This window comes from Fibrobacter sp. UWT2, assembly GCF_900142545.1.
Lineage (GTDB): Bacteria > Fibrobacterota > Fibrobacteria > Fibrobacterales > Fibrobacteraceae > Fibrobacter.
This window is the reverse complement of sequence record NZ_FRBF01000005.1, coordinates 173,014-230,684: the sequence shown is the minus strand read 5'-3', so window position 1 is coordinate 230,684 and position 57,671 is coordinate 173,014. Positions and strand designations below refer to the sequence as shown.

General features: G+C 52.0%; 48 protein-coding genes and 1 tRNA gene (2 of these 49 only partly in view). 33 read left to right on the top strand and 16 right to left on the bottom strand.

Features of this window, described 5'->3' with window-relative positions; translation table 11 throughout:
- Positions 1-1,468 carry the 3' portion of an NAD(+) synthase gene (locus BUA40_RS05500; protein WP_072799259.1) on the top strand. The gene continues 476 nt to the left of window position 1, outside the view, so only the last 1,468 of its 1,944 coding nucleotides appear in the window; the start codon falls outside the window, past its left edge; it ends in the stop codon at positions 1,466-1,468.
- On the opposite strand, the gene BUA40_RS05495 is transcribed toward BUA40_RS05500, so the two are convergent.
- From BUA40_RS05495 to hflX, 4 genes are all read right to left on the bottom strand, one after another.
- On the bottom strand, positions 1,452-1,673 hold the full coding sequence (locus BUA40_RS05495) for a hypothetical protein (RefSeq protein ID WP_072799257.1): 222 nt from the start codon (positions 1,671-1,673) through the stop codon (positions 1,452-1,454). The two genes, BUA40_RS05500 and BUA40_RS05495, sit on opposite strands and share 17 nt — an antisense overlap.
- Positions 1,674-1,730: 57 nt before the next feature.
- Positions 1,731-4,277 carry a DNA gyrase/topoisomerase IV subunit A gene (locus tag BUA40_RS05490; protein WP_072799254.1) on the bottom strand — a complete coding sequence of 849 codons (2,547 nt, stop codon included), beginning with the start codon at positions 4,275-4,277 and terminating at the stop codon, positions 1,731-1,733.
- A 109-nt stretch (positions 4,278-4,386) separates the two neighbouring features.
- The gene (locus tag BUA40_RS05485) at positions 4,387-5,928 is read right to left on the bottom strand and encodes a hypothetical protein (RefSeq protein WP_072799252.1); all 1,542 of its coding nucleotides are present in this window, start codon (positions 5,926-5,928) and stop codon (positions 4,387-4,389) included.
- 63 nt (positions 5,929-5,991) lie between these two features.
- Positions 5,992-7,164 (bottom strand): GTPase HflX, encoded by a 1,173-nt coding sequence (hflX, locus tag BUA40_RS05480; protein ID WP_072799250.1) that lies wholly within the window; start codon positions 7,162-7,164, stop codon positions 5,992-5,994.
- A gap of 57 nt (positions 7,165-7,221) precedes the next feature.
- Between hflX and BUA40_RS05475 the strand changes: the two genes are divergently transcribed.
- Genes BUA40_RS05475 through BUA40_RS05460 form a run of 4 tightly spaced genes read left to right on the top strand, consistent with a single transcriptional unit; the run spans position 7,222 to position 12,351 of the window.
- Positions 7,222-9,798 carry an ATP-binding response regulator gene (locus tag BUA40_RS05475; protein ID WP_083585293.1) on the top strand — a complete coding sequence of 859 codons (2,577 nt, stop codon included), beginning with the start codon at positions 7,222-7,224 and terminating at the stop codon, positions 9,796-9,798.
- Positions 9,799-9,826: 28 nt separating this feature from the next.
- Positions 9,827-10,906 (top strand): ABC transporter permease, encoded by a 1,080-nt coding sequence (locus BUA40_RS05470; RefSeq protein ID WP_072799245.1) that lies wholly within the window; start codon positions 9,827-9,829, stop codon positions 10,904-10,906.
- Positions 10,899-11,918, top strand: coding sequence for an ABC transporter ATP-binding protein (locus BUA40_RS05465; RefSeq protein WP_255369217.1), 1,020 nt, complete (start codon positions 10,899-10,901; stop codon positions 11,916-11,918). Before BUA40_RS05470 ends, BUA40_RS05465 begins: the two co-directional genes overlap by 8 nt.
- 55 nt (positions 11,919-11,973) lie before the next feature.
- Positions 11,974-12,351, top strand: coding sequence for a hypothetical protein (locus BUA40_RS05460; RefSeq protein WP_072799240.1), 378 nt, complete (start codon positions 11,974-11,976; stop codon positions 12,349-12,351).
- 94 nt (positions 12,352-12,445) lie between these two features.
- On the opposite strand, the gene BUA40_RS05455 is transcribed toward BUA40_RS05460, so the two are convergent.
- The 3 genes from BUA40_RS05455 to BUA40_RS05445 form a co-directional block, all read right to left on the bottom strand.
- A complete protein-coding gene (locus tag BUA40_RS05455) occupies positions 12,446-13,045 on the bottom strand; it encodes a hypothetical protein (protein WP_072799237.1) in 600 nt (199 codons plus the stop codon).
- A gap of 89 nt (positions 13,046-13,134) precedes the next feature.
- Entirely contained in the window at positions 13,135-13,836 is a 702-nt protein-coding gene (locus BUA40_RS05450) for an SIR2 family NAD-dependent protein deacylase (protein WP_072799234.1), read from the bottom strand.
- Positions 13,836-15,221, bottom strand: coding sequence for a M20/M25/M40 family metallo-hydrolase (locus BUA40_RS05445; RefSeq protein WP_072799232.1), 1,386 nt, complete (start codon positions 15,219-15,221; stop codon positions 13,836-13,838). The genes BUA40_RS05450 and BUA40_RS05445 overlap by 1 nt, the downstream gene beginning before the upstream one ends.
- 96 nt (positions 15,222-15,317) lie before the next feature.
- On the opposite strand from BUA40_RS05445, the gene BUA40_RS05440 reads away from it, so the two are divergent.
- On the top strand, positions 15,318-16,505 hold the full coding sequence (locus BUA40_RS05440; RefSeq protein ID WP_072799230.1) for a beta/alpha barrel domain-containing protein: 1,188 nt from the start codon (positions 15,318-15,320) through the stop codon (positions 16,503-16,505).
- Between the two features lie 2 nt (positions 16,506-16,507).
- Positions 16,508-17,269, top strand: a complete 762-nt coding sequence (locus tag BUA40_RS05435; RefSeq protein WP_072799228.1) for a thioredoxin-like domain-containing protein — start codon at positions 16,508-16,510, stop codon at positions 17,267-17,269.
- 16 nt (positions 17,270-17,285) lie between these two features.
- Here the strand turns inward: BUA40_RS05435 and BUA40_RS05430 are convergent, their stop codons facing one another.
- Entirely contained in the window at positions 17,286-17,639 is a 354-nt protein-coding gene (locus tag BUA40_RS05430) for a hypothetical protein (protein ID WP_072799226.1), read from the bottom strand.
- Positions 17,640-17,671: 32 nt separating this feature from the next.
- On the opposite strand from BUA40_RS05430, the gene BUA40_RS05425 reads away from it, so the two are divergent.
- Complete coding sequence (locus BUA40_RS05425; protein WP_072799224.1) at positions 17,672-18,214, top strand: hypothetical protein; 543 nt, start codon at positions 17,672-17,674, stop codon at positions 18,212-18,214.
- Positions 18,215-18,319: 105 nt separating this feature from the next.
- On the opposite strand, the gene metG is transcribed toward BUA40_RS05425, so the two are convergent.
- A complete protein-coding gene (metG, locus tag BUA40_RS05420) occupies positions 18,320-20,389 on the bottom strand; it encodes a methionine--tRNA ligase (protein WP_072799331.1) in 2,070 nt (689 codons plus the stop codon).
- A gap of 96 nt (positions 20,390-20,485) precedes the next feature.
- Here metG and BUA40_RS05415 point away from each other — a divergent pair, with 96 nt between their 5' ends.
- Positions 20,486-21,760: an FISUMP domain-containing protein gene (locus BUA40_RS05415; RefSeq protein ID WP_083585292.1), complete on the top strand. Its 1,275-nt coding sequence runs from the start codon at positions 20,486-20,488 to the stop codon at positions 21,758-21,760.
- 42 nt (positions 21,761-21,802) lie between these two features.
- On the opposite strand, the gene BUA40_RS14525 is transcribed toward BUA40_RS05415, so the two are convergent.
- A tRNA-Arg gene (locus BUA40_RS14525) sits at positions 21,803-21,875 on the bottom strand.
- An 82-nt stretch (positions 21,876-21,957) separates the two neighbouring features.
- On the opposite strand from BUA40_RS14525, the gene BUA40_RS05410 reads away from it, so the two are divergent.
- From BUA40_RS05410 to BUA40_RS05400, 3 genes are read left to right on the top strand one after another with little or no spacing between them, the layout of a single operon-like run.
- A complete protein-coding gene (locus BUA40_RS05410) occupies positions 21,958-23,520 on the top strand; it encodes an alginate O-acetyltransferase AlgX-related protein (RefSeq protein WP_072799219.1) in 1,563 nt (520 codons plus the stop codon).
- 10 nt (positions 23,521-23,530) lie between these two features.
- The gene (locus BUA40_RS05405) at positions 23,531-23,767 is read left to right on the top strand and encodes a helix-turn-helix transcriptional regulator (protein ID WP_072799217.1); all 237 of its coding nucleotides are present in this window, start codon (positions 23,531-23,533) and stop codon (positions 23,765-23,767) included.
- Entirely contained in the window at positions 23,767-25,095 is a 1,329-nt protein-coding gene (locus tag BUA40_RS05400) for a TldD/PmbA family protein (RefSeq protein WP_072799215.1), read from the top strand. The genes BUA40_RS05405 and BUA40_RS05400 overlap by 1 nt, the downstream gene beginning before the upstream one ends.
- A 43-nt stretch (positions 25,096-25,138) precedes the next feature.
- On the opposite strand, the gene lgt is transcribed toward BUA40_RS05400, so the two are convergent.
- The 3 genes from lgt to orn all read right to left on the bottom strand — a co-directional run bounded on the left by lgt (position 25,139) and on the right by orn (position 27,914).
- A complete protein-coding gene (gene lgt / locus BUA40_RS05395; RefSeq protein WP_072799212.1) occupies positions 25,139-26,011 on the bottom strand; it encodes a prolipoprotein diacylglyceryl transferase in 873 nt (290 codons plus the stop codon).
- Between the two features lies 1 nt (position 26,012).
- On the bottom strand, positions 26,013-27,278 hold the full coding sequence (locus BUA40_RS05390) for a penicillin-binding transpeptidase domain-containing protein (RefSeq protein ID WP_255369216.1): 1,266 nt from the start codon (positions 27,276-27,278) through the stop codon (positions 26,013-26,015).
- 99 nt (positions 27,279-27,377) lie between these two features.
- Positions 27,378-27,914 (bottom strand): oligoribonuclease, encoded by a 537-nt coding sequence (gene orn, locus BUA40_RS05385; protein ID WP_072799329.1) that lies wholly within the window; start codon positions 27,912-27,914, stop codon positions 27,378-27,380.
- Positions 27,915-28,050: 136 nt separating this feature from the next.
- On the opposite strand from orn, the gene BUA40_RS05380 reads away from it, so the two are divergent.
- The 15 genes from BUA40_RS05380 (at position 28,051) to BUA40_RS05310 (ending at position 45,741) form a co-directional block, all read left to right on the top strand.
- Complete coding sequence (locus BUA40_RS05380; protein WP_178299554.1) at positions 28,051-29,139, top strand: nucleotidyltransferase domain-containing protein; 1,089 nt, start codon at positions 28,051-28,053, stop codon at positions 29,137-29,139.
- A gap of 126 nt (positions 29,140-29,265) precedes the next feature.
- Entirely contained in the window at positions 29,266-30,498 is a 1,233-nt protein-coding gene (gene fabF / locus BUA40_RS05375; RefSeq protein WP_072799206.1) for a beta-ketoacyl-ACP synthase II, read from the top strand.
- A 190-nt stretch (positions 30,499-30,688) separates the two neighbouring features.
- Complete coding sequence (locus tag BUA40_RS05370) at positions 30,689-31,204, top strand: hypothetical protein (protein ID WP_143149695.1); 516 nt, start codon at positions 30,689-30,691, stop codon at positions 31,202-31,204.
- Between the two features lie 78 nt (positions 31,205-31,282).
- Entirely contained in the window at positions 31,283-32,215 is a 933-nt protein-coding gene (locus BUA40_RS05365) for a YfiM family protein (RefSeq protein ID WP_255369215.1), read from the top strand.
- 72 nt (positions 32,216-32,287) lie between these two features.
- Entirely contained in the window at positions 32,288-32,887 is a 600-nt protein-coding gene (locus BUA40_RS05360) for a riboflavin synthase (protein WP_072799199.1), read from the top strand.
- The gene (locus tag BUA40_RS05355) at positions 32,874-34,112 is read left to right on the top strand and encodes a bifunctional 3,4-dihydroxy-2-butanone-4-phosphate synthase/GTP cyclohydrolase II (protein WP_072799197.1); all 1,239 of its coding nucleotides are present in this window, start codon (positions 32,874-32,876) and stop codon (positions 34,110-34,112) included. The genes BUA40_RS05360 and BUA40_RS05355 overlap by 14 nt, the downstream gene beginning before the upstream one ends.
- Positions 34,113-34,115: 3 nt before the next feature.
- The gene (gene ribH / locus BUA40_RS05350; protein ID WP_072799326.1) at positions 34,116-34,577 is read left to right on the top strand and encodes a 6,7-dimethyl-8-ribityllumazine synthase; all 462 of its coding nucleotides are present in this window, start codon (positions 34,116-34,118) and stop codon (positions 34,575-34,577) included.
- Positions 34,578-34,594: 17 nt separating this feature from the next.
- Entirely contained in the window at positions 34,595-35,029 is a 435-nt protein-coding gene (gene nusB, locus BUA40_RS05345) for a transcription antitermination factor NusB (RefSeq protein WP_255369214.1), read from the top strand.
- 19 nt (positions 35,030-35,048) lie between these two features.
- Entirely contained in the window at positions 35,049-38,117 is a 3,069-nt protein-coding gene (locus BUA40_RS05340; protein WP_255369213.1) for a glycosyltransferase family 117 protein, read from the top strand.
- Positions 38,118-38,144: 27 nt separating this feature from the next.
- Positions 38,145-39,080 (top strand): glycosyltransferase family 2 protein, encoded by a 936-nt coding sequence (locus BUA40_RS05335; protein ID WP_072799190.1) that lies wholly within the window; start codon positions 38,145-38,147, stop codon positions 39,078-39,080.
- A 14-nt stretch (positions 39,081-39,094) separates the two neighbouring features.
- Positions 39,095-39,808 carry a polyprenol monophosphomannose synthase gene (locus BUA40_RS05330; RefSeq protein WP_072799187.1) on the top strand — a complete coding sequence of 238 codons (714 nt, stop codon included), beginning with the start codon at positions 39,095-39,097 and terminating at the stop codon, positions 39,806-39,808.
- A gap of 47 nt (positions 39,809-39,855) precedes the next feature.
- A complete protein-coding gene (locus BUA40_RS05325; protein WP_072799185.1) occupies positions 39,856-41,553 on the top strand; it encodes a glycosyltransferase family 2 protein in 1,698 nt (565 codons plus the stop codon).
- An 82-nt stretch (positions 41,554-41,635) separates the two neighbouring features.
- Entirely contained in the window at positions 41,636-41,881 is a 246-nt protein-coding gene (locus BUA40_RS05320) for a Trm112 family protein (protein WP_072799183.1), read from the top strand.
- A gap of 9 nt (positions 41,882-41,890) precedes the next feature.
- Positions 41,891-44,623, top strand: coding sequence for a tetratricopeptide repeat protein (locus BUA40_RS05315; RefSeq protein ID WP_072799181.1), 2,733 nt, complete (start codon positions 41,891-41,893; stop codon positions 44,621-44,623).
- Positions 44,623-45,741 (top strand): type IV pilus twitching motility protein PilT, encoded by a 1,119-nt coding sequence (locus BUA40_RS05310; RefSeq protein ID WP_072799179.1) that lies wholly within the window; start codon positions 44,623-44,625, stop codon positions 45,739-45,741. Before BUA40_RS05315 ends, BUA40_RS05310 begins: the two co-directional genes overlap by 1 nt.
- Before the next feature lie 83 nt (positions 45,742-45,824).
- On the opposite strand, the gene BUA40_RS05305 is transcribed toward BUA40_RS05310, so the two are convergent.
- Positions 45,825-48,062 (bottom strand): carbohydrate-binding domain-containing protein, encoded by a 2,238-nt coding sequence (locus BUA40_RS05305; RefSeq protein ID WP_178299552.1) that lies wholly within the window; start codon positions 48,060-48,062, stop codon positions 45,825-45,827.
- A 241-nt stretch (positions 48,063-48,303) separates the two neighbouring features.
- Between BUA40_RS05305 and BUA40_RS05300 the strand changes: the two genes are divergently transcribed.
- The 6 genes from BUA40_RS05300 to BUA40_RS05275 all read left to right on the top strand — a co-directional run bounded on the left by BUA40_RS05300 (position 48,304) and on the right by BUA40_RS05275 (position 55,655).
- Positions 48,304-49,839 (top strand): hypothetical protein, encoded by a 1,536-nt coding sequence (locus BUA40_RS05300; RefSeq protein WP_072799175.1) that lies wholly within the window; start codon positions 48,304-48,306, stop codon positions 49,837-49,839.
- Positions 49,840-49,881: 42 nt separating this feature from the next.
- Complete coding sequence (locus BUA40_RS05295) at positions 49,882-51,192, top strand: U32 family peptidase C-terminal domain-containing protein (RefSeq protein WP_072799324.1); 1,311 nt, start codon at positions 49,882-49,884, stop codon at positions 51,190-51,192.
- 29 nt (positions 51,193-51,221) lie between these two features.
- Positions 51,222-51,656, top strand: a complete 435-nt coding sequence (locus BUA40_RS05290) for a hypothetical protein (RefSeq protein WP_072799173.1) — start codon at positions 51,222-51,224, stop codon at positions 51,654-51,656.
- 370 nt (positions 51,657-52,026) lie between these two features.
- The gene (locus BUA40_RS05285) at positions 52,027-53,496 is read left to right on the top strand and encodes a DnaA ATPase domain-containing protein (RefSeq protein WP_072799171.1); all 1,470 of its coding nucleotides are present in this window, start codon (positions 52,027-52,029) and stop codon (positions 53,494-53,496) included.
- A gap of 2 nt (positions 53,497-53,498) precedes the next feature.
- Entirely contained in the window at positions 53,499-54,383 is an 885-nt protein-coding gene (locus BUA40_RS05280) for an NAD(P)H-binding protein (RefSeq protein WP_072799169.1), read from the top strand.
- Between the two features lie 90 nt (positions 54,384-54,473).
- On the top strand, positions 54,474-55,655 hold the full coding sequence (locus BUA40_RS05275) for a hypothetical protein (protein ID WP_143149694.1): 1,182 nt from the start codon (positions 54,474-54,476) through the stop codon (positions 55,653-55,655).
- Between the two features lie 77 nt (positions 55,656-55,732).
- Here the strand turns inward: BUA40_RS05275 and BUA40_RS05270 are convergent, their stop codons facing one another.
- Together BUA40_RS05270 and BUA40_RS05265 are read right to left on the bottom strand one after the other, a co-directional pair.
- Positions 55,733-56,314 (bottom strand): FKBP-type peptidyl-prolyl cis-trans isomerase, encoded by a 582-nt coding sequence (locus tag BUA40_RS05270; RefSeq protein ID WP_072799164.1) that lies wholly within the window; start codon positions 56,312-56,314, stop codon positions 55,733-55,735.
- Positions 56,315-56,379: 65 nt separating this feature from the next.
- A protein-coding gene (locus BUA40_RS05265) for an OmpA family protein (protein WP_083585290.1) crosses the window boundary here: on the bottom strand, positions 56,380-57,671 show its 3' portion. Its footprint extends 826 nt past the window's final position; the window shows 1,292 of its 2,118 coding nt (coding positions 827-2,118); its start codon lies off the right edge, out of view — the gene reads right to left on this strand; the stop codon is at positions 56,380-56,382.

Below are 57,671 nucleotides of genomic sequence, written 5' to 3'. Positions count from 1 at the left end.
CGGAAAGTCTGGCTCTGAAGTCCGCGTGGGCGTGGAACTTTGCGAAGACTTGTGGACGGCGGTGCCGCCGAGCGGCGAACTTGCCCTGGCTGGCGCGAACGTGATTGTGAACCTGTCGGCAAGCGATGCCTTGGTCGGCAAGCGCGATTATCGCCGTAACCTGGTGATGAACCAGTCGGCACGTTGCATGGCTGCCTACGTTTATTCGTCGGCGGGCGTGCATGAATCGACGACGGATATGGTCTTTAGCGGTCACTTGATGATTGCCGAGAACGGCAGCATGATTGCCGAAAGCAAGCCGTTTAGCCGCGAATCTGAAATTATTTACGCCGATGTCGATGTGGAACGCTTGAATATGCAGCGCTTGAGCGAAGGCTCGTTCCAGGATTTCGACAGCCGGAGCTTCTATGCGCGCGCGGCGAGTTTCGCTTGTCTGCGTTCGATTGATTCGTTGAAGTATCGCTTTGTGGCGCCGATGCCCTTTGTGCCGGGCAACATCGAAACTCGCGACAAGTCCTGCACCGAGATTTTCAATATCCAATGTGCAGGACTTGCGAAGCGACTCGAAGCGTCGCATTCGAAGCGCGCGGTGATTGGCCTTAGCGGTGGACTCGATTCGACTTTGGCGCTGCTCGTAGTCGCCGAAACATTTAAGCTTTTGAAACGTCCTGCTTCTGAAATCCTGGTGCTTACGATGCCTGGATTCGGAACGACCAAGCGTACCAAGAATAATGCCGTCACGATGGCGGAACTCTTGGGCGTGGAATTGCGCACCGTCGACATTCAGAAGGCTTGCCTGCAACATTTTGCGGACATCGGACATGACCCGAAAACGCTCGATGTGACTTATGAAAACGTGCAGGCCCGCGAACGTACGCAGATTCTGATGGATATCGCCAACAGCGTGGGCGGAATCGTGATCGGTACGGGCGACCTCTCTGAAATTGCGCTCGGCTGGAGCACTTACAATGCGGACCACATGTCCATGTATGCGGTGAACTGCGATATTCCGAAAACGCTGGTGCGTCATGTGGTGGGCTGGTATGCTGACCATGCCGAAAGCTTTACCGCCGACAAGAAGACTGCAAAGGAACTTGCCGACGTGCTCCGCGATATCTTGGATACGCCGGTGTCGCCGGAACTTTTGCCTGCCGATGTGAATGGCCAGATTGCGCAGAAGACCGAAAGCATCTTGGGCGCCTACGAAATCCACGACTTCTACCTTTACCATTTCGCAAAATACGGCGCTGCTCCGCAAAAGCTCCTGTTCCTTGCGAAGTACGCCTTTGCGGGCAAGTTCAGCGACGAAGAATTGGAGAAGGCTTTAGCCGTATTCGTGCGCAGGTTCTTTACGCAACAGTTCAAGCGCAGCTGTATTCCTGATGGCCCGAAGGTCGGTACAATCTCCCTGTCGCCGCGAGCCGACTGGCGCATGCCCAGTGACTCCAGCTTCAGCGATTGGATGTAGGCTTCTTGGCGATAAGCTCGTCGAACGTTTTTTCGCGTTCTTCGGGCTTCTTTAGACCTAAAGCTTCGTCAAAGATATCTGATGAATCACGATAATCTACGGGTTCTTCGTTCAAATAATTGTCTACAAAAAATGAATTACCCCTACCGGGAATAAATCCGAAAACTAACCATGTATATAGCCGACCTTTCATCTTATCAGTCATGCTATAAATATAAACTAAAAAAAAGAAAAGCCCGCTTTCGCGGGCTTGATTAAAGGCTTAGTCGAAGAGTTCCGGGTCGGATTCGTCTTCGACTTCTTCGTCGTTAGACCCGTCATCGAAGGTGTCGGGCGGGGAGATTCGGGTGGCGCGTTTCACCTTCTTGGCGGTGAACTTGCTGCCCAGAGCCTTGTAGCCCTTGACTTCAGCGACTTCGGTGAGGTCCAACTCTTCCTTCTGGACTTCGCGGCCCACCTGGTATTCCATGAGCTCGCGGGCGTCTTCGGTGGCGAAGAATTCAATCATCTGCGTGTTCTTGTGATCAGACACGAGGCTGAATTCGGTCGTCATGGGGCAGCCTTCCAAGTTGAAACGCTTGACCATGTAGTTGAAGTTGCCACCTTCGAAGTAGAGAATCGTAAAGACCTGTTCCGGATCGAACTTGTGGACGTACTTGATACCGGTTCCCACGAGAATCGGGTCGGCCATGTCGTGAACGCGGGCGGTGCCGTTTTCCTTGACAATGAGAATCTTGTCCTTTTCGCCGAATTCACCGATGCGGTCGCCCTTCTTCTGGGTGCTGATGATGCCGGCGAGGGCGTCAAAGTAGAGAACGCGGGCGCCCAAGGTGCTCACGCCCTTACGGACGCGCTTGATGCTCTTGACCGGGTACTTGGTTACAATGTTACCCATGGCGCCACGGCCCTTCACATCGATGGAGCTGAAATCCACCTCGAAGTTGAGCTTGGTGCGCGGACGCGGCTTCAGCGTGACTTCTACGACTTCGGCTTCGCCGTTCAGGTTGCTCGACATGTACAGAATCTTGCTGCCGGGCTTGCCCTTACCCATAAAGTAATCCTTGTCGCGGGTAACGCCACCCACGTTGAATCGCTTGATGTAGTAAGCGCCGTCCTTGCCGTCCTGGTGAATCACGTTGTAAATGTGGCGGTCGTCGTCCTTCTTGAACTTTTCCACGAGCAAGATGTTCTTGCCCACAAAGTCCTTGTCGCTAACCTTAACAACCTTGAAGCTACCGTCGGCCTTGAACACGATCAAGTCGTCGTATTCGGACACGTCGAAGAGGTATTCTTCCTTCTTCATACCGGTGCCCACAAAGCCTTCCTTGCGGTTCACGTAGAGCTTCTGGTTGGCAAGAGCCACGTGCACTGCTTCGACCTTGCCGAATTCGGCAATCTGCGTGCGGCGTTCCTTGCCTTCGCCATACTTCTTGAGAATGTTCTTGAAGTGCTCGATGGTGTAGTCGGTAATGTGTTCCTGGTTGTACTTGCAGGTTGCGATACTTTCTTCCAGTTCCTTCAAAAGCTGGTCGGCCTTTTCGCGGTCGTAATGGCTTATGCGGCGGATCGGAATTTCGATGAGCTTGCCGATTTCTTCGTCGGTGATGTCCTTGCGGTGCAGGCGCTTCACGTACGGCATAAGGCCTTCGCGTACGAAGTTGATAATCTGTTCGCGGTCCTTCGCCTTCTTGATGACCTCGTAGACTTCCTTTTCGATAAAGATCTTTTCGAGCGTGGTCATGTGCCACTTGTCTTCGAGGTGCTTAAGTTCGTTGGCCAGTTCCCATTCCAGGAGCTTGACCGTGTGCTCCGTATTCATGCGCAGAATGTCGGAGACGCCGAGGAATTTCGGGTGCTTGTCGACAATCACGCAGGTGCAGGGAGAAATGGACTTTTCGCAGTCGGTAAAGGTGTAGAGGGCGTCGATGGCGACCTGCGGGTCGGTGCCCGGCTGCAGGTGCACGAGAATTTCAACTTCTTTACTCGTGTTGTCATCGACGTGCTTAATCTTGATTTTGCCCTTGTCGTTTGCCTTCACGATACTTTCGATCAGGCTTACGGTGGTGGTGCCGTACGGGATTTCGCGGATGGCGAGCGTCTTGTTGTCGACCTTTTCAATCTTGGCGCGCACGCGGACCTTGCCGCCGCGTTGGCCGTCGTTGTAGTCGCTCACATCAATAATGCCACCGGTAAAGAAATCCGGGTACAGCGTAAACTTCTTGCCCTTGAGGATGGCGATACTTGCTTCGCAGAGTTCCCTGAAGTTGTGGGGGAGGATCGAGGTGGAAAGACCTACGGCGATACCATCGACACCCTGCGCCAAAAGCAGCGGGAACTTGACCGGGAGCGTCACCGGTTCCTGGCTACGGCCATCGTAGCTCGGAATCCATTCGGTGGTTTCGGGGTTGAATACGACATCGACTGCGAACGGCGTGAGGCGGCCTTCGATATAACGGGGGGCTGCTGCGCGGTCGCCCGTGAAGGGGTTACCCCAGTTACCCTGGGTATCAATCAGCAAATTCTTCTGGCCGAGGCCGACGAGTGCATCGCCAATGGAGGCGTCACCGTGCGGGTGGTAGGCCATGGTTCGACCGACGATGGTGGCCACCTTCTGGTAGCGGCCGTCGTGGTTTTCGAAAAGGGAGTGCAAAATACGGCGCTGCACCGGCTTAAGTCCGTCTTCGTAGTACGGAACGGCACGGTCCAAAATTACGTAGCTGGCGTAGTCCAGGAACCACCCGTCGTAGAGTTTTTCAAGGTGGTTAACGTTCGAAAGTCCAAGGGTCGAATCTTTAATTTCTTCGCTCATATTCAAAAAATGCGTTTTAAGGCTTAAATTTCAACGTACGGACACAATATAAAAAAAAAGTAGTGTCAAAAAAATGACACTACTGCACAAAGGGGCAAAAGAACGCCGGTTAGAAGCTGAACACGGTTTCAACACCGAACTTGAGGCTCATATCTTCGCCGTAGTCTTCGGTAGAAACGGCGGCTTCGTGGCCAATCTTTTCCCAATCGTCACCCATGGGGAGAATGGCCATGGCAAAGCCCGTGACTTCAAGACCGTCAACCGGGTTGAAGTAGAGGCGGGCGCCGAATTCGAGCGTGCCGAGATCGGTGTCGTCATCGAGAGAGTTGGTGTGCAATTCGCCAACAGCACCGAGGGCGAATGCGTCAACGAACTTGATGATGCCTTCACCGTAGGCAAACATGTATTCCGGAATTTCGGTGCCGTGGACGGTGGGGGCGTCATCGTCAAACATGGCGTAGAAGAATCCGCCCTTGACGGTTACGTTGGCAACCTTGAAGGTGGGTTCTGCCAAGAAGGCGTGAGTGGCTTCGGGTTCGTCTTCGGTCAGGTTGTTGGCATGCAGGCCGTAAACGGCGTGGATGGCGAACGGTCCGAATTCAAGAGCGGCATCCAAACCAGCGTGGAGTTCGTTGGACTTGGCTTCCTGCCAGCTCTTGTAGTGGGCGAACGGACGCAGGGTCTGACCGGCAAAGTCAAACTGGTAGGCGACATGGGCATCGTAGCTCTTGCAGACATCGTTTACGGGCAGCGGATTGCCGTTGTCATCCAGTGCGATGCCGTTGCAAGTGGCGTCATCTTCGTCGGCGGTAAAGCCGAGGCCGAGCTGCAGACCGTAAAGGTCGAGTTCGAGGCCGCGAATGTCGTGTTCTGCCATGCCGGCGGCGTAGTCGGCAGGGTCATCGTATCTGTAGTAGTTGAAGGCGCCTTCCATAAAGCTCAGGTCACCGAACTTCAGTGCGAAATTATCGCTCTTGGTGTACTTGACAAATGCGCCGTTGTAGTAGGCGCCCGGAGCCGTGCCGCTACCATCGGCTTCGATTTCGACCTGTGCAGACCACTGGTCGTTGAATTTGACTTCGAAGTCTACGTCAACAGTAGAGGCGAAGCTATGGTAGAGGTCTTTTTCGTTGTCATTACGCCAGCTGGCGTAGGCGTCGAATTCGGCCTGACCGGAAATCTTGAATTCGATGGCTTTCTTGGCTTCGGGTTCGGCGTCAGCCTTGGTGATGTTCAGGCGTTCGACAATAGAGGCGCCGCTTGTTTCGGCTTTAGATTCTTCTGCTTTCGGCTCTTCGGCCTTGGCGACTTCTTCTTTCTTTTCGGGTTCAGCAGCGGGGGCGGCTTCGGCGGCCTTAGGTTCTTCGGCCTTGGCGGCTTCAGCGGGCTGCGTTTCTGCAGCGGGCTTTGCTTCGGGAGCCGGCTGAGCGGCAGCCTGTTCGGTGGCGGCCGGCTGTGCTGCAGGCTGTGCGGCGGTGGAGTCGGCCTTCGGTGCTTCGGCAACAGGGGCTGCGGCGGGGGCGGCAGCGGGTGCTTCGGCAGCAGGGGCAGCAGCCGGAGCTGCGGCAGGTGCAGCTGCAGGGGCTGTCTGTGCAATGGCGCCTGCGGCAGCGAGGCTCAAAGCAATTGCAGAGAGTTTCATGGATTTCATTTTATGCTCCTTTTAAGTGATTTAATATCGTCCTAAATATAGTTAGGTATTTCTGATAAAGGCCTATATCTCTTTCCAAGGCGCTTCGGAACGTTCTTTTTCGCTCTTTTCGTGGGCTTCGCGCTTTTTGTGCCATTCGGCCAGCTGTTCCTTGAAAGCGGTGCGCAGCAGTTCCATGCCAATGTTTTCGCGGGCGCTCACTTGGATTGCTTCGGGGTAATTTTCGCGGAGTTCCGTGCGGCGGGCTTCGTCGCAGATTTCGGCCTTGTTGAAAACGCGAATTCTTGGCGTTTCGGGGCTGATAATCCCTTCGAGCGTGCGGTGTGTGACTTCCAGGTGCTCGCGGTAATCGGGTGCGGAACCGTCTACCACCTCCAAGATGCAGTCGGCGTGTGCGGCCACACCCAAGGTGCTTTTGAAAGTCTCAATCAAGTTGTGCGGAAGTTTGCGGATGAAGCCTACGGTGTCGGACAAAATGATGTTTTCGCCGTCCAGGTAAAGCTTTCGGGTGGTACTGTCGAGCGTTGCGAAGAGCTTGTCTTCTACATACACGTCGGCGCCGGTCAGGCGGTTGGTTAGCGTGGACTTGCCTGCGTTGGTATAGCCCACGACACCGATGTGAAAAATATCGTTGCGGTTCTGTGCTTGGCTTTCTCTGGCGTCTTCAATCTTTTCCAGCTTCTTTTTAAGTTCCTGGATGCGCTTGCGTATCATGCGGCGGTCGGTTTCCAGCTGGGTTTCGCCAGGACCTTTCGTACCGATGCCTCCGTTGTGCTGGCGGCAAAGGTGAGTCCAGGCACCGGTCAGGCGCGGCATCATGTACTGGAGCTGGGCTACTTCTACCATGAGTCGGCTTTCTGCCGTTACGGCGTGCTTTGCGAAAATGTCAAGAATGAGTCCCGTGCGGTCGAGAACCTTGATTCCGGGGAGGCGCTGTTCCAAGTTTCGAACCTGGGAGCCCGAGAGATCGTCGTCGAATACCACCATTTTGGCGTCTAATTCTTCTAGGGCGCGTTTGACCTCGTTGACTTTGCCTTCGCCAATGAGGGTGGCCGGGCTAAAGTTCTGCACTCGCTGCAAAAAGCTTTGCACGACTTCGGCACCCGCCGTTTCTGCAAGCCTGCCCAGTTCTGCCAATTGTTCGGTGGCAAGCCAAGGACGCACCTTGGGCGTTGAAATTCCCACAAGGATGCAACGTTCTTTTTGTGGCTTGTGTTCTATGGAAAAATCTCTCATACGAGCTACATATTAGAAAATGTTTTTTTATTATTGCGCTATACAATTTAAATAGTTATGAAAAAGATAAAGTTAAAACGTTTGATGCCCCTGAGCCCTGCAATCATTGTGGTTGCAATTGCGGTGGTGGTGCTTGTGGTGGTGTATGCCGTTGGTGCACGGGAATATTATTTTAATCAGATTGAAGAGGCGGTTACCCAAGAAACGCAGCGTCTCTCTCTCGATTTGGCCAAAACGCTGAATTTTGGAAGAAACAGCATTAAACTTGTGTCCCATTCGGTATCGAAAAAGATGGACGGCCCGGAACTTCGCAGGCCCGAGTCCGTTTTTCTTTCGATGAAGGATGAAGTTCCTTTTTCAAGGATTGAATATATCCGCAAGGACGGCCTGAAACTTTCTTATGACGAAGAACCGGTGGATGTTTCCGAAAGCGATTTTTTCCGTCAGGGCATTTTAGGTAAATCGGGTGTTTGGATCGACTATACCGGCAAGAAGTTCGGCGAAGCGCGAATCAATATGTATACGCCCTTGTATTACGGTGATTCCGTAATCGGTGTGATTGCGGGAATCCTTGGAGGGAAAAAAGACATTGCGCCAATGCTTCATTATACGGTGAATGGGGAAGCGACCATTGGCCTTTTGTGCGACAGGGAACTGAATATTGTTGCCTCGAATGTCATGGATACTGATTTTGGCGAGTCTTTTGAAAAACGAGCCCAGGACTTTTTCCCTCAAGAAATAGTCAACGTGTTCAAGAAGAACGCCATGCTCAAGGAACCCAAGGCCTTTAGGGTGACCTCTGAATACGGATCTTCTATTGCCTGTATCATGTCCGTTAACGAAGTGGGCTGGTTTGTGGTGCAGATGGTTCCGTACCATGTGCTGGCGAACGTGACAAGAATTGTGGCAATCAAGGCCGTTTTGGCATTGTTCTTTGTCGTGTTGTTCTTTGCCATCTATTTCCATTCCATTTTCCGCACGAACCGCCGCTTGCGAAACGAAATGGAAGGCAAACACTTGAATGTCATAAATGCGTTGACGGATTCCTATGGTAGCGCTTTCGTCATCGATTCCACGACAGGTCAGAGTGAATGCTACAGAATTGATCCGATTGCCACTCGTTTTATGCAGGATGTCTTTGACAATGCTCCCTATTACGATCAGATAATGTCTTTGTATGCGAATCGTGTGGTTCTGCTTGAAGACCGCCCCCTGTTTGACAAGGTGATGACTTTAGATCGTTTGAATCGAGAATTCGTGAAGCGTGACAACTTCGAATTCATTTACCGCATTTCGAAGGGCGGCACGATTCATTATATGCAAATCCATTTCGTAAAGCCTTCTAAGGATCGTCCTGAAATTGTCATGGGTATCAAGCTTATTGACGAATCCATGAATGCCGAACTAGAGAAGCGTAAGGAACTGAACGAACAGCGCGTGGCTCTTGTGAAGGCTCTTGACCGCGCCCAGCGTGCCGACAAGGCGAAGTCGAATTTCTTGTTTAGTATCAGCCACGATATTCGAACTCCTATGAATGCCGTGCTGGGCTATGATTCCTTGGCTCAAAAGTACGTACAGAACTTGAACCTGACGGAATCGGAAACGTCGTTGCTGAATTACTATTTGGGCAATATCCAGTCTGCGGGAAAACTTTTGCTGGATATGATCAATTCGGTCTTGAGTCTTACCTCTATTGAATCGGGTTACAACAAGCTGGAAGAAACGCCTGTGCTTACCGCCGCTTTGACAGAAGACGTGGTGACTACATTCGAACAGACTGCAAGGCAGAAGAATATCATGCTGCAGATTGCTCGAAATGTCAAGGCGCGTTGCATTTATGTGGATAAGGTGAAGTTCCACCAAATTCTGATGAATGTGGTGAGTAATGCTATCAAGTACACGCGTGGTGGTGGATTGGTGCGAATCTCGATACGTGACTTGCCGCATGAAAATCCGGAAATGTGCAATATCGAAATGGTAGTGGAAGATACCGGCGTCGGTATTTCTGAAGAATTCCTGCCGAGAGTGTTCGATGCTTTTGAACGCGAACAGTCTGCACTTACCCGCGGCATTGATGGCACCGGCCTTGGTCTGAGTATCGTGAAGAAACTGGTGGACATGATGCATGGTACGGTGAATATTACCAGCCGTGTGGGTGAAGGTACCCGCGTGGTGGTGGTGACTCCCCATCGCATTGCCGAAGATGAAATGGTTCAGACGCCGCCTAGCGTGCAACCTTTCAAGAAGAGTCTTTCCGGAAAGAGCATCTTGATGGCTGATGACGATCCGCAATCTTGTGAAATCGTATCGAAATTGCTGAAGAGCGTTGGTGCCGAAATCATCTGCGTCGAAAACGGAAACGAATGTTACCGCCAGGTAGATATGTCGCCTGCAGGTTCCTTCGACTTGATTTTGATGGACCTGAAGATGCCTCGCGGTGATGGCTTCGAAACGACGGCGCTAATCCGCAAATTGGAAAATCCCCGCAAGTCTCGGTTGCCGATTATTGCGTTGTCGGCAAGCGCCTTCGAGGAAGAAAAGAAGGCTGCCTTCGAAGCGGGCGTCAATGGACATGTGTCAAAGCCCATTGATTTCGCTGAATTGCTGGATTTGATTTCGAAGTTGATTAAATAGAAGATTGGCCATTTTATAAATTTATCGCATGAAAATTCGCCTGACACAAGAAACCTTGAATCGCCTGAAGCGCTTCCGCAAGAACAAGCGTGCGTTCTGGTCTTTGATTGTTCTTGTGGTGGCGTATCTGTTGTCGCTGACTAGCCCGTGGACGGTAAACGATGAACCGCTCCTGATGCGTTACCAGGGGAAGACGTATTTCCCGGCGTTCGTACGCTACAGTGATGCTGACTTTGGCGGTGAATACCAGACCGAAGCCGATTACGGCAAATTGTTCGAATCGGTGCGGGAATGCGAAGAAGATGCCGCTGAAGGCTTTACTCGTGCGGGAGGCTGCCCCGATGTATGGGCGTTGATGCCTCCGATTGCTCATGACCCGCTGAAGGCTGACTTGAGTGAAGAGGGAACGCCGCCTTTTGCGCCGAGCGCCAGACATTGGCTCGGAACCGATAGCAATGGCCGCGATGTGCTGGCCCGCTTGATTCATGGCTTTAGAATTTGTATTAGCTTCAGCTTGCTTTTGACGGTGCTGGGAACTTTCCTCGGTATTGTGATTGGCGGTATTCAGGGTTACCTCGGCAAGTTCTGGGATACGGGCATGCAGCGCTTCATTGAAATTTGGTCGTCGCTGCCGATGCTTTACGTGGTGATTTTGATCGGCAGTATTTATGGCCGCAGTTTCTGGCTTTTGATTCTGATTATGGCGGCGTTCAACTGGATTTCGCTGAGTTACTACATGCGTGCGGAATTCTTGAAGCTGCGTGGCATGACTTACGTGCAGTCGGCGAAAGTCCTGGGTATGGGACACCGCCACATTTTCTTCAAAGAGATTTTGCCGAATGCCATGACGCCCGTGGTGACGCTTTTCCCGTTCACGCTGATTGGCGGAATCGGTAGCTTGACGTCCCTTGATTTCTTGGGCTTCGGTCTGCAGCCGCCTACACCTAGCTGGGGCGAACTCATGAGCCAGGGCCTCAACAACCTTTATGCCCCGTGGATTTCTGTCAGCACGGTAGCGGCTCTCTTTGTAACGCTCCTCCTCACGACATTCGTCGGCGAAGGCGTGCGTGATGCAATGGACCCCAAATCCGGAGATCGATATGTCTAATTCTTTGCCGGTTTTGCAGGTGCGCGATCTCTCGGTTGCTTTCGGGTTCGACAAGAAGGGCAATCCGCGCGACGGTATCAAGCCGCTGCAGGTCACGGACCGCGTTTCCTTCGACATTCGTACCGGCGAGTTCTTTGCGCTGGTGGGCGAGTCGGGCTGCGGAAAGAGCGTGACCGCCATGAGCATCTTAAGGCTGTTGCCTCAGCCTAGCGCCCAGATTGTAGAAGGCTCCGTGCTGTATCGCACCAGTGAAGATGCTGCTCCGATTGATTTGGCGAAGCTCCCGCTTGCCGATTTGCAAAAAGTCCGCGGCTCTGAAATTTCGTGCATCTTTCAGGAGCCTATGCAGGCCTTGAATCCGGTGGTGACGATCAAGAAACAGCTGATGGAAGTCTTCAAGTTCTGCAAGCATTCCAAGGGTGACTTCATGACGGTTATCCGCGAGATGCTTACCCTTGCGGGCTTCAAAGATGTGAACCGTGTCTTGGATGCTTACCCTCACGAGCTTTCTGGCGGTATGTTGCAGCGCGTGTGCATCGTGATGGCGCTGCTTTCTAAGCCGAAGCTGATTATCGCTGATGAACCGACGACGGCCTTGGATGTCACGGTGCAGGCGCAGGTGCTTGCGGTGCTTAAGGATATGGCGAATCGTATGGGGACGGCGGTGCTCCTGATTACCCATAACATGGGAATCGTATCGCAGTATGCTGACCGAGTGGCGGTGATGTATGCGGGTCGCATTGTAGAAACGGGTGCTGTGCGCGACGTAATTGACTCTCCGATGCATCCGTACACGCAAGGGCTGCTTGCCGCTATTCCCGAGAATCACAGCGATATGCGCACGATGAAATCAATTCCGGGTTCTGTGCCGCATCCGCGTGACTTTGCGAAGGGTTGCCGTTTTGCGGACCGCTGCGAAAAATGTACCGAACAATGCCGCAGCGACGAATTGCCGCCAAAACAAAAAGCTCCGGGCTCAACGAACCACGAAGCTTGCTGTTTCTACTTATAACAGAATTTCGCTGTTTTTAGCACTGTTTTAAAATTATAGAAAGGTATGGGTTGATATGTCAATTCTTGATGAAATTTTTCTTTGCTTTGCTAATAAATCAGAAGCTATTGTTGGAGGCGTTATTGGAGGGGTGTTTGTTTGTAGTGGTGTTTTGTTAGAAAACTTTCTTTCAAAAAAACGTGATAGATGGAAACGTCATCAACATTATGAAGATGTTGTTTCGATATGGGCTCTTACAGCTCGTCACTCAAGTTCGAATGGTGTGGAAAGTTCAAAATATGAAAAGTTTTGGTTTGAAGTTTATACAAAACCATTTGAATATCAAAAATTTTTAAAAGAAAACAATATAATAGACATATCAGATTTTGAACGGTTTCTTGTTAAACATAAATTTGGTACACTACGTCAAAAAGATGGCAAAATACCTTTATAATGTGCGTTGCAATATATTTGTTTGAACTGAATTTGAAAGTACTTTGAGAGAGTATTTGTCCAATAAGTAGTTTCTTCAGTGTACCGAGGATTTGTTATTCTGTTACATACCGCTCTTTCTTGCATTCTGTATTTGCGAGTTTGCATATGGACTCGCCAGTTAAATCGTTTTTGATACTAACTAATTTAAGCCAGTTTTCCGCATCCCTAATTTTATCATTGTCCGGGTTTTGTAAGCGAGCTTGATATTGAATGTAGCAACCAGGGTCATTTTGGCATGATTGATAGGTTTGCTCAATAATGGGGAGAATTGCATCTGTAGAGTTGTATTTAATAAGTTTATCCTCATCCGGGGGCATTAAAATAAAACTACTATGATGTTCGTTCTCTGCTACTTGAGTTTCTGTGAGAAGGGTGTCTTTGAGTGTGGTAGACGCCCAATATACGTTTTCTAAACGATTCATGAAATCTTTCATAGACCATGTTTCTTCAAGAAAATGGTTGAGAAATATTCCACTTAAGACAATGCTGTCATTTTCAAAATAGATTTTATTGTTTTTAACATGAATTTTTGAATCACATTCAAATGTGTAATTGCAACTTGTTGCTCCGTCGTTCGATGCGGATGTAGTACTGCTGTTGTCGGAACACGCAACGATGGATAGAATAGATAACGCTGCAAGTAATTTCTTCATTGTATTTTCCCCTTGATTTCTTAGTCAAAGAATGTGATTTTACGTTACTAAAATCCAGTCTGAATGACGATCTATAATAGCATTTTACTTTACTTAAAATTCTCGCACCATTTAGGGACGATATCCGTCGCCTTGCCTTCTACGAATACGTCGGTGTAGGGGTCGCTAGTGGGCACTTCCAGGTTCAGGCATGTCACCTTCGCGCCAAAGCTCTTCGCGAAGCTCTTGAAACCAGCGGCGGGGTAGACCACGCTGCTGGTACCGATGTACACGAATTCCTTGCAGTGCCTTAAGGCATCCTGGATTTCTTCCATGTACAGCGGCTGCTCGCCAAAGAATACGATGTCCGGGCGGCTCATGGCTCCGCAGAACGGGCAGCGAGTCTCTAAAGTTTCTTCGCCGTCGAATATAAATTCATGCTTCGGGTTGTGTTCGCAGGTCAGGCGCATCAAGTCGCCGTGCATGTGCAGCACGCGCTTGGAACCGGCACGTTCATGCAGGTTGTCCACGTTCTGCGTCACCAGCAGAAAATCATCGCCCAGACGCTGTTCCAGTTCGGCCAAGGCGAAGTGTGCGGCATTGGGTTCGTGTTCCTTGAGTCCCTTGCGCAAGAAGTTGTAGAAGTCCTTTACGCGCTTCTTGTCGCGGTAGTAGCCTTCGGGCGTACACACGTCGTCAATGTTTTCATGTTCCCACATACCGTCATTGCCACGGAATGTGCGAAGTCCCGATTCCGCACTAATGCCGGCACCGGTCAGTACAACGAGTCTAGGAAACTTTGTAGTACTCATTAGCAGATTTCTCCAAAGAATAGGGTTTCGGCTACAATGCCGTGTTCAAAGTCGGGCAAGTAGAGGCTTTCGTTTTCGCCGTGGGCGTTGCATTCGGGGTCTTCGAGGCCTGTGAGCAAAATAGGAATGTCGCCGAAGGTGTTGCGGAACAGTTCTGCTCCGGGAATGCTTGCGCCGCAGCCAATAAACTTAGTCTCGGCACCGTATGCCGTTGCCATGGATTCGCTCATCTTCTTAAAGAAGGGGTGAGTGGTATCGGTTACGAAGGGGTTGGCGCCATCTTCGGTGGTAATGTGGCATTGCAGGCCGTAGGGTACCTGCGCCTGCAAGAATTCCACCAGCTGCTGGGTCGCCACGTCGGCGTTCATGCCGGGGGCAAGGCGAATGCCGATGCGTGCGTAGGCGCAGTTCTGCAAAACGTTGCCGGCGTTCGTGCGGCTACCGATTTCCATGGCGGTTACTACAATTGAGGGCCTGCGCCACAGCGAGAGTAGAATCTCGTCTTCAGGGACTTTAAGCTTGACGCTTTCTAGGATGCCGCCGTCGTTGCGGAAAATTTTCTCGGTCATGCCGAGGCTCTTGTACGAGGCAAGTTCTGCTTCGGTGGGCGGCACAAGCGTATCTTCGAAATTCGGAATCAAGATGTTGCCCTTGCCGTCGGTAAGGTTTGCGATCATGCGGCAAAGTACCTGACCCGGGTCGGGAATCGGGCCTGACCAGCTACCCGAATGGAGCGGCGCCTTGGTAGCCTTGAGTTCCACGTTCACTGCGCTCATGCCGCGGAGCGTTGTGGTAATCGAGGGCGTGCCCTTGGCAAAGTTACCCAGGTCTGCCACGATAACGGCATCGCTCTTCAAGAGTTCGGCGTGTTTTTTCAAGATGGTTTCGAAGCCGGCGCTTCCGGATTCTTCTTCGCCTTCAATCAGGAACTTGAGGTTTGGACCGTCGTTCTTCTTGAGGGCTCGCACCTGTTCCAAGGCGGCCAAGTGTGTCACGATACCCGCCTTGTCATCGGCAGTGCCGCGGCCATAGAGTCGGTCACCCTGGAGGCTCGCTTCAAAAGGCTTGGTGTTCCAGAGGGCTTCGCGCATAGGGGGCTGCACGTCGTGGTGGGCGTACAAAAGTACCGTAGGCTTGTCAGGGCTCGTAAGGCTTTCGCCGTATACAGAGGGGCGTCCGCTGGGCGGCAACAAAAACTGCACGTTGGTGAGGCCGGCCTGCAAAAAGAGTTCCTTGACCTTTTCGGCGGAGTCCAGTACGTATTTTTGGTCAAAATTGTCAAAACTGATAGACGGAATTTTTACCAGATCGCTCAGGGTCTGGATATAGGCGGGCATCTTTTCGTGGATGGCCTTGACGACAAAATCAATTGTTTTCTGTTCCATATTCGTTAAACAAAATAGAAAACGATTTTTAAAATGGTCTTAGTTGGGGTATATTTTCTATTTTATAGGCTATAAGTTTAGGCAAAAGGAATACCCATGTCTTTTAATTGTGTAAACCACGAGTATTACCTGAATTTCGGCGACCGTGTTCTGGCCTTGATCCGCCGCATTTTTCACAATAACCCGGAATTCCGTCACGATTCTTTGAAGCATGCTGCCCGGTTTGCCCCCTACATTCCTTTTATGGGTGGCCGCCCCGACTTGAGCAAGACTCTCAAGCGCGTTATCACCTTCCCGGACCACAGCAATTCCCTGTACCTGGGTTGCCCCATCATTTTGGCTGCTGGTGCCAATAAGACGGCCAAGCGCATTTGCGACTATGCGAACATGGGCTTTGGTGGCATCACGGTCGGAACGGCGACCCGCAAGTTCCGCGAAGGTAACACTCACCGCCCCCGTATCGGCTTTTTAGAGAATGAACGAGCCATCCATAACAGCATGGGCTTGAACAACGAAGGTGTCGAAGTCATCGCTCGTCGTGCCGACGAACAGCTGACCAAGGCTCACAAGGTAGGACTCTGCGTAGGTGTTTCGGTGGCTGAAACTCCGGGCCTCACCGACGACGAAGAAAAACTGAAGGACTTGCTCGAAAGCTTCGCCATTGCTTACAAGGCGGGCGACTTTATCGAAATCAACTTGAGCTGCCCCAATACCGGCGAATCCCGCGTAGACATGGACTTGTCTCTGACCGAACGCATTTTCGGCGAAATCATGAAGTACCGCAATGCCCAGGCGATTCGTAAGGCCGTGTATGCCAAGATTAGCCCCGACCTGTCGGAACGCCACCTGGTGAATGTCATGGACATGATCGTGCGTACGGGCGTGAACGGCGTGGTGGTGGGCAATACTTACCCGACCAAGAAGATTAGCGAACTTCCGGTTGAAACCAAGTTCGAAGACTTGACCCCGCTCCGCGCTGACGGCGATTGCGGTGGCATGTCTGGCCGTCCGCTCTACGAAAACATGATGTGGAACGTGACCTACATCCGCAAGCATTATCCCCAGATTAGCGTGATAGCCTGCGGCGGTATTGACCACGGTTTCAAGATTTTTGACCTGATCAAGCTGGGTGTAGATGCGGTGGAATGCTACTCGGTGGTGGCTTTCCGTTGGATGGCAGCACATGCCATGCGTAAGGAACTTGAAGCGGCCCTTTTGGAAACGGGTTATACCACGCTCTCGGATTACGACGATCACAATCCCAAACAAACTAAAGCTGTTTAATCATGCGTATTCGCACTTTTGCTCTCGCGCTTCTTGTTGCTACAGGCGCTTCTTTTGCTGTTCCCTGGCTGGGAGTCACCTTTAAAAAGGCGACTTTCGAAAACCACCTCGCCTTAAACGTCATTGGCGTGCATCCGGAATCGGGCTGCTTTACGGCGGGCATGGTTGCCGGCGACCAGATTATTGGTGTGCAGGGGAAAACGCTCACGGACATGAGCCAGATCCAGTCTGCGATTACAAGCCATAAGGCTGGCCAGAAGGTAAAGATCGAAATTGCCCGCGACGGGAAAAAGCAGACCTTGAATGTGGCCTTGACGGAACGCCCAGACGACATCAGTAATCTGACGGGTTCTGCGATTGGTAGTAAGATTGCAAAATTTGGCGAGAACTTCTACCAGAACGGCGAAAAACGCAAGGATAAACCGAAGGCGACGCTTCTGGATTTCTGGGCGACTTGGTGCGGTCCTTGCCGCAAGACGCTCCCGGTGCTGGCGAACATCTATAAAAAGTACAGTTCCAAGGGTGTCGAAATCATCGGTATTGCCGACGAGCCGCTCGAAACTCTGAATGATTTCTATGCACACCAGCATGCGTCGCCGTATCCGCTTTACCGCGATGCTAAAAAAGAAATGTGGATGCGCTATGGCATCCACGCAGTTCCAACACTAATGCTGCTGGATAAGGACGGCTACATCAAGCGGGTCTGGAGCGGAGCTCCTACCGAATACATGATCGAGCAGATCCTTAAAGACGTAATCGATTGATTCGCGGCGGCGGTTGTTATTCAATCGCTGCTTTTTTCTGCGAAGCGAAGATGTCTTCGTATTCTTCTTTGCTAATGCGGGCGTAACCGGTGGTGATGCCGCCGAATTCATAATAAGCGGAGTCGCCCTTGACGCTCATGCAGTAGGGCATGTCCAAAGAATTCTTGCCGCAAAGCTTGCCTTCTTGAATGGTGGCGGAAAGGTCGCCGTTCACGTTGCGAATCGTGAAATCCTGGTTGTTTTCGGAGAGGACTTCAAAAATCATATTGGCTTCGCCCTTCCAGCAACCGGTATAGTTGGCGTTGTCGCCGCAGCCGAAAAGGAACATCGAAGAAATAAGAGAGGCAGAGATAAGAATTGCTTTTTTCATGCCTTTAAAATAGTATTTTTGATGGCGGAAAAATGCAATTTTTTGTTAAACATTTGTATTTAATCGCGCCGGTGCTTGCGATTGTGGCCTTGTTTGGGGTTTATCGTCTCATTAAGGCGAATGACCGCCCGATACCGCATTACGAGCCCAAGCAGGTCGAAGAAACCTGGTCTGCCGAAGAATACATGCGCCATTTGAACCTTAAGCCGTTTAATCAGCGCGAGGTTCACCAGCTGCTGCTTAAGCGCACCCGACAAAAACCGGGGGTGTACCTTGAGAGTCTGCTCCCTGCGATGGATACGATGGGAATCGAAGTGGTCCGCTGCTACCATAAGGTAATGGGCGACGATTACGTTCCCGTGATTACCAGCGGAAACGATTACCCTTACCATAAGCAGAATTCAAAGCATTACAAGAATGCGGCTATGGATTTCCGCATCGTCGACATGCCCATGAACAAGCGCCGTGAAGTTGCTGAAATGGCCCAAGACAAGCTTGGGCCGCGTTTCAGGGTGCTCTGGGAAAAAGGCGAGATGGAGCACCTCCACGTCGAAATGGTGGACGTAGAGGAATAAGATACAGTCTTCTGTGAGCAACGAAGCCCCTGTTATTAAACAGGGGCGGTTGCGAGAGTGAGCGCTTCGGGGACGGACTTAGTCCGATTGGGCGCGAACGGTCTTTTAGTGTACGCCGTTGCCGTCAGCGACGTCGCAGGTCACCGGCTTGCCGTTCACTTCAAGAGCGAGGGCGTCGCAGAACACGGCGCCACCCTTCACGGAGAGCGCAATCTTCTCGAAGTCCTTCACCTTGAGTTCACGCGGTTCGCTCGGAGCGACACCCTTGAAGAGGGCACGGTCACCGGGCTTGGCGTCTTCAGGTACAGAAACGAGGCGGCAAGTGTGTGCTTCGTTGTCGAGGTCGCCCGCAAAGAGCATGCCCTGGCTCATGATGCCGCGGAGAGCGCTCGGCTTCAGGTTTGCGAACAACAGAATCTTGCGGTCCTGGAGTTCTTCGGCCTTGTAGCTGTTCTTGAGGCCGCTGCAGATGGTGCGGAGTTCGCCTTCGCCGGCGTCCACCTTGAGCACGTAGAGGCTCGTGGCATCCGGATGGTCGGCCACTTCCTTAATCTGAGCCACACGCATGTCCATAGCGGCTGGCACGTCGGCGGCCATCAGCGGCTTGTTCTGCTTGGGCTTCGGCTGTTGCTCCTGCTTCTTGACTTCTTCTTCGATACGCGGGAAGAGCGGCTTGCCTTCGCCGAATGCTTCGCCACCCTTGAGGATTCCCCAGGCGAGGTCGTCGGCACTCTGGAACTTGGAACCGATCATGGCGAGGCCTTCTTCGGACTTGCCCGGAATCACCGGCCACAGCAAGCAGAGCGAAAGGCGCACGGCTTCGGCTGACACATAAAGAACCGTTGCGAGTTCGTCCTTCGCGGCAGGGTCTTTCGCGAGCTTCCACGGAGCCTTGACTTCGAGGTAACGGTTGATGCTGCGCACGAGCTGCATGATAGTTTCGATAGATTGGGAAAGACGAGCCTGCGGCAGGCCTTCCTTGATTTCGGCAATGACCTTGTTTGCAAGATCGATGACTTCATTTTCGGCATCGCCGATGGAGGTCGCTGCGGGGAGCTTGCCTTCAAAGTTGTTGAGGACCAGGCGGTGTACGCGGTTCAGCACGTTGCCGAGGTCGTTGGCGAGGTCGCTGTTGATGCGGCGCACGAAGGCGTCGTGCGTGAAGTTCGCATCCTGGCCCACCACCATTTCGCGGGCCAGGAAGTAACGGAACGCGTCGATGCCGTACTTTTCCATGTAGTCCATCGGGTTCACCACGTTGCCTGCGGACTTGCTCATCTTTTCGCCGCCGTTCACGAGCCACCAGCCGTGGGCGAGGATGTGCTGCGGGAGCGGAATGTCGAGGGCCATGAGCATCGTCGGCCAGTACACGCTGTGAGTCGTCAAAATATCCTTACCGATCAGGTGGTAGGTAGCGGGCCAAATCGGCGTGCCGTCGGCATAGGTCTTGTGGAAGGCGGTGGAGGCGCTCACGTAGTTGAGCAAGGCGTCGAACCAAACGTAGGTCACGTAGTCGGTGTCGAACGGCAGCGGAATGCCCCAGCTGAGGCGTGCCTTCGGGCGGCTGATGCAGAGGTCATTCAGCGGCTGGCGGAGGAATCCGCGGATTTCGTTCCAGCGGTAGTCCGGCACAATCCAGTCCTTGTGGCTTTCCAAAAAGTCAATCAGCTTCTGCTGGTAAGAACCCATCTTGAAGAAGTAGTTCTTTTCTTTGAGCCATTCCACCGGGCGGTGGCTGATGGGGTCGCACTTGTTTTCGTCGAGTTCGTCTTCGCTGAAGAAGCGTTCTTCGCCGACGGAGTACCAACCTTCGTATTCCTTTGAATAAATTTCACCCTTGTCCCAGAGTTTCTGCAGGCATTCCTGCACAAAAGCCTTGTGTTCGGGCATCGTGGTGCGGATAAAGAAGTCGTTGCCGATACCCATCTTCTTCCACAGGTCTTCGAAACGGTGGTAGTATTCATCCACGTGTTCCTGCGGGGTCACGCCGCGCTTTTCGGCGGCGCGCTGCACCTTCTGGCCGTGTTCGTCGGTACCGGTCAAGAAGAAAGTCTGGTAGCCCAGAATCTTGTGGAAACGGGTGAGAATATCGGCCAAGACCGTGGTGTAGGAATGCCCAATATGCGGGGCGTCATTCACATAATAAATCGGGGTAGTAACGTAAAAATTTTTCATGGCCACAAATTTAGCAAAAGTGTGCAAGGCGAGCAATGCGAAAAAAATCATTTTCACATATTTACACGCTCTTTGTAAAAATCTACATTGTTTCGTATGAACCGTATATGGATGTTGTTTTTATGCATGTCGCTGCTTGCGACGACAGCCTTTGTTGCCTGTGGAGATTCGTCTTCTGCAGATTCTGATTCGTCGTCCGAATCAAACGATGCCAAGGGAAAATTTGTTGATTCTCGCGATGGTCAAACCTACAAGACCGTGACGATCGGTACGCAGACATGGATGGCTGAAAACCTTAATTTCAAAGTGGATTCTAGTTTCTGCTATCAAGATGAAGAAAAAAACTGCGACAAGTATGGTCGCTTGTATACTTGGGCTGCGGCGATAGACAGGCCAGAGAGCGAGTGTGGCAGGGGCCATACATGTTCTATGCCATTAGGGAATATTCAGGGAGTGTGCCCCGAAGGCTGGCATTTGCCTAGCGATGAGGAATGGAATGTTTTGATCTATACTTTGGGTGGATCTGGTGGGGTGGCAGGTCCCAAACTCAGGTCTACGGAGTGGAAATGCGGTGGCGGTGAATATAGGATTGCTGAGGATGGTACGAATGCTTCCGGGTTTTCGGCGCTCCCTGCCGGCTACAAGAGCTACTTCAGGTATGAGAGTGGCATCTCGTTTTTTTGGACTTCTTCCATCTGGGTGGCTGATGGCTACAACTACGTTGCGAGCATACGCCTGACTTGCTTTTTGCCCGACGACGTGAGTGAAGAATTCTCTCAAAAGAGCGAAGGGTTTTCTGTCCGTTGCCTCCAGGACGATGAAAATCAGAGCTCAAATGTTGACTCCACTAGTTCCGAGTCTGTTGAGGGAATTGTTGGTTCTATGACGGACTCTCGCGATGGTCAGACATATAAGACGGTAACCATTGGTTCGCAGACGTGGATGGCTGAAAACCTTAACTACGAAGCTGATTCTAGCCTCGGCAACAGCAATGAGAGTGTAGACAGTGCTAAGCATGAACATCTTTATACTTGGGCGGCCGCTTTAGGCATGTCTGAGGAAGACTGTGGCCGTGAAAGGACATGTTATGTATTGCCTTCGGGAAATGTTCAGGGGGTATGCCCGAGCGGTTGGCACTTGCCTAGCAAGGCTGAATGGGAAACTTTGTTTGTCTCCGTTGGAGGGGCATTGACTGAAGCCAAGTCTCTAATTTCCATAGCCGGTTGGAATGATTCCGGTGACGCCAGTTTCTGGAGCGCAACTGAGTTTGGCAACTACAGCGCCTATCATATGGGTCAGACTAACGATGGTGCGAGACTTTATTATGGCAGTAAAGCCTTTGAATTTCCGGTTCGCTGTATCCAGGACTAGTTGAAAAGAAAGGTCCCCCGCATATGCAGGAGACCTTTACTATACCCGGGCCGCGACTCGAACGCGGATATCATCCTTAGGAGGGACGTATTTTATCCCGTTAAATTACCCAGGCGAGTGGCGCGTAATATAGCAATATGCGTTTGAATTGTCAAAAATGGGATTTTTGAGTCGAAGTTTATTGTTATTTTTCGCATGTGAAGAAACTCTATATTGCCTTTATCGTTGTTTTTGCTGTCTTGTTGCTGTTGCCGTTTACGGTGCAGACGGTGGCGGATTTGCGCGGTCAAAAGCGCTTTGTTAGCCTCGATATTTTCAAGGATGTCGTTTATACGCCGTTTAAGCGCGAATCCAAGATGGCGGAATCGGCGGCCAAGTTGAACGAAGCCTGGTTTGCGGCGCGTGAATCGATTGCCGGTGGAGCCGAGGTGGGCGAGTCGCTGGAAGGCGTGGTCAGTGCACTTTCGGATTTGGAAGCGGTAGCGCTTACGGTGAACAGCTATGCAGAATTGGATACGGCCGAGGCGGACTACAAGTTGTTGAAACTCGCGGATACCTTGGTGGCAGCACTTGAAGATGAACCGGAAACCTTCAAGATGGTGGATTCGACGCTGAAGGCGGTGGTGGCTGAATTCGGACATTTCTCCGTTTGGCGTGCGCTTTGCGGTATCAAGCATTATGGCGTGTGGACGAGTCGTTACCTGCGTGCGTTTGAAGATAAGGTCGAAGACGAAAATGCGCTTGTGCTTGCGTTCCGCCCCAAGTATCAGCTGGCGGTATGGAATATCTTCAAGGATCCGGGCGAAAAGGTTGTTCTGGGGGAGGGCGATGGTCGTTGGCTGTTTTACCGCCAGGATGTTGAATTCCTGGTGCAGCCGTCGCCGCTAGATGTGCGCAGCGCCAAGCTCGATAACCCGATTCAGGCGATTCTCAAGTTCCGCGACCAGCTCAAGGCGAAGGGCGTAGAACTCCTGGTGGTGATTACTCCGGGCAAGCCGAGCATTTATCCGGAACGCTTGACTGGCGTCGATGGCTTGAAACTTGCGGGGCACGGTAAGGCGATTCTGGATTCGCTGGCTTCGCTTGGGCTGAATACGGTGGATCTGTATACGCCGCTCCTTGCTGCAAAGGCTGACGATGCAAGTCTGGGTGCGCTTTATCTGGATGACGATACGCACTGGACTCCGCGTGGTGCAGAACTTGCCGCTGGTGAAATCGCGAAAAAGGTGAATGCGATGGTGGATGCGGGCCTGATCAATATCGGTGAACCGTCCATGGATTATGTCGCGTCTGATTCTTTGGCGGACCGCATGGGCGACATTGGCGAAATGAGCGGACTCAACAAGTTTAACGTGTTCAAGGTACAGCAGGTGACTGGCCACGTGGTGTCTCAACAAGAAATTTCGGAGCACATGGAAGCTCCGACAGATTCGCTTTCGGATTCTACGGTGGTACGCGATACAGTCAAGACTCCATTTAAGGATGACTTCCGCAAGTCGAAGATTTTGATTCTGGGCGACAGTTTCAGCCGCATTTACCAGACCGATGCGCCGGTGAATGCGGGCTGGATTGCGCATTTTGCTAAGAATATCAGCCGCCCGGTAGCCTCTATCGTGAGCGATGGCGGTGCTTCTACACTCGTCCGTGAAAAGCTTGCCCGCAAGGCGGGCGTGCTCAAGGGCAAGAAACTCTTGATATGGGAATTTGTAGAACGCGACCTGCGCTTTGGCGCCGAAGGCTGGAAAACGATTGAATTTTAGGAATTGACTTATGGCAAGGCATGGAACACCCACTCCGGGGCAGGCAATTTTAGAAGGCATTGAATGGCTCAAGATGGATAAGGCGGAATTTGCCCGCCGCATCGGGGTCCCGATGGAGACTCTTGAGGGCTTGATTGCAGGAACGGTTGAAATTACCCGTGAACTCGCTGAAGCACTTGAATCCGTGACGGGAAGCCCCGCCGCTTACTGGCGCATGCTTGCCAGCAAAGCCAAGAGGAATGTGTAATGAATATTGTTGATGCAGTTTCTTGTATGTGCGACCTCGCGAAGGGCGAGGCGGAACAGTTTGATGTGATTGCCTCGAATTCCCATTCCGAGGGCTTGTCGGTTTTTCAGGGCCAGGTGCAGAATACCGAAATTTCGGATTCCGTAGGGCTTGGCATTCGCGTGATTAAGGATGGCCGTCCGGGCTATGCGCACACGGAACGCTTGACGAAGGAAGCGATAGCGCAGACCATCAAGGATGCCGTTTGCCACACGCAGTGGACCGAAAAAGTGGACATCGAGCTTCCTGCTCCTGCAAAGATTCCGGAAGGCAATCCCAATTACAATCCGGAGCTTGAAAAGCTGACCCTTGCAGATGTCAAGGATTTTTGCATTGAACTTGAAAAGCAGACGTTTGCCCGTTCCAAGGAAATCGTCAATATTCCTTATTTGGGCGCAGACTTGAACAGCGATTTTTCGATTGTGGCTAACCACAATGGTCTTTTCTATACCGATAAGGGAAACTCCGTGTCGGTGGGTGCAGGTGCAGTCGCTGTGCGAAATGGCATTAGCAAGTTGGGAAACTTCGTCAAGAGTAGCCGCAACTGGGCTGAAATTTCCATGGATGAAATTGCGACCAAGGCGGCTACCTATGCGACAGAACTTTTCGGTGCCAAAAAGATCGAAGGTGGTAAGATTCCGGTCGTGTTCTCGGAACGAGTGTCGGGCAGGATCGTAGGTATGTATTCTTCGCCCTTCATTGCAGAATCCATGCAGAAGGGAACTTCTCGCCTTGCAGGCAAGTTGGGCACCAAGATTGCATCCGACAAGTTCTCGCTCATGAGTGATCCGCTGGGAGAACACTTTAGCCACAAGATGTATTTTGATTCCGAAGGCTCGCTCACTCGCCGAGTCGATGTCGTTAAAGACGGAATCTTCAACGAGGCTCTCTACAATCTAGAGACCGCGGCGAAAGACGGTTGCAAGACGACGGGTAACGGTGCCCGCGGCTTTGGCTCCAAAATGTCTACCGCTTTCTGGAACGTGTATGTGCCTGCGGGCGAACTCACCACTGCCGAACTGCTGAAGCTGTTCCCCAAGTGTCTCTTGGTGGTGCGCCTCGAAGGCGGCTCCGGCTGTAGCTCCGTGAGTGGTGAACTCAGCATCGGCGCTCATGGCTTCTGGTGCGAAAATGGCGTCATCCAGCACCCGGTCGACGGCGTGACCTTGAGTGGAAACTACTTCGACATCATTCAAAATGTCGTTGGTGTAGGCAATGAATACCTTGACCCCTTCTCAAGCGTCAAGGTCCCCGCACTTGCCATCAGTGAACTTGCGGTAAGCTGTTAAAAAAAAGTCCCCATACGGGGACCCTTTTTTAATAACAGACTTCCTACTGTCTACTGCCTACTGCTTTCTTCTGCCTGTAAATCAGGACAATCAGCCAAATTAAGCCGGTCAGGAACATGACGCTGCAAAGCGTCTGTCCGCGGCTCATGCCGAACAGGTCTACGCGGCCGATGTGCGCATCGGGCCTGCGGAAAAATTCAATGAAGAATCTAAAGAGGCCGTAGCCCATCAGGTACAGACAAGGCATCTTGTCGCGCAGCAACGGAATGCGCCTTAAGTTGTACAAAACTGCAAATAGAATCACGCCTTCGAACAGCATCTCGTAAAGCTGGCTCGGGTGGTGCAGAATCGGGTTCGTAATGGGACTGTCGTGGGCGAGCGGGAACCACATGCCGATACTGCTCGTGGTGACTTCGCCAAAAAGTTCGCCGTTAATAAAGTTGCCCCAGCGACCCCAAGTGTAGGCGAGCGGCGCCAGCATAAAGCAAAGGTTCAGGCCTTCCCACACTTTCATCTTGTTGCGCTTCAGGCCAATGTAGGTGAAAATCGTGCCGAGAATCATGCCGCCGTGATAGCTCATACCCGAAATGCCCGTAAAGTGGTAACCGAGCGCATCGTGGGTCATCGGGAAAATGATTTCGGTCGGATTGGCAAGGTAGTAGCCAGGCTTGTAAAAGAACACGTAGCCCAGGCGTGCACCGATAATGATGCCAGCGATAATCCAGGTGAACAGACTGTCGAACTGGTCCTTGGTGTAGCCCAGCTTTTCCTTCTTGTTCACGTGCATCAGCGTCAGGTAGCCAGTCACGAAGGCGAAAATGTACATGATGCCGTACCAGCGCACCGGGAAATTCCCGAGCGTAAAGGCCGTTCCGTCAAAATAAGAAGGGATTAGATTCCACCATGTCGGTTCCATTTTACTTTCCTTTCTTGGGTAAATATTGGTGTGCCCAGTAGTTAAACAGCATTCCGGCGACCTGGGTTGCCGGCTGCGAGCGCATGCCCTGCAAGTCGTGCACCTGCATAATCACGAGCACCACCGCCTTGCTCGGGTCCGCCTTGGACTGTGCAAAACCCATGAACCATTCGTAGCGGCCGTATGGGTCATGTCCGTCGAGAGACCCCGTCTTTCCGCCGATGGTGAGAGCCTCGTAGTTCTTGCGGGCCATATGCTTGGTCGAAATGTTCTTGCGGGCGGTGCCGTGCGTGACCGTGCGGATCATCGCTTCGCGCAGGCCATAATAAGTGTTGTCGCTGAATTTGCCTACCTCAAGCGCAATGCGGCTCTTGGGGGCGAAACCGTCCAGGTTGGCGGCCCACGGGATTTCGAGCGGCTTTTTCATGAGAATGGAGCGGACCTGGGCGGCGGCAAGGAGCGGAGTCAAGGTGGTCGCTTCCGTAAAGCCGCTGCTGACTTCGGCGAGGCCGTAGCCGGTATCGGGCGGAGCGTAGTTGGAACGCGGGGGAAGTGCTCCCGGGAAGTTCGTGTTGTAGCCGAGCTTCTTGGCGGCGCTGCGCAGACGTTCGGCACCCACGTTCATGCCCACGATGGCCATCGGCGGGTTCGCGGACTTGGCGTAAGCGTCTTGTAGTTCAATAAACGGTCCCTTGTAGCCTTCCTTGACGCGCAGCTGGTTCTTGTAAAGGTGAATGCTGGAGCCAATCATCGGAATCTGCGACGTGAGCGAGTAGCGGTTCGATTCCATGGCGGCCGAAATGGTGACCGTCTTTGCAAGCGATGCTGCCGGGAAGGTGTTCTTGATAAAGTAGTCGGGCTTTTCCTGTACGTGGTTGTTGCGGCGTTCGCCCCAGGCAATGATTTCGTTGCTCTGGGGGTCCACCATCAGTATCACCGCGTGTTCGGGGCGGAATCGGCGAAGCAGGTTGTCGATCTTTTCGGCCATGAAAACATCTTTTTGGGCCTTGATGTGCGTGCTGTCGATGACATCTACTTCGGCAGGATTTTCGGGAACGACGGCGGCGGCAACCGTTGCCTGCGTGTTCGCCAGGTCTTCGGAATCGGCCTTGGGGAAAAGTCCCGTTTCGCTTAGCTGTTCGGCCTGCAGGGTGGCATTATTTGCGGCGGTAGAATCGATAGCTTCTGCGTATTCATCTTCTTCAGCGGGCTTCGGTGGTTCTTTCTCGCCAAAAATGCAGGTGCCCATCAGGGCGCAAATTCCCATAAAAACGGAAAAAACGATAATTCGGTTGCGGATCCTGACGGCGTAGGGGAGCCTTTTTTTCGGAAGGTAGTTATTATAGTCCATCTTAAAGTTTAAGCGTTACTTAAAAATCGTCTTGCGGTAGTACTGGAGTTCGGCGATGCTTTCGCGGATATCGTCCAGGGCCTGGTGCTTTTCCATCTTCTGGAATTCCGGCAAGTCCGGGTACCAGCGGAAGGTCAGTTCCTTGATGGAACTCACGTCGATGTTTCTGTAGTTCAGCCAGCCGGTCAAAAGCGGCATGTACTTGTACAGAAAACGCCTGTCCTGCGTAATGGAATTCCCGCAGAGCACGTTTCCGCGTTCGGTAGTGAAGGGCTTGATGAAGTCGAGCGTCATCTTGTCGGCGTCGGCCATAGTGAGAGTCGACTTGCGGCAGCGTTCCACGAGTCCGCTCTGGGTGTGGTGACGCTTGTTCCAGTCGTCCATGCCTTCAAAAATGTTTTCGGTCTGGTGAATTGCCAAGACGGGCCCTTCGGCCAAAATATTCAAGTTCGGGTCGGTTACGATCGTCGCTATTTCGAGAATGACGTCCCTCTCCGGCTCGAGACCCGACATTTCGAGGTCCATCCAGACGAGGTTCGGTGCGCTTTTAATTCTTGCCATAACGCGGACAATTTAAAAAAAAATGATGTTCAAAATTGAATGGGTGAATGGTTATTGATGTATTTCTGCCTAGGAATGATAATTTTTTTATTTTTTGAATATGGAGCCTCTGTACAAATTGTTGCGAATGGCGTTTTCTCCAGAAGAGGGCTCGTTCGCTTTAGACCGTAAGTTGAGTGATTCCGAATGGGCGTCGGTTCATTCGGAAAGTTTGCGTCATTTGGTGACAGCAATCGCTTACCGCTCCATTAACCGTTTGCCCAAGGAGCTGCGCCCTTCTATGGAACTTGTATTCCAATGGGCGAGCGAAGCGGAGACTGTCAAGGGGCATAACGAACTTCTGAATGCCGAGGCGGCTAGGCTTGCGCAGCTGTTCGAGGCGCAGGGCCGCAAGACGGCCGTGTTGAAGGGAGCTGCCAACGCAAGACTTTACCCGGATCCGTTCATGCGGCATGCCGGCGATATCGACTTGTGGGTTGAAGGTGGCCGCAAAAGCGTTGTGGCTCTTGTGAAAAAAATGGGCTACGAACTTGACGAAAAGGACGAGGGCTCTCCGCATCATATCCATATTCAAGGCGCAAGCAAGGTTCCCGTAGAAGTTCATTTTAGGCCTTCTTCTGGAGTGTTTAATCCTTTTGCGAGACGGCGCCTGCTGCGGTATTTGGAAAACGAAATCTTGAATACGGAGCGTGTGCCCGAAGGATTTTCTGTACCCTCTATCAAGTTCGCTCTTGCGATGCAGTTGGCGCATATCCAGCGGCATTTTTTCAAGGGGGGAGTGGGGCTCAAGCAGCTTGTGGACTATTTTGTTTTGCTCGAGCATTCTACAGCCAATGACCGTCGCGAAATTTCGGCGAAGCTTTCTCGATTTGGCCTCAAGCGGCTGGGGGCTGCCGTCATGTGGATCATGGGCGAGGTTTTCGGTCTCGAAAATGACAAAATGTTGGTGCCCCCTGACGCAAAACTGGGCAAAAGGATGCTTGCCGAGGTTTACGAAAGCGGAAACTTCGGGTTTAACCGCGTGAACGCCAAGGACGAGCACGGAATGAATTTCGTGGTACGTTGGCTGGGGAATCGCTGGAAAACGATTCGCTTGGTGCCTTTTTCGCTGTCTGAAGTTTTTTGGCAAGAGGCGGATTATTGGCGAGATTTCGTCAGAAAGATCCCTTTACGTATCAAATATCGCCGGATTTCGATTTGGGATTTGTACCACTAGGTCGCTCAAAATGGCTCCAATCGGTCTGTTTGTAGTATAATTATAAGCAGATTGTATTAAATTTCTAAAAATTTAAGACAAGATACCTCCTGAGGGTGGCGCTTTTTTTCTATATTTGGGCGCACTATGGAAGAAGTTGTAATTACAGGTATGGGGTGTGTTTCCGCCCTCGGCAATACGCCGGAACTCCTTTGGAACAACCTGCTGGAAGGTAAATCCGGACTCGCAACGATCGATCGCTTCGACGTGACCAACTATCCGATCAAGATAGCTGCCGCCGTCAAGGAATTCGATGGTTCCGAATTTATTTCCCCGCGTGATTCGTCCCGTCTGTCCAGGTGCATCCAGTACGCTGTGTATGCTTCTTTCCAGGCACTCAAGAACGCCGGTATTTCTCCCGAAAACGAAGATCCGACCCGCTCTGGCGTGATTATCGGTTCCGGTATCGGCGGTATGCAGATTTATAGCGATTCCGTCGTTTCGCTTTCGAACCGTGGCCCGAGCCGCGTGTCCCCGTTCTTCATTCCGATGTCTATCGTGAACATGCCCGCTGGCGAAGTTTCCAACCGCACTGGCTGGATGGGCCCCTGCTACGCAGTGGTTTCCGCTTGCGCAACCTCTAACCACTCTATCGCCGCCGCCTACGACCAGATCCGCTTGGGCCGCGCCGATATCATGCTCGCCGGTGGTACCGACGAAACCGTGAACAATGTGGCTCTCGCTGGCTTTACCTCTATGAAGGCCTTGAGCAAGCGCAACGACGATCCGACGACGGCTTCTCGTCCGTTCGATAAGGACCGCGATGGTTTCGTGATCGGTGAAGGTTCTGGCATTCTCGTTCTCGAAAGCCTTACGCATGCCAAGAAGCGTGGCGCCAACATTCTCGCTCGCGTGGCCGGCATCGGCATGAGCGCAGACGCTCACCATATGTCCGCCCCGCGTGAAGACGGCGAAGGCGTCCGCCTCGCTATCGAAATGGCTCTCCGCGAAGCCGGTATTTCCCCGAAGGATGTGGGCTACGTGAACACGCACGGTACTTCGACTCCGCTCGGCGACGTTGCTGAATGCTCCGCCCTCGAAAAGGTCTTTGCCGGTGCTACCGACAACCTCAAGGTGAATTCCTCCAAGTGCATGATCGGCCACGCTCTCGGCGCCGCCGGTGCTCTCGAAGCCATCATCACCGTGAAGTCCTTGCAGAATCAGATGATTCATGCGACCACGAACGTGTTCAACCAGGACGAACGCATCCACCTCGATGTGTGCGCCAACAAGAACACCAGCCACTCGTTCAACTACGCCATGTCCGACAGCTTCGGCTTCGGTGGCCAGAACAGCGTGCTGCTCCTCGGCCGCAACTAGTCGCATCACACACTACGCATTTAGAAAGCCTTCCGGAGTTTCGTTCTCTGGGGCTTTTTTTGTTGTTTTTGAAAAAGGAATATGTCATAATCATATTCCTGCAAAAAAAGTGGGAAATGTTAATCTAATGGCGATAAAATAGATTATATTATAGATGTACCTCATACCCTTAAATCATGGGAGGATTATCATGAAAAAAACAAATCTGCTCGCTTTGTGCATTTTAGCCGTTAGTTTTGTTTTTTTTGCGTGTTCGGATGACTCCAGTACGGGGAGTGGGACTGTGAACGTCCCTGTTGTTCATAATGCAGCAATGAAGTCGTCCACCGATTATACGGTTAGAAAGCCTTGTAATAAAGATGAAGATGTCGCTAAAGCAATGCTTGCTATAGAAACCGATACCACGAAAACGATTCCGTTTCTTATGAATGAAGATGGCTCTGCGACAGTGACCATGGTATTTAGTTTATGCAAAATAAATACCATTATGTATGAGATAAAAAATGATACGCTGTATATTTCGGGAAAGTATATGGATGAGGCGGATTGTTCTGTTAGTAAAGACAGTCTGTGTTCTACCGGAACAGTATTCAAATGTATTTGTCTTCAAGAACTGGACTTGAATATACCGTCTGAGTTTGTTGGAGCAAAGTATCTCTATTATTCTGCTAAAAAGACCTATGTTATAGACTATATTAAGAAATAAGTCTAAAAAGAATCAAACGTTTTGCTTAATGCTGCGTTTGCATTGCAATTGTAAAGAAAAATTTCTATCTTGAAGCCCGTGAATTTTTTTCGGGCTTTTATAATTTCTGTCGTGGCGCTCCTGTTTGCAAGCGTTTCCTTGCAGGCTGCCCCTAGTGATCCGCTGACTTGGCGCGATTCCACGTGGGATTTCCGCAGCGAAGATCCGGGCGATACAACGCAGTTCTCGGTTGCCAAGAGCGTGGGCGTTGCCTCGACGGTTTTGATTGCCTATGGCGCCGCCTATTGGCTCGTGTTCAAGAAGGGCTGGTGGGACGAAGGTGGCGGGCGATTCCGCTTCGAAAATGATTTTGACTACGCCTTGAACCTGGATAAGTTCGGCCATTTCGCCTCGGGCGTCATGATGGGCGAGTCATTTTACGAAGGGTACCGCTGGGCGGGAATTTCCGAATTTTATTCGTACTTGTTCGCGGGCTTTTCGGCGATGGCGACCCATATTGCAATCGACGTGAAAGACGGCTTTTCGCCGGAGTGGGGCTTTAGCGTTTTCGACGTGCTTTCGGGAACGCTAGGCGGCTTCTTGCCGATGGCGGAACGCTATGTGCCTGTGTTCAAGTATGTGGACCTCAAGTGGAGCTACTGGATCAATACTAAAGCGTATTACAGACAAAGTAAAACAGGCGTGTTTACCGACGACTATTGTAACCAAACATTCTGGGCGTCGTTCAAGGTTTACCGCATGTTGCCTAAGGCCGCGCGTCAGTATTATCCGAGTTGGCTTGCCATTGCAGCGGGCTTAAGCATTGACGAAGGTGTGTTCCTGCACGACAAAAATGTGACGCCGCATCGTGAAGTCTATATCGCGCTGGATTACGACCTGGAAGCATTCCGCCCGCAGAGCCGCATGGCACGCACTATCGTGAAGTACCTGAATTACTTCAAGTTGCCTGCCCCCACCGTGCAAGTTTATCCCGAATTCCACTGGTACTTGCTGTACCCGATTAAATTTTAGTACTTCCTACAGCCTACTTTCTCTCGTCTCTCGTCTCTCGTCTCTTATCTAAATTTCTATCTTTGCCCCCGTATGTTTACGGGTATTATTCAATCTACCGGTGAAATCGTTTCTATCGAAAGTAGGGGCGATGCGCTTACCATGCGCCTTAAGTCACCGGGCTTTTTTAAGAATTGTAAGTTGGGCGACAGTGTCGCCAACGATGGTGTGTGTCTTTCCATTGAATCTTGTACCGATGACGAAGCCACTTTTTGCCTGATGCACCAGACGGTGGAAAACACGGGCTTCAAGCAGGCTGCTGTCGGCAAGTTGGTGAATTTGGAGCTTCCGTGTCGTGCAGACAGCTTTATGGGTGGTCACTTTGTGATGGGCCATGTGGACTGCATTACCGAAGTCATCAAGGTGACTCCGCGTGAAACGGGTGTCGAAGTGGATTTGAAGCTTCCGGCTGACCTGCGTCGCTATGTGATTCGCCGCGGTTCGATTTCTCTCAACGGAATCAGCCTGACGGTCGCTGAAAAGTTTGAAGATTCCATTCGCGTGTGCATTATCCCAGAAACCTTGGCCCGCACGAACCTGCGCAACTGGGTTCCGGGTACAATTGTGAATGTGGAAGTCGACATGCTCGGCAAGTATATTGAAAATTATCTGAAGGAACGTGACCTTGCTTAATACGATTGAAGAGGCCATAGAAGATTTTAAGAACGGCAAGTTTTTGATTGTGGTTGATGACGAAGACCGCGAAAACGAAGGCGACTTTGTCATTGCCGCCGAAAAGATTACGCCCGAAAAGGTGAACTTCATGCTCCACGAAGGTCGTGGCGTGCTTTGCGCACCGCTCCCGATCAAGCGTTGCCATGAACTGAACCTCACGCGGCAGACCGCCGAGAATACCTCGATTTTGGGCACGCCTTTTACCATCATGGTCGACAAGATTGAAGGCTGCACCACGGGTGTGTCCGCTCACGACCGCGCTGCAACGATTCTCGCTCTTTCGGACCCGAATTCCAAGCCCAGCGACTTCGGCAGGCCGGGGCATATCTCGCCCCTGTACGCCCAGGAAGAGGGCGTACTCCGTCGCGCAGGCCATACCGAAGCAGCTGTAGACCTAGCAAAGCTTGCGGGCCTGCGCCCGGCGGCCGCCTTGATTGAAATCATGAACGAAGACGGCACCATGGCTCGTATGCCGCAGCTTCAGGAAGTCGCGAAGAAGTTTAACCTCAAGATTATCTCGATCCGCGACCTCATCGATTACCGCCTGAAAAATGAAAAGCTCGTGCAGCGCGTAGCTGCTCCGCACGTGTCGACCAAGTACGGCGACTTTACCGCCTACGCTTACAAGAGCAAGACCGACGGTGTAGAACATGTGGCCTGGGTCGCGGGTAACCCCGACTTCAGTAAGCCGGTGTACGTGCGCGTGCATAGCGAATGCCTTACGGGCGATATCTTTGGTAGCCTGCGTTGCGATTGTGGCGAACAGCTGGCCGCCGCCATGAAGTTCATTGGCGAGCACGGCGGCGTGTTCCTTTACATGCGCGGTCAGGAAGGTCGTGGAATCGGCCTCTGCAACAAGCTCCGCGCTTACGAGCTGCAAGAAAAGGGCATGGATACGGTCGAAGCGAACTTGCACCTTGGGTTCAAGTCGGACCTGCGCCAGTACGGCACGGGTGCCCAGATTTTGGCTGACCTCGGCGTCAAGGAAATGAAGCTGCTCACGAATAACCCGAGCAAGATTTCGGGCATTACGGCTTATGGCCTTAAAATCGTGGAACGCGTGCCGATCGAAATTAAGCCGAACAAGGAAAACTTGTTCTACCTGCTCACGAAGCAGAAGAAGATGGGACACCAGCTGCACGTGGATGCCGCTGCCGAAGCGAATTTGAAAGAGGATAAGTAAATGGTGAACGAAATCAAGAATTCCCTCAATGGTAGTGGCCTCAAGGTGGCAATCGCCGTTGCCCGCTTTAACGAGGTCGTGACCGACAAGCTCCTGGAAGGGGCTGTGCGTCAGCTTGAACTGCTCGGTGTAGCAGACAAGGACATCACGGTCGTGCATGTGCCGGGCGCATTCGAACTTCCGGGCGTGTGCCGTCGCCTCGCTGATAGTGGCAAGTACAGTGCCGTGATGGCGCTGGGTGCCGTGATTCGCGGCGAAACCAGCCACTACGACGTGGTGGTGAACGCTTCTACCGGTGGCATCGCAAACATCGCTGCCGAAGGCAAGCTCCCCGTGATTCTTGGAATCCTCACCACCGATACCGTGGACCAGGCAATGAACCGTGCAGGCCTTAAGGCCGGCAACCTCGGCTCCAGCTGGGCATCAACCGCCGTTGAAATGGCAAACCTTTACAAGACCATCTAATTATTAGCGACACGATTATGAAAGTAAGTTACAGACCCGCCCGTGTTTTTGCCATGCAGCTCTTGTATGCCATGGAAATTACGGGCCAGACCGCAGGGGAGGCTCTTCCGGGAATCCTTGAATCCCAGCCCCTTCACGCTGAACAGAAAAAGTATGGAATGAAGTTGGTGGACCTGGTGCAGGCCCATCGCGAAGAACTCGACGAAAACATCAAGGCCGCGGCCGCCCACTGGGAACTGGACCGCATGGCAAGCCTTGACCGCATTGTGCTCCGCATTGCGATGGTCGAACTTTCTTACATCCCCGAAATCCCGATGAAGGTCGCAATTTCTGAAGCGGTGCAGATTGCCGCCAAGTACAGCACCGACAATTCGGATTCTTTCGTGAACGGCCTTTTGACTGGCTTTATGCGTAACCGTGGCATGGTTGTCACCGAACCTAAGGAAAAGTAAAATGCTCAAGGAAAAATGGATGAAACATATCTTCGCTGGCATTGCGGCATTAGTGGCACTGATTGTGTATGTGCTGACAATGGCTCCTACGGTAAGCTTCTGGGATTGCGGCGAATTCGTCGCCTGCGCCAATACCTTGGGTATTCCGCATCCTCCTGGAACTCCGTTCTTCGTGTTCCTCGCCCGTGCAGTCATCGTGCTGCTCCCGTTCGTGGGTGAAATCGCAAAGCGCGTGAACTATATCTCGGTGGTGAGCTCCGCGGCGACCGTCTATGTGACTGCTCTCTTTGCCTGGGAACTTTTGGCGACCGTCCTCAAGACTGATGCCCTCGCTGAAAAAATTTCTGCTAAAGTCCGCACGGTGGTGCTTGCTACGGCAGCCCTCGTTGCCGGTTTCCTCCTGACTTTCTCTGATACCTTCTGGTTCAACGCGGTCGAAGCCGAAGTCTACGGCATTGCCATGTTCATCTTGATGCTGGTGTCTTACCTCGGCCTCGTTTGGTACAACAAGCGTAACGAAGCTTACAGCGACCGCATTCTCATCTTTATCTGCTACATCGCCTTCCTCGGCGTGGGCGCTCATCTTTACACCATGCTTACGGTTCCTGCCGTGTTTGCTCTTTTGCTCGTGGCCGAACCCAAGAAGATTGTGGAACGCATTCCTATCTGGATTACGGGTACGCTCCTTTGCTCCGTGATTTACATGGTGTCTGCCTTTATCGAAATTTCTTTCGTTTGCTTGATCGCTCTTTCGATTCTTTGCTTGGCAAAGCCCATCAAGAACAAGGGTGTGCAGCGTAGCATGCGCCTGTCCCTGGCTTTTGCTTTCTTCGCCCTGATCGGTTACAGCACGCACCTTTACATTCCGATCCGTTCGGAACTGAACCCGATTATCGACGAAAACGACCCCGAAATCAACATCCGCGACGAACAAGGCAACCTCCAGCTCGGCAACCTCTTCAAGGACGAAAACTGGGTCGCCTTCAACAACTTCATTGAACGTAAGCAGTACGGCTCTGAAAGCATGATTAGCCGTGCCTTCTACCGTCGTTCTCGCCTTAGCCACCAGTTCCTCTCGTTCCCGCACATGGGTTACGGTGGATACCAGATGGCTCAGTACCTGCCTTACAAGGTGGGCGACGTGAACTACGCCAATGGCATTTACACGTTTGATGCCGCCGACAATCAGCCGGTGGAACGCCTCGGTATCAAGTTCCCGACGCAGATGAGCTTCATGGGAGACGCTACGCTCCCGCAGTTCATGATGTTCTTGCTCTTTAACGGTCTCCTGGTGATGGTTTGCGTGTTCGTCTGGAAGCGCAACCGTAACGTGGGCGTGTTTGTTTCGGTGCTTTATGCCCTTTGCTCTCTCGGCTTGTTGTTCTATATCAACTTCGCCGACGGCACCCGCATGGAACAGCGCGAACACGACTACTGGGTGAGCGTGATGAGCCGCAATGTGTCTGACCTGAATGCACGTGGCATGGGTATTACGGCTCTCCCGGATCCGAACGAACTCATCGACATGCGTCAGAACATTGAGTACACCAAGATCCGTATGGAAACGCTCAAGGCTCATGGTGCTCCGGATGCCCGTTTGGCCGAACTCCAGCGTGAACTCGATGGCTACACCAATTCCGCAATCTGGCAGAACTGGCAGAAGATCGAAAGTGGCTTTGCCCAGGTGGGTGGCCGCGCTCCGTTCCCCGATGCCGTGCATCTGGAAGTCCGTGAACGTGACTACTTCTATACTCCGGCCTTTATTTTCATGAGCATGATTTACGGTATCGGCGCCGGTATCCTGGTGTTCCTTGCCGCCACATCTAGCTTCGCCGCATTTGCAAATCCGGTGGCCGCACTCCTGGTTGCCGTTTCGTTCCTGGTGCCCTGCGTTTCCAACTACAAGGAACATGACCGTTCTGGCCTCTGGGTTCCTTGGGATTACGCTTACAACTTGCTGAATAGCTGCCGCCCGAACGCTATCCTTTTCACCAACGGTGATAACGATACCTTCCCGCTGTGGTTCGCTCAGGAAGTGGCCGGCATCCGTAAGGACGTTCGCGTGGTGAACCTCTCGCTCGGTAATACCGACTGGTATATCAAGCAGATGCTCGACAACGAACCGATTCTGAAACTCAGCTACGACAAGGCCGCTATCGATCGCGACATGGTGCTCGACAACAGCTCAGCCTCGAATCCGAACCATCAGGTTTCTACGTGGGTGAAGAACGCCCAGCGTCTGATGCCGCAGCTCAAGAACCGTATCGATGCTATGGAAGGCCAGCAGCTTTCTGCCGCTGATTCTGCCAAGCTTATGCAGTTCAAGGTGCACTACCAGGTGTGGGATGCCTTTACCGAATGGGCTGCCCGTACTCGTAGCGGTATGATGCTCACGCAGCATAAGCTCGTGATTGACCTTGCTCTCCAGAACATGGACAAGCCGATTGAAATCTCCACGACCGTCGGTACTTCCAACTTCATGGGCCTTGAAAAGTACATGGTGCAAGAAGGTATGGTCTACAACTTCGTGAAGGGTGATTTGAACCCCAAGCGCAACGCCTTTGATGCAAAGTTCACGGCAGACCTCATTGATTCCGTGTTCAAGTTCCGCGGCCTCGGTGACGGCACCGCTTACATTAACGAAGAAACTTCCCGCTTGCTTTCGGGTTACGTTTCCCTGTACCTGCAGATTTCTTTTGATGCTCGTGACAAGATCTCCAAGATCCGCAATGAACATCCGTTCACGGCCGAAAAGAAGGCTCAGGTGGACAGCATCGCTGCTGCCGCTGTGAAGTATCTTGAATTGGGCATCAAGCAGTTCCCCTCGGAATGGCGTAACTACTGGGCAGCGGCATTCGTTTACGAAGCTGCCGGCCAGAAGATCAATGCCCAGGAAGTGCTGAACCGCGGTCTTAACAGTGTTCCGGCCTATGAAGAAGGTGGCCGAGCACGTCTCCTGATGAGTGGCCGTCAGATCGAGAATATGTCTGACGAACCCTTGAAGGTTGAAGAACCCGCCCCGGCTGAACCGGCCGATTCCGCTGAAAAGGATTCTGCCAAGGAACCTGCTGTCGTTGCAGCCAAGTAATTTTTGCGATAAGAGGAGAGGATACGAATGGATTTGAGTCTTGTTATTCCGGTTAAGGAAGAAAGCGAGAACCTGCCTGAACTTTTTAAGGAGATTGTAGCGGCCATTGAGCCTACGGGCTTTACCTACGAAGTCATCATTATCGATGACGGTAGCCGAGACAACACTTGGGAAGTGGTGGAGTCTTTATCCAAGGAGTATACCTTTATTCGCGCGTTCCGCTTCCAGTTCAACTGCGGAAAGGCTGCTGGACTTGCCTTCGGCTTTTCCAAGGCTCGCGGCAAGTACGTGGCCACGCTGGACGGCGACCTGCAAGATGACCCGCTCGAAATTCCGAAGATGATCAAGATTCTGGATGATGGCTACGACCTGGTTTCGGGTTGGAAGATTCGTCGTCTGGATCCCTGGCACAAGACGTGGCCCTCCAAGCTTTTCAACTTGACGGTCTCGATTGTGTGCGGTCAGCGTCTGCATGACTTTAACTGCGGTATCAAGGCTTATCGCAGTTCCGTGGTGCGCTTTATTCACCTGTACGGTGACTACCACCGCTTTATTCCGGTGATGGCCAAGTGGCAGGGCTTCCGCATTACAGAAATGCCGGTCGCTCACCGAGCCCGCATTCACGGTGTGTCTAAATACGGCGTATCTCGCTTGGTGTCCGGGTTCCTCGATTTGGTTTCCCTGATGTTCATACGCAGTTTCGCCTCCAAGCCGCTTCATTTCTTTGGCTTGCTCGGCTTGATTTTTATGCTGCTCGGTTTCGGCATTTCGGGCTACTTTGGCTACGAATGGTTCCAGACCGGCGCTCTTCACGAGCGTCCGCTCCTGTTGGCAGGCGGCTTCTCGCTGGTGATGGGCGTGCAGTTCATTTCTCTTGGCCTTTTGGGCGAAATGATGAACGGAAGCAAAAAGCAGAGCTATCCGGTGGCCGAATCGATTCGTGAAATTGTAGATTTGAGTTAGGAGAAGGTTGGTTTATGGCGTATCCTAAAAGTCTTGTAATTGTCCCGACTTATAATGAGAAAGAAAATATCATGCTCATTATGTCGGCTATTTTGGAACAGAACGAATGTCTGGAAATCTTGGTAGTTGACGATGGCAGTCCCGATGGTACGGGCGACATGGTCGAAGAAGAAACCAAGAAGAATCCGCGCGTTCACCTGATTCGCCGTAAGGGCAAGATGGGCCTCGGCTCCGCTTATGTGACCGGTTTCAAATGGGCTCTCGAACGCGACTACGAACGCGTCTTCGAAATGGACGCCGACTTTAGCCATGCTCCTACGGACTTGAATCGCTTTTTGGAAACCGCTGAAGATGCCGATCTCGTGCTCGGTAGCCGCTACCAGAATCACCGCATCAGCGTGGTGAACTGGGACTTGCGTCGCCTGATTCTCAGCTACGGTGCAAACGTCTATACCCGCATCGTGACGGGACTTCCGATTAGCGATGCCACGGGCGGTTTCAAGTGCTTCCGCCGCGAAGCGTTGCAGGCCTTGAACCTCGACAAGATGAAGAGTGACGGTTACTGCTTCCAGATCGAGACCACCTTCAAGATTTGGAAGAAGGGGCTCCGCGTCAAGGAAATTCCGATCATCTTTACGGACCGCACCCGTGGTACTTCCAAGATGAGCGGCGGTATTATTTCCGAAGCATTCTTCCTGGTCCTCAAACTTCGTCTAGGACTCGCATAACTTCCCACTTCCTACTGTCTACTTCCTACTGTCTACTTCCTTCCTCTATGTATTCCTGCTCCATTATCATCATCGCTTACAATTCCTGTGACTTTATCCCGGCATGTCTAAAGTCCGTGCGCGATGCGTGCGAAAATGTGGATGCACAGATTATTGTTCTGGATAACGGTTCCGAATCGCCGATTTTGCCTGAAATCAAGGCCTATTTCCCCGAAGTCCTTTGGCTCGATTCCAAGGAAAATCTGGGCTTTGGTAAGGGCTGCAATCTCGCCGAAAAGCAGGCTACGAAACCGTACTTGTTCTTTATCAACCCCGATACGGTGGTGTCCCGCGACTCCTTTACGCAGGTGCTGGACTTTATGGAAGAACATCCGGAAGCGGGTACGGTGGGTTGCCGCATCTTGAACGAAGACGGCTCCATTCAGTGGGCATGCCGTCGTTCGTTCCCGACGATTATTTCTGCAGTTTCGAAGACGATAGGTCTTGCCGCCTTGTTCCCGAAGAGCAAGCTGCTGGCCAGCTACAACATGACCTACGCTGATCCCGATGCCGTTACCGAAGTGGATGCGGTCAGTGGATCGTTCTTCTGCATGAAGCGCGACCTGTACGAACAGCTGAAGGGCTTTGACGAAGACTTCTTTATGTACGGCGAAGACCTTGACCTTTGCTTCAGGACAAAGGCCGCGGGTCGCAAGAACTATTACACGCCTTCGACTAACATTCTGCATTTCAAGGGCCAGAGCTGCCGTACGCGCCGTTGGGGCTCTTATGTAGACTTCTACAAGGCGATGCTGATCTTTGTGAAAAAACACAAGGACCTTTACTTTGTTCCGAATTTCCTGGTGTCTTTCGGTATTCTGTTTGCAGCCTTCGTGGGTATGTTCTCCAGGCTCATTCCGAAGTTCTGGAAGATGTTCCTGGACTTGGGCGTTATCGCCATCTGGGCCTTTGTATTCCTGGGCCGCGGTGATTCCATTGCCCGTTCTTGCGCCAAGATGGGGCTTACCGGCGATGCGGCTTTGGATTGCATCGACTACTCCGTAGTCGTAAAGCATTCCATGTTGAGCGTGTCCCAGTTCGAAGACTGGTGGCTGGTCGGCTTGGTTGCCGTCTTGAACATGGCCTTCCTTATCTTCCGCGGGGAATATACGGTTTCTAGCCTGAAGGGCGAAAAGTTCCTTCGTTACCTGGTCCCCCTGAATATACTTACGGTGGGTGGCTATGCGGCATTCCGCTACTTTACCCAGACGCCTATCGTCAACGACGAAATCAGTATATTGCCTTACGACTATCATTGGATTGCCATCGTGGTTTCTACCTGCTTGGTGATTCCCATTGCACTTTTTGTGTGGCGTCGCGTGGCATTTTGGATAAACTATTTCTACCGCATTTTTGCGAAGAAGCGTCACCGCTCCATTTTGCTTGGCGGTCGAGAAGATTCCTTAAGCAACTGGTTCGATAGCTACAACGTGATTCCCGGAATCGAAATCCTAGGTTGCGTGAGTTCCGAACCCGACAAAATCAGCGAAGAGAACCGCCAGCATCTCCTAGGCTCCCTTTCCGAGATGGAATCGGTTTGCAACCGCACCGGCTGCCGCGAACTCCTGGTGGTGTCCAATTTCTCCGGCTATCGCGAAGATTTTGACATCAAGTGGCTTGATAGCCTCGGATTACGCGTGTTTTTGCTGATTGGTAACGGAAAAGAGGGCAATTACGCCCTTGTAAACCTCAAATATCTGCACTAAAACATAAAATACCTACATTTTCTTTACACATTGCACAAAAATGATGTTATTTTTTGTGTAAGTATTTGATTATTAAGGTTTTATGTTCGATACAAATCTTTTGGATATTCTGTGCTGCCCCGAAACGAGGGGTAAGCTGAAATTGGCGTCCGACGAATGCTTGGCCGCTTTGAATCAGTCTATTTCTGCAGGCACGTTGAAGAACGTTGCCGGTGAAAAGGTGACGGAACCTCTGACCGAGGCTCTTACTACCGAAGACAATTCCAGGGTGTATCCGGTTCGCGAAGGAATTCCTGTTCTTTTGGCGGACGAAGCAATTTTGCTCTAAGAGGTGTTTATGGCGGTAACGTTGGAATCACTTAGAAAGTCTGTCGGCAAGAAAAACTCCAATTCCATGGTGTTTGCTTGGCTTGCAGATCTCGAACGCGTGGCGGGTGAGCTGGACAAGGCTCTGCAGAGAGTCGATGGCGGTCTCACGCTGTACCCGAATGATATTTCGGCACGACTGGTTCGCGCAAAGATTCTTATTCAGCTGGAAGCCTACGAACCTTGCGTCGAGGAATGTGAACGCATCATTGTGATGGATCCGTTCAACTTGGCCGCCCAGCGCATTATGGGCGATGCCTACGACAAGCTTGGCATGTTGGCCGAACGCAACGTCTGTTACCGTCGTTTGCACGACATGGATCCGCTGAACACCTTCTGGAAAGAAGAATATGACGCCGTGCTCGAAAGTACGGCTGCCGCTGCTGCGATTGGTGCCGCTGCGGATTCCGATATTATCATGTCCGACAGCACCCAGGATATGGGTCAGGCTGCTGGCGAAGAAACTTCGCCGCTGGACTTGTCTTTCGATGACGATAACTCGTCTGAACCTGCGACCGAGGATGCCGGTACGGAATCCTTCGAAATGCCTGCAACCGAAGAATCGATTGATTCCGAGACGGTGGATTCTGACGATCCCTTTGCATCTCTTGCGGCGATGTTGCCCAACGGCGATTCCGCCGATGATTCCACCATGGAAGACCTGTCTGCTTCTCTGGAATCGGCAATGGATTCTATCAAGACCGATGAATCTGAAGGCTTGATTGAAGAATTCCCTGCAGACGAAAATATTTCCGGCTCTGACGTTTCTTCTGCCCTGTCCGACATGTTCGGTCTGGACGACGACTTGGAACCCGAAGAAACGACGAGCACGAGTCCCTTTGCTAGCGCTGCTCCTGTTGCAGATATTCCTGTAAGCATCGACGACAATGCGCAGTCCAATGCGGAATCCGTGTTTGAAAGCGCTTCTGTAGAAGACAAGCCGCAGAGCATCGACGATGCCTTTGGCGACATCTTTGGCGAAGACGAACTTCCCGAAGAAAAGCCGCAGGAAGAAGCGAAGCCTCAGGATGTGTCTAGCTTCGGTTCCATCGAAGATCTTGCTGAAGCCCCGCTGAACGAAGGGATCGAAGATAACGATGGCGATTCCCTGTTCGAAAAGTCTGCTGAAGTTTCTGCACCTGCAGAAGACAAGCCGCAGAGCATCGATGATGCCTTCGGTGATATCTTTGGCGAAGACGAATTGCCCGAAGAAAAGCCGCAGGCTGAAGCTGCACCGCAAGAAGAATCTCTTGAACTTCCGGCGGAAGAATCTCTCGAAGCCGCTCCTGCAGAACCTGCTGAAGAAGAAGGTGGCTTGTTTGAAAAGTCCGCTTCTGCAGAGATGAACCTGACGGGCGATGACAGTCCGGCTGAAGTCGCTGAGCTCGAAGCTCCCGCAGCAGAAACTGCTCCGGCAGAAGATGCTCCGACGACCATCGACAACGCTTTTGATTCCATCTTCGGTGAAGACGAACTGCCCGAAGAAAAGCCTGCAGAAAGTGCTGAGGCTCCGGCGGAAGAATCCGTTGCTGATCTTGAACTGCCGGCGGAAGAATCTCTTGAACTTCCTGCTGAAGAAGCTCCGGCGGAAGAAGATATCTTTAAGCTCGATGACGAACCGGCCGCAGAAGAATCTGCTGAAGAAGAACTGGTGGTGGATGATGCTCCGGCTCTTGAATCGCCGATTGACAATCTCTTCGCTGACGATGCTCCTGCTGCACCTGCCGCAGAAGAAACTGTTGCTGAAGAAACAGCCGCTGAAGAGCCTGCTGTCGAAGAGGCTCCTGTTGAAGCAGCTCCCGCATCGGACAACAGCTTCAGTGTAGACAGCGCCTTTGATTCTCTCTTCGGTTCTGACGATGATCTGCCCGAAGAAAAACCTGCCGAAGAAACTTTGACGGAAACTCCTGCTGACTTGCAGGAAACCGAAGCTCCCGTTTCGCTGGAAGAACAGGTGAATCAGGCTGAAGCCGAATTGGAAATGCCTGAAGTGAAGTCTGAAACTTCGGACTTGGCTCAGGAAATGGGCGGCGCATTCGCCTCTATGTTTGGCGATGCTGACGACGATTTGGATTTGCCCGAAACGGCACCGCAGGCTGAATCTAACGAACAGGAACTCACCGGCGCTCCGATTGAAGAAGCACTTGACACGCCTGCCGAAAACGTAGAAGAAGCCATTGAAAGCGACCTTGACAAGTCTTTTGATAATTTGTTCGGAAAAGAGGACGATCTGCCGGTAGAAGGGGAGTCTGCCTCCGCCGAAGTAGAAACGGCTCAAGCCGCTCCTGCCGATATCGCTCCGGAAGCTCCGGCTGCAGAACCTGCTCAGGATTTGGATTCCCTGGAATCCGAAGTTTCTGGTGCCTTCAAGGGTCTGTTCGATATGGACGACGATTCCTTGACTGAAGAAACCAAGCCTTCGAATAAGGGTGTAGATTTCTTGATGTCTGGTGATTCCGACGATGAAATTTCTGCTGGTCTCATTAATGACCCCGATGCTCCGCTGGATCGTGGCGCACAGGATTTGGACGATAGCCTGAATACCCGCACCTTGGCTGAAATCTATTTCGACCAGGGACTGTATGCAAAGGCTCTCGAAATCTATAAGGACTTGGCTCAGAAAGAACCTGAAAACGAAGATATTGCTGCTCGTCTTGCCGAAGTGGAAAAGCTCTATAACGATAAGTTTGGAGGTAACGCTTAATGGCAGATCAGCAACAGCAGCCGCAACTTCGTATTGAAAAACTGTTGCGCGAAATGGTAAACCGCGGTGCATCTGACTTGCACTTGCGCGTAGGCGTTCCGCCTGTTTACCGTATTAACGGTGCTTTGCAGCGTCCTTTCGATGTCAAGGTGGATTCCCTGATGATGGATTCCTTCTTGGATGACATCATGAACCGCGATCAGAAACAGCGTTTTGAAGCTAACAAGGAATGCGACTTTGCCGTGGGTGCCCGCGACATGGGCCGTTTCCGTGTGAACGTTTTCCGCCAGCGCGGTTCTATCGCTGTGGTGATTCGTCACATTAAGGCAAAGATTCCGGCCTTTGAAGAATTGCATTTGCCCGAAGTCATTCGCGACATGTCCTTGACCAAGCGTGGTCTCGTGCTGGTTACAGGTACAACGGGTTCGGGTAAGTCGACGACCTTGGCCGCCATGCTGGATTACATCAACCAGAATGAAGCGGTAAACATCATTACGGTCGAAGACCCGATTGAATACCTTTACAAGGACAACAAGGCGATTATTTCGCAGCGTGAAATCGGTGTGGATACGCTTTCTTACGCCAACGCCTTGCGCGCCGCTCTCCGTCAGGACCCCGATGTGCTTCTGGTGGGCGAAATTCGTGACTTGGAAACCATGCAGATTGCCATGACGGCTGCCGATACGGGCCACATGGTGTTTGCGACGATCCATACCACGAACGCGACGGAAACTATTCACCGTGTGCTTTCGATGTACCCGCCGCACCAGCATGACGAAATTCGCTTGCTGCTTTCTGAAGTGCTTGCCGGTATTATTTCGCTGCGCTTGTTGCCGACCAAGGATGGTAACGGGCGAGTGCCTGCTGCCGAAATCCTTGTGAATACGGCGGCAATCAAGGAATACATCGAAGACAAGGACAAGAACGACTTGATCGAGCAGGCTATTGCTGAAGGTCACATGCAGTACCGCAGCCAGACCTTCGACCAGGCGCTCCTGAAACTCTACGAAGAAGAAAAGATTTCCCTTGAAACGGCTATGAACGCTGCCACGAACCCCGATGACTTCGATCTTAAGATCCGCGGTATCTCGGGTACGTCTGAACGCAGTTGGATGTAGCTAATAGCAAGGCGGCTTTGCCGCAAGAATATGAAAAGTCCTCCGCAATTCGCGGAGGACTTTTTGGTGGATTAGGAGGAATTCTATTCGTTGTAGTAGACGGAGCTTCCTGAAGGGAAGGTGACGCTCTTCTGGTAGCTGGAGGTATTGCTTACTTGTGCGGGCTGACCTGTAGTAGCGACCATGTATCTACCCGATATGGTGGGCTTGAATGCGATGTTAGATGTTCCGTAGTAGCTGCCGGTTGTAAAGCTGACGTTATAGTTAGTGCCCTTTTCCGAGGAACCGCTGCTGAAACCGAGAACCGTTTTACTGGTGAGGCTTGCTGAACCGTCGGCGTCGAAGGAGCCGCCCATGCCGCCGCTAATCTGGCATTCAACGATGACAACGCCACCAGAAATGGTGAGTTCGCCGTTGCTGTCAATGCCGTCGGTGTCACCGGAGCCAGTCTTTGCGTGGTGTACGCCGCCCGTAATGGTAAGGAAACCGCTGCTGCTTCCCATTCTGCCACCCATGCCGCCTCCGGGGCCGAATCCCCAGTTTGACTGGCCGCTTTGATTGGTGTTGCCGGATCCGTCATTGCCGCCGGCAGCATTCCAGGCGTCATCGGTTCCGTAGACATCGGTAATGCCGCCGTTTGCCTTGATGTACCAGGCCTCCAGACCTTCATAGGAATTGGTCACGTAGATGGTACCGTCGTTGATCATGAGGGTTGAGTCGGCATGTACGCCGTCGTTCTTGGGGGCCGCAATAGTTGTGTAGCCTCCGTTAAAGTAGACGTTCAAGTTGGAATGCACTCCGTCATCACCAGAAGAAATGTCAATTTTCCCGGCATTGATGTAAACTCTGTTGTCAGAGACGATGCCTTTGCCGGTCGATGTTACCTTGATGTTCGGCTCAGAAACCGAGTCTTGGACGATGATATAGTTGTAAGCCTGGATGCCGTCGTCGCCCGCCTTGGTAATGGTGATGTTGCCGCCCTTGATATTGACAATGCCTTTATTGTCTACTATAGAGCCTGCATCTTCGCCTTCGTCGCTCTTGATGCCGTCGCCGTTGGTCGCTGCGATGGTAATGTTTCCGTTTTCGATATCCACGATGCCCTTGCCCTTCAAACCGTTATTTGCGGCGGTCACGTTGATTGTCGTTGCACCGCGGAAGCGCAAGTCGTTGCTAGTGTGAATGCCGTTGTTGTAGTTGCCCTTCACGATTAAGGTACCTTCGCCCTTGATGGTCAAGTCGTCCTTGGCGTAAATGCAGGCGCTGGTGGTATCTACCTTCGTTTCGTTGTTGGAATTGACGTAAGTATAAGACTTCGTACGGGTGCTTCCGTCGCTAAGCGTGTTGGTGGTTCCGCTTTTGGCGACCACGAAGGTCTTGCTGGACATCTGCGAATAAATGGGAGCATCAGCCGTATTGGTAAGCGTGAGTCCGCGCAGGTTCAGGTAAACGCCCGAATCGCTCTTGGGAGAATACACGCGGATCTGGGCGTCAGCGCCGCTATAGGAGCCGCTAAAGTCGTAGTCGCCGGCACAAGTAATTTCGACTTCGCCGCCAGTGACCGTGACGCAGTTGTTGTTGTTTTCGACAGTGGCACCGTTTGCGGCGTAACTGATGGTGGGAACGCTACCGTTTGAAGGCGTTACGACAGAGGCGCTGCTGTTTGCGGTTGCATCTGCAGAACTGCTGGGCGCTACATTCGAATTGCTCGATTCCGGCGTTACCGTTTCAGAAGAAGTAAGTCCCGGCTGAGAAGCGCTACTGGCTGCTGTTTCGGGATCTTCCGAAATGGTTTCAGAAGAACTGCTTTCAGGTGTAGCCGCTGTGACCGTAGTCTTGTTGCAGCTAGCATCAAAGTAATAGAGATTGCCTTCGGCATCCTTGTAGTAAGAAATGCCGTTCACGGTATAGAGAGCCTTGTCCGTCGTGCAGAAGTTGGAAGTATTCTCTGCGGGCGTGGTCGATTCCGCCGGATCGTTTGCAGACGGATCCGTGGCGGGATCGCTCGGTGATGTTTCTGCAGCAGGATCAGGTGTAGTGGTAGATGGATCGGTGGTGCCGCTTTCGGTTGCGCCCTGCGCTGCTTCGGGGAATCCGTAGGTCCCGTCGGTATTGATCCAGAAGGCCAAAGTACCTTCGGCATCAAGGCAAAGCGTTTCGCCGCTGGCGCCTTGCATGGCGGTGTAGCCGTCATAGATGCAAGGGTTAGTGTTGATTTCCTGATTCTCGATGGCTTCTGAAATTTCATCCTTCGGAGAATTAGAACTGTCGTCTGAACAGGCCGCCATAAGGCCCATCGCGACAAGTGAAGAGTATCCCAAACATTTCCTTGTGAACATGATTCCCTCAAATAAAGGTTGTTTAGACTAAAGATACAATGCGTTTGGGGCGGATTCACGGGAAAAAACGACTTAATAAAAAAAACAGAAAACGTAAAATGGAACGAATTTTCCCGTTCGGAACAAATCGCTCCAATTTGTTTTTGTTTCGGTGTATACAGGGAATAAAAAGCTATCTTTTTTAGAAATTACGCCATTTAGATTCTTGTAAAATCGAGACGTTATGAAAATATCCCTGTCTAAGCCGTTTGCCCTTTGGGTGGCAACCCTGCTTTCTATGCCGGCCTTCGCTGCATCGCCGGTGGTAGGCCCCGAGAATGTTCGCAACTTGCGCCTGTTGGAAAATTCTCCGATGCTGTTTGATTTGCATCGTGTGACAACAGGGGAAGGGCGTCAGTTCTTTGCTTACCCGCATCGCGATACCTCTTTCCGCAAGAACTTTGTGGCAACAGAAAAGAACGCCCTGCTTTACTTCGATAACGAAAACGGGGCGTCGGTTTCGGGACACGGCTCTTTTGAAAAATCGCAGCCCCGCATGGCTTTGGCGATGTCGTTGGTGGGTGGCATGGACTACCGCGGCGGCGAAGCTCTTGGCGATACCATTTGGCCGGGAATCGATGGAGGCATTTACTTGCGCGGTTATGCGGATTCCATTGACTTCGTGCTCGATGCGCGTATTTATGATGAAGGTCATTCGGCGGATCGCCCAAGAGCTTTTGATGGCGAGTTCCTGGAAGTCCAGAAAGAAGAAAACAATTCCGGCCTCGAGTATACCAGTTACGCCCGCTACCGCACGCACATTGCCCTGAACTACGATTGGCTGCGCCTGGACTTTGGCCGCGACGTGATGCACTGGGGCCCCGGCTACTACAATAACTTGAGCTTGAACCAGTTTGCGCTGCCGTACAACATGCTTTCGCTCGATATGCAATTTGGCCCGCTGCGCGTGCTTTCGTTCTATGGAGACCTGCGCATCTTTTCGAGCATGAGCTCCAGCAATATCGACAACACCCGCAATATCTTTGGCCACCGTTACGAACTTGCCGTGGGCAATGCGACCTTCGGTATCAGCGAACTTCAGATTCAGTATGACAACTTGAAACCTTGGCTGTTCATTCCGACGGTTCCCCTGTTCATGGAAAAGGGCAACTACTCCGAAGACAGCAACAACGGCTCTCTTTCTTTTGACTTCAACTACCGCTTGTTCAATTCACTCCGCCTTTATACGGAATTCTTCCTGGATGACATGGAAAGCCCGGTGAGTCTCGTGAAAAACGACAACATCGAAGCCAAGTGGGCTTGGATGGCGGGTATGCATGGCGCCCACGATTTCAAGATCAAGTCGCATTTGCTGGAATCGGGCTTTATCGCTGAATACGCCCGCATCGAACCTTACGTGTATTCCCACTTCTACGAGAATACGGCGCAGATGGCTCATCTGGGCCGCCCGCTGGGCAGTCAGGCAGGGCCTAATAGCCAGACCATTGACTTTACCGCTTATGGCCGCCTGGACCATCACGTTTTTGCATCCTTGCGAAACACCTGGTTCTGGAAGGGAACGGATCACGGCAGCGCTGTAAACGATACGACCCCGCGTCGGGACCATATGAAAATCCACAAGCATTTCTTGCGTGGCGCGAAGATGGAATATTCTCTGACACCCTCGGTCAGCTACGAAGGACAGTACGTATTCTTCCTCGGCGAGATTACGTTGTTCAACGACGAAAAGGTTTACCTCCGTACCGGCTTCAAGTGGTAATTGCGAACCCACACCCCTTCCAACTTCCTACTGTCTACTACAATGCTACCTGAACTCTTAGCTCCTGCTGGCGACCTTGTTCGCATGAAGTACGCCTTCGCTTACGGCGCCGATGCCGTATATGCGGGGCAGCCCGCCTTTTCGCTCCGTGCCCGCGAAAACGGTTTTAAGAATTTGGACGACCTGGCCGAAGGTATCGAATATGCCCACCGCCTGGGCAAGAAGTTTTACCTCACCAGTAACGTGATTCCCCGCAACGTGAAGGTGGAGGCTTTCCAGAAGGCCTTGCTTGCGGCCATTGACTTGAAACCTGACGCATTGATTGTGGCGGACCCCGGTTTTGTGGGTTGGTTGCGCGAAGTGCGACCCGAGGTCGAGATTCATTTGTCTGTACAGGCGAATACCACGAACTATTTGGCGGCCAAGTTCTGGCATGACCTTGGCGTGAGCCGCGTGATTTTGAGCCGTGAACTTCGTTTGTCCGAGATTTTGGAAATCAAGGACCGCTTGCCGGATTTGGAATTGGAAGTTTTCGTGCATGGTGCCGTCTGTATGTCGATGTCCGGTCGCTGTATGCTCAGTAACTGGGTGACTCGCCGCGATGCCAACCAGGGCGCCTGCGATAACAGCTGCCGCATGCCGTATCGTTTGTACGCAAACCCGGAGCCGCAGTGCGAAAACTATCAGGAGCATGAAGGCTCCTTCCGCCTGCAGCGCACCGACCGCCCGGAACTGGATCCGATTGCCTTGGACGAAGACACTTGGGGCACATACTTCATGAGTAGCCGCGACATTTGCGCGATCGACGTGATTCCGGAACTGATGGCGGCGGGGCTTGATTCGTTCAAGATCGAAGGTCGCACCAAGTCGGTGTATTACTTGAGTCAGGTGGTGCGTGCCTACCGTATGGCGATAGATTCTTGTGCCGATCAGTTTGCACAGGGCGTGCCTACGGAATCGGTGAAGGTTTCCGACGAAAGCCGTCGCGCGATTTCCTTTGTGGATGGTCGCGGATTCATGCCGGGATTCCTGCGTGGCCCTCTGCCGCAGAATTACGAGTCCACTCACGAAGAAGCTCCCGGTGGCTGCGTGGCGGCGCAGGTCCTGTCTTACGATGCTGCTACGAATTCTTGCCGCGTAAACGTCAAGACGCCCTTCTCTATCGACGATTCCCTGGAGTTGATGACACCGTCGGGAATGGCTCCTTGCAAGATCGAGGCGATGAAAGATTTCAGGGGGGGAGATGTGGATCGCCTGCATCCGGGGACCGAGGGAATCGTTTTCTTACAAGAAAATGACGAAAATCTTTCATTTGGTGCGAATTTTGCCTTTTTTGTGCGTAAAATCACATAAAATTTGAATTTTTTATAAATTTATTGCGTATGGCCGTCGACGAAGCGACAAAGAAACAAGACGAACTGGAACTTTATCAGATTGATGATAAAGCCATTATGCCTTTCTTTCAGTGCCACTGCGAAGAATTGAAGCAATTCATTCAGGAACGCAGGGCGCAGAACTTGTCGCTTCTGGAATTGCTTAAGCAGTTTATCCGCACCTACAAGCTTCCCTTCAATATGCAGCGTTATATGTCTGTACAGACAACGTATATCAAGCAGGTGCTGCAGGAACGTATGCAGGATCGTCAGGTGGCGGTGAGTCGTTGGATCCAGGAACACGCCGGTAGGCATCGTAACCGTATGATCCAGTTGCAGTGCCTTTATCTGGACCGCATCAAGGATAAACTCCTGCCCGAAATTCAAAAAATGCTGGAACAGCGTATCGAAAATCTCCAGTCGAAAGTCGACGAAAATAAATAGAACGCTAAATCCTTGATAATCAATATCTTCTACGAAAAACTGCCTTTTTTTGACAAAAATGGGCAGTTATTTTTTTGTATGCTTAAAAAAAATAATGCACCTTTGTTCACTAAAAGTGTTCATTTTCTTGTCAAGACATAGTTCAAAATTTTTCTGTTGATAAGTTGTTCCAATCATAGGGAGTCTGTCTTGATTGCGGAGTGACTAAAAGCGTGATTTGTTTGTAACAATGGGGGCAATATTGGTAATAAATAATTTTTTGCAGTTTTTGAGCTAAAATCGCCACTTTTCAAAAAAAAATGCATGCCCCTGACATTTTGTTGTATGCTTTATTTAATTTTTTCATGCTTTTTTAGATGATTGGTAGAACGTGACGAACTCTGTTGCTCTTTTGAATTCTGAATCTTCGGTCTGGCAGTTGGTGTTGGACCGTGCGCATATTGAATGTAATGATTATTTGGGCCTCGAAATCCTTGATATGGTCGGATACGAGGGATTTTTTGACGGCTACGCCCAGATAACGGTTCCTGATGAATTTCGCAGAGATTGGGTGAACGCCCATTACGCCGGTGTATTGCGTACCGCCTTTTCCGAAGTCCTTGGTGAATCCTTTGTTGATTTCAAGATTTCGATTGCCGCTAGCGAAAAAAGCGTGCAGGTGATGTCGACTCCGGCAGCCCCGAAGCTTCCGCCCGTGCGCCCGGCCCGTGTTGCCGCCAAGAAGCGCGCCCCCCGTCTCAAGCTTTCTTTGTATGCCGGCTATACTTTCGAGAACTTTATCGAAGGCGACTGCAACTTTACCGCTTGTGAAGCTTGCAAGTCCGTGGCCGAAAAGCCGGGCGATCCGGCCTTGAATCCGCTTTTTGTATATGGCAAGTCCGGTCTCGGCAAGACTCATTTGTTGCAGTCCATTGCCGGACAGATGCTCAAGAGCAATTCCCAGATCCGCGTGGTCTATTGCCATGCTTACGAATTCCTGCGTGACGCTACGGCCATGAGCAAGACGCTAGACGCAAAACTCGGCAACGTCCGTGAACTTGCTTACGCCTTCCAGGAAAAGTACGAAAACTGCGATGTGCTGCTTTTGGACGACGTCCAGCTTCTGGAATATGGCGTCAGCACGCAGAAGCGCCTTGCCATTTTGATTAAGCATTTGCGCGCCCAGGGCAAGCAGGTGGTGCTTTCTTGCGACAGGCATCCGTCGCAGTTCAATCCGCTTCGCGAAGGCGAAGCGCGCCCCAAGGGCCATTCCGAAATCCCGTGCATTTCGGAAAAGCTTCTGGCTCCGCTGGAATCTTGCGTGGCTGTGGGCCTCGATGTACCGGACCTTACGACTCGCATGAAGCTGATCCAGAAGAAGTCCATGAGCATTCCGTTCGTCGACAAGGACCGCGAAGAAATTTGCAGGTTCCTGTCGCTCCCACCGCGCGAAAACTTCCGCGTGATCGAGGGCATGCTGAACGGTCTCCGTGCCATGAACGAATTCTGCGAAGAGAACCTGGACCTGGGCGCCGTCAAGCGCTTGGTGGCAGCTCCGGGAACCTCTGGCGTCGAGGAACTTTCAGTCAAGGGAATCTCCGAAACCGTGGCCATGGAATTCGGCTGCGACCTCACGGCCCTTGCAAGCAAGCGCCAGGACGCCGGTGTAGCCCTTCCGCGTAAGGTGGCGATGTACCTTTGCCGCGAAATGACCAGTACATCGCTCGTAAATATTGGCGAATTCTTTAACAGGGATTACTCTTCTGTTATCGCCGCAATCCGTTCACTTGTGAAGCAGATGGATAAAGACGAAGACCTTGCCCGCAAGGTCAAGGATATCCGCTATTTGCTGGAAGCCTAGCAATGATTGCTTTGGTGACGGGTGGCGCAGGCGTCGTAGGGAAGGCGCTCTGTCGGGAACTTTTGGCTCGTGATGTGTGTGTTCGCGTGCTTGTGCTCCCGGGCGATACCCAGGCTGGGTTTTTACCCGAGGGGGTGGAGGTCTTTTATGGGGATGTTTCGGATGCGGATTCAATCCGCAAGGCCTTTGTGGGCGTAGATTTGGTCTACCACCTGGCCGCCATCCTTCTTTCGACAAAGCCGGGCGCCTTTGAACGCATCAATACCAACGGAACCCGGAATGTGGTTGCCGCCGCCAAAGAAGCCGGTGTAAAGCGCCTCCTTTACGTTTCAAGCATTTCGGTGACGTACCCTGTACTGACGGAGTACGGCAAAAGCAAACTGGCGGGGGAGTCTTGCGTCAAGGAATCCGGCCTGCAATGGACGATCGTGCGCCCGACGCTGGTGATAGGCGAACCGGTCGGTTACGGCGGTGGAATCGAATTCAACATGTACGCCAACTATGTGCGACGCTTCCCGGTGTATTTCTTGCCCGGTGGCGGCAAGTGCCTCAAGCGCCCCGTCAAAAGCGTTGACTTGGTCAAGGGAATTGCCTTGGCCGGTCTTTCCGAAAATGCCGTTGGTAAGACTTACGCCTTGGCTGGCGAGGGTGTCCTTTCGATGGCGGAGATGGCCAAGGCGGTCTTGAAGCTGGCGGGCAAGCGTCATTGGATGATTCCGGTGCCCTGGTGGATTGCAAAAAAACTTGCCGTGCTCAAAAGCTGGATTGGCGGGAAACCCGTTACGGCAGAACAGGCCCTTGCGGGCTTTTTGTACGACGCCGCTCCCGATATCGAAAACGCTAGGGCCGATTTGGGCTATAATCCCGGTTCACCCTTAGAAATTTGAGTTAAAAAGCGTATTTTATCACAAAAAATCGGCAATTATTTACATTGCCCTTTTTTTTGTTTATATTCCTATGCATAAAACGAGGTATGTATGAATTTTAAAGTTTGTTCTGTTCTGGGGGCATCTGCCTTGGCGATGACCTTGATGCTGGCCGCTTGTGGCAGCGACGATAATTCGTCTAACGTGGAACGTGGCGACGACGGTTCTTCTTCTAGCGTCGAAGAAACGTCTTCTTCTTCGACGACGGAATCGTCGTCTTCCGAAGAAGCCGATGTGCCCAAGGGCACCCGCGCCGCAACCTTGGATGACTTGGAAAAGAACATGACTCTCGGCGAAATGTTCGGAACCGAACTGTACCTCGCTTCGGGAAATAAGCAGGGCGTGTTCTCCCTGTGGATTCAGGATGCCTCTTCGATGGCTGTGATTGCGGTCCATTCGGATTTCAAGGGCGGCGTGATTAAGATAAGCACCGACAACGGTTCCTTTATGGGGTCTGACTCGAAGAGCTCCGACGAAATGCAGGCATTCTTTGAAAAGACCGCAACGCTCAAGTTTATCGTCAACGAAAACGACCAGCTGCAGGTTTCTGTCAATGATGGCGACTACAAGGATGTCAAGAAGTCTCCTGTAGACGTTGACCGTAACGATATTTCGGACGCCAACGAACTGCATGGAACCAAGCTTACTTGCAAAAACGAAACCGAAAAGCTGGAACAGGTGTATTCTTTCTACAAGGACAGCTATATCGTCGAAGAAAAGATCGGCGATTCCACGACGTGGTCGGCTGGCGCCTACGATATCCAGCGCGGTTACTTGCTGATGGTGACGGAACTTTTTGAAACGGAAGCCTATTCCCTCGTTATGGCTTCTCTGAACAAGAAGTTCAAGATGACCATTCAGGCGGGCAGCACGTTGGAATGCACGAAGGCCGAGCTTGAAAGCAAGGAAGTGGATAGCGAAAAGCTGGCCGGTAGCTGGGTGGCTTATGACGAAGACACCAAGTGGTCGCTTTCCCTCGATAGCAACGGCGATTATACTTTAGAGTGGACCTTGAGCAAGGTGCCTCAGGGCAAGAGAACCGGCATCTGGGCCGTGTTTGGCGACCAGCTGATTCTCATGAACAAGAGCTGCACGGTCTTTGCAGATGGTAGCAAGTGCAAGTCCGCGGTGAAGGGTGCTGTTGAAAAACTGGACCCGGAAAAGGGCTTCACCTACAAGCATAACGACACCGCTCCCGTTCCGAAGGAATGGGAAGTCCCGCAGTACGAGTAAAATAAGGCTTTGACCGCAAATTGAAAAACGCTCCGCATCTAGCGGGGCGTTTTCTGATGTTAAAATTTAAGGTGCGATTACTTGTTGTGGTGCTCGGCGTGGTGTTCGCAGCCGCAACCGCCGTTGCCGTCGCAGTTTTCCTTGTTGCCGTGACCGCCACATTCGCATTCGTGGTCGCCTTCGCCCTTGCCGCCGCAGCAGCAGTGGTGACCCGGGTTCAGTTCTTCTTCGGTAGCTTCACGCACAGAAACGACTTCGATGGCGAAGTTCAGGTTCTGGCCGGCGAGTTCATGGTTCGCATCGATGACGGCGGTCTTTTCGGAAACGGACTTCACGCGGATCGGCATCGGGCCGGCCGGAGTCTGGGCGTAGAACATCATGCCTTCGACAACCTTGTCGACACCCTGGAAAACGTCCAGCGGGACTTCCTGGGTCATTTCTTCGTTGTATTCGCCGTAGCCTTCGGACGGAATCACCTTGACGTCGAACTTGTCGCCGACATCATGGCCGACCATGGCCTTTTCGAGACCCACGACGATCATGTGGGCGCCCTGAATGTACTGCAGCGGTTCGCGGCCTTCGGAAGAATCGATGACCTTGCCTTCGTCGGAGGTCAGGGTGTAGTGCATCTGGACAACAGTCTTGTCGGCTATCTTCATAGAAAATCCTTTTTAATGTTTGGGGAGGTTCAAATATAGAAAAAATACTTCCTACTTCCTACTTCCTACTGTCTACTAGGAATAAACCTGACAGCGTCCGTGCTGCCGTTCTTCTGGATGAGGGTGGGCGGCAGTTTCTTGCCGAAACCTTGGTACTTGAGGCGATCCTTGCTGATGCCCTTCTTTACCAGGTAGTTGTAGATGAATTGGGCGCGTTCGGTAGAAATGCGGTTGGCGTTTTCGCCAGAGGCGTCGCTGGCGGCGCACTGGATTTCCAGATTCACCGGGTATTGTCGCATGTGGTACACGATGTCGTTCAAGGCGGTGTAGCTGGAATTCACCAGTAGCGTGTCATGGCCCTTGAAGTGGATTTGCTTGGCGAATACGTTGAAGTTCTGCCTGGGGTTGGTGGGGCAGCCGGAATCGTCGATGGTTGCCTGCGCTTGGGTGCCGGGGCATTGGTCCGCCCAGTCCGCAATACCGTCGCCGTCAGAATCCAGCGGACAGCCCAAGCTGTCGATGGGGGCGCCTTCGGGGGTGCCCGGGCACTTGTCTTCTTCGTCAAAGATTCCGTCACTGTCTTGGTCTATGCGGCAACCGAGAATATTGACCAAGACGCCTTCGGGAGTGTCGGCACATTCGTCCTTGGTGTCGGGAACTCCGTCTTTGTCGGAATCCAGGGGACAGCCCGATTCGCCGACTTGTTCGCCGAGCTTACTGTTGGGGCACTTGTCCAGATCGTCGGGGACGCCGTCGCCGTCAAAGTCCAGCGGGCAACCGTGCTTGTCGATAGAGATGCCTTCGGGAGTGTCGGGGCATTGGTCCAAGTCGTTGGTAATGCCGTCGTGGTCCTGGTCCAGCGGGCAGCCGTCTTTTCCGACGGGCTCGTCTTTGGGCGAGTCGTTACACTTGTCGTTGTTGTCGTCAATACCGTCGCCATCGGTGTCCAAGGTACAGCCGATGGAATCTACGGCAAAGCCTGCTGTGGTATTGGGGCATTTATCCAAGTAGTCTGCCACGCCGTCGCCGTCATGGTCCAGGGGGCAACCGTTGTAGTCCACTGCCAGTCCCATCGGTGTAGCGGGGCATTGGTCTACAATGTTCAGGACACCATCCAAGTCTTCGTCCACGGGGCATCCGCGGGGGTTGACGACTTGTCCCTTGAAGGTGTTCGGGCACATGTCCTTGCGGTCGATAACGCCGTCGTGGTCGTCGTCGCCCCAGCTGAAGTCGAAAATCTTGCTCAAGGTAATGGCGATACCCAATTCAGGTGAACCTGCCATGGGGTAATAGATGCTTTCTCCGCCAGATTTCAGGTTGACTTGCAAGGCGTCTTCGGTGTCCAGCTCCTTGAAGT

Excerpts from the sequence above, each read along its gene's own strand:
- BUA40_RS05495 (WP_072799257.1), bottom strand. The coding sequence starts at position 1,673 with ATGACTGATAAGATGAAAGGTCGGCTATATACATGGTTAGTTTTCGGA.
- BUA40_RS05490 (WP_072799254.1), bottom strand. The coding sequence starts at position 4,277 with ATGAGCGAAGAAATTAAAGATTCGACCCTTGGACTTTCGAACGTTAAC.
- BUA40_RS05485 (WP_072799252.1), bottom strand. The coding sequence starts at position 5,928 with ATGAAATCCATGAAACTCTCTGCAATTGCTTTGAGCCTCGCTGCCGCA.
- hflX (WP_072799250.1), bottom strand. The coding sequence starts at position 7,164 with ATGAGAGATTTTTCCATAGAACACAAGCCACAAAAAGAACGTTGCATC.
- BUA40_RS05475 (WP_083585293.1), top strand. The coding sequence starts at position 7,222 with ATGAAAAAGATAAAGTTAAAACGTTTGATGCCCCTGAGCCCTGCAATC.
- BUA40_RS05470 (WP_072799245.1), top strand. The coding sequence starts at position 9,827 with ATGAAAATTCGCCTGACACAAGAAACCTTGAATCGCCTGAAGCGCTTC.
- BUA40_RS05465 (WP_255369217.1), top strand. The coding sequence starts at position 10,899 with ATGTCTAATTCTTTGCCGGTTTTGCAGGTGCGCGATCTCTCGGTTGCT.
- BUA40_RS05460 (WP_072799240.1), top strand. The coding sequence starts at position 11,974 with ATGTCAATTCTTGATGAAATTTTTCTTTGCTTTGCTAATAAATCAGAA.
- BUA40_RS05455 (WP_072799237.1), bottom strand. The coding sequence starts at position 13,045 with ATGAAGAAATTACTTGCAGCGTTATCTATTCTATCCATCGTTGCGTGT.
- BUA40_RS05450 (WP_072799234.1), bottom strand. The coding sequence starts at position 13,836 with ATGAGTACTACAAAGTTTCCTAGACTCGTTGTACTGACCGGTGCCGGC.
- BUA40_RS05445 (WP_072799232.1), bottom strand. The coding sequence starts at position 15,221 with ATGGAACAGAAAACAATTGATTTTGTCGTCAAGGCCATCCACGAAAAG.
- BUA40_RS05440 (WP_072799230.1), top strand. The coding sequence starts at position 15,318 with ATGTCTTTTAATTGTGTAAACCACGAGTATTACCTGAATTTCGGCGAC.
- BUA40_RS05435 (WP_072799228.1), top strand. The coding sequence starts at position 16,508 with ATGCGTATTCGCACTTTTGCTCTCGCGCTTCTTGTTGCTACAGGCGCT.
- BUA40_RS05430 (WP_072799226.1), bottom strand. The coding sequence starts at position 17,639 with ATGAAAAAAGCAATTCTTATCTCTGCCTCTCTTATTTCTTCGATGTTC.
- BUA40_RS05425 (WP_072799224.1), top strand. The coding sequence starts at position 17,672 with ATGCAATTTTTTGTTAAACATTTGTATTTAATCGCGCCGGTGCTTGCG.
- metG (WP_072799331.1), bottom strand. The coding sequence starts at position 20,389 with ATGAAAAATTTTTACGTTACTACCCCGATTTATTATGTGAATGACGCC.
- BUA40_RS05415 (WP_083585292.1), top strand. The coding sequence starts at position 20,486 with ATGAACCGTATATGGATGTTGTTTTTATGCATGTCGCTGCTTGCGACG.
- BUA40_RS05405 (WP_072799217.1), top strand. The coding sequence starts at position 23,531 with ATGGCAAGGCATGGAACACCCACTCCGGGGCAGGCAATTTTAGAAGGC.
- BUA40_RS05400 (WP_072799215.1), top strand. The coding sequence starts at position 23,767 with ATGAATATTGTTGATGCAGTTTCTTGTATGTGCGACCTCGCGAAGGGC.
- lgt (WP_072799212.1), bottom strand. The coding sequence starts at position 26,011 with ATGGAACCGACATGGTGGAATCTAATCCCTTCTTATTTTGACGGAACG.
- BUA40_RS05390 (WP_255369216.1), bottom strand. The coding sequence starts at position 27,278 with ATGGGAATTTGCGCCCTGATGGGCACCTGCATTTTTGGCGAGAAAGAA.
- BUA40_RS05380 (WP_178299554.1), top strand. The coding sequence starts at position 28,051 with ATGGCGTTTTCTCCAGAAGAGGGCTCGTTCGCTTTAGACCGTAAGTTG.
- fabF (WP_072799206.1), top strand. The coding sequence starts at position 29,266 with ATGGAAGAAGTTGTAATTACAGGTATGGGGTGTGTTTCCGCCCTCGGC.
- BUA40_RS05370 (WP_143149695.1), top strand. The coding sequence starts at position 30,689 with ATGAAAAAAACAAATCTGCTCGCTTTGTGCATTTTAGCCGTTAGTTTT.
- BUA40_RS05360 (WP_072799199.1), top strand. The coding sequence starts at position 32,288 with ATGTTTACGGGTATTATTCAATCTACCGGTGAAATCGTTTCTATCGAA.
- nusB (WP_255369214.1), top strand. The coding sequence starts at position 34,595 with ATGAAAGTAAGTTACAGACCCGCCCGTGTTTTTGCCATGCAGCTCTTG.
- BUA40_RS05340 (WP_255369213.1), top strand. The coding sequence starts at position 35,049 with ATGAAACATATCTTCGCTGGCATTGCGGCATTAGTGGCACTGATTGTG.
- BUA40_RS05335 (WP_072799190.1), top strand. The coding sequence starts at position 38,145 with ATGGATTTGAGTCTTGTTATTCCGGTTAAGGAAGAAAGCGAGAACCTG.
- BUA40_RS05330 (WP_072799187.1), top strand. The coding sequence starts at position 39,095 with ATGGCGTATCCTAAAAGTCTTGTAATTGTCCCGACTTATAATGAGAAA.
- BUA40_RS05325 (WP_072799185.1), top strand. The coding sequence starts at position 39,856 with ATGTATTCCTGCTCCATTATCATCATCGCTTACAATTCCTGTGACTTT.
- BUA40_RS05320 (WP_072799183.1), top strand. The coding sequence starts at position 41,636 with ATGTTCGATACAAATCTTTTGGATATTCTGTGCTGCCCCGAAACGAGG.
- BUA40_RS05315 (WP_072799181.1), top strand. The coding sequence starts at position 41,891 with ATGGCGGTAACGTTGGAATCACTTAGAAAGTCTGTCGGCAAGAAAAAC.
- BUA40_RS05310 (WP_072799179.1), top strand. The coding sequence starts at position 44,623 with ATGGCAGATCAGCAACAGCAGCCGCAACTTCGTATTGAAAAACTGTTG.
- BUA40_RS05300 (WP_072799175.1), top strand. The coding sequence starts at position 48,304 with ATGAAAATATCCCTGTCTAAGCCGTTTGCCCTTTGGGTGGCAACCCTG.
- BUA40_RS05295 (WP_072799324.1), top strand. The coding sequence starts at position 49,882 with ATGCTACCTGAACTCTTAGCTCCTGCTGGCGACCTTGTTCGCATGAAG.
- BUA40_RS05290 (WP_072799173.1), top strand. The coding sequence starts at position 51,222 with ATGGCCGTCGACGAAGCGACAAAGAAACAAGACGAACTGGAACTTTAT.
- BUA40_RS05280 (WP_072799169.1), top strand. The coding sequence starts at position 53,499 with ATGATTGCTTTGGTGACGGGTGGCGCAGGCGTCGTAGGGAAGGCGCTC.
- BUA40_RS05275 (WP_143149694.1), top strand. The coding sequence starts at position 54,474 with ATGAATTTTAAAGTTTGTTCTGTTCTGGGGGCATCTGCCTTGGCGATG.
- BUA40_RS05270 (WP_072799164.1), bottom strand. The coding sequence starts at position 56,314 with ATGAAGATAGCCGACAAGACTGTTGTCCAGATGCACTACACCCTGACC.